48 protein-coding genes, 3 tRNA genes, 1 other RNA gene and 1 other annotated feature (2 of these 53 cut by a window edge) are annotated in these 57,671 nt (G+C 56.4%); of the genes, 36 read left to right on the top strand and 16 right to left on the bottom strand.

Features of this window, described 5'->3' with window-relative positions:
- The 3 genes from BQ5353_RS02150 to BQ5353_RS02140 all read left to right on the top strand — a co-directional run.
- Positions 1 to 512: the 3' portion of an RNA polymerase sigma factor gene (locus tag BQ5353_RS02150; protein WP_054330933.1), read on the top strand. It extends 13 nt beyond the left edge of the window; only the last 512 of its 525 coding nucleotides appear in the window; its start codon lies off the left edge, out of view; the stop codon is at positions 510 to 512.
- Between the two features lie 19 nt (positions 513 to 531).
- Positions 532 to 2,889, top strand: a complete 2,358-nt coding sequence (locus BQ5353_RS02145) for a beta-propeller domain-containing protein (RefSeq protein WP_071427230.1) — start codon at positions 532 to 534, stop codon at positions 2,887 to 2,889.
- 314 nt (positions 2,890 to 3,203) lie between these two features.
- A complete protein-coding gene (locus BQ5353_RS02140) occupies positions 3,204 to 3,560 on the top strand; it encodes an ArsR/SmtB family transcription factor (protein WP_341484285.1) in 357 nt (118 codons plus the stop codon).
- A gap of 51 nt (positions 3,561 to 3,611) precedes the next feature.
- Here the strand turns inward: BQ5353_RS02140 and BQ5353_RS02135 are convergent, their stop codons facing one another.
- Positions 3,612 to 5,468 carry a heavy metal translocating P-type ATPase gene (locus tag BQ5353_RS02135; protein ID WP_071427229.1) on the bottom strand — a complete coding sequence of 619 codons (1,857 nt, stop codon included), beginning with the start codon at positions 5,466 to 5,468 and terminating at the stop codon, positions 3,612 to 3,614.
- Positions 5,469 to 5,505: 37 nt separating this feature from the next.
- Entirely contained in the window at positions 5,506 to 5,724 is a 219-nt protein-coding gene (locus BQ5353_RS02130) for a cation transporter (RefSeq protein WP_071427228.1), read from the bottom strand.
- 342 nt (positions 5,725 to 6,066) lie between these two features.
- Here BQ5353_RS02130 and BQ5353_RS02125 point away from each other — a divergent pair, with 342 nt between their 5' ends.
- Entirely contained in the window at positions 6,067 to 6,957 is an 891-nt protein-coding gene (locus BQ5353_RS02125; protein WP_161802796.1) for a helix-turn-helix transcriptional regulator, read from the top strand.
- A gap of 328 nt (positions 6,958 to 7,285) precedes the next feature.
- Here the strand turns inward: BQ5353_RS02125 and BQ5353_RS02120 are convergent.
- Positions 7,286 to 7,361, bottom strand: a tRNA-Thr gene (locus BQ5353_RS02120).
- Positions 7,362 to 7,646: 285 nt separating this feature from the next.
- Between BQ5353_RS02120 and BQ5353_RS02115 the strand changes: the two genes are divergently transcribed.
- Genes BQ5353_RS02115 through BQ5353_RS02075 form a run of 9 tightly spaced genes read left to right on the top strand, consistent with a single transcriptional unit; the run spans position 7,647 to position 17,332 of the window.
- On the top strand, positions 7,647 to 8,714 hold the full coding sequence (locus BQ5353_RS02115; RefSeq protein ID WP_233424489.1) for a Gfo/Idh/MocA family protein: 1,068 nt from the start codon (positions 7,647 to 7,649) through the stop codon (positions 8,712 to 8,714).
- Positions 8,711 to 9,937, top strand: coding sequence for a lipopolysaccharide biosynthesis protein (locus BQ5353_RS02110; protein ID WP_071427227.1), 1,227 nt, complete (start codon positions 8,711 to 8,713; stop codon positions 9,935 to 9,937). The genes BQ5353_RS02115 and BQ5353_RS02110 overlap by 4 nt, the downstream gene beginning before the upstream one ends.
- A 3-nt stretch (positions 9,938 to 9,940) precedes the next feature.
- Complete coding sequence (locus BQ5353_RS02105; RefSeq protein ID WP_071427226.1) at positions 9,941 to 11,248, top strand: O-antigen ligase family protein; 1,308 nt, start codon at positions 9,941 to 9,943, stop codon at positions 11,246 to 11,248.
- Positions 11,245 to 12,345: a glycosyltransferase family 4 protein gene (locus tag BQ5353_RS02100; protein WP_054330939.1), complete on the top strand. Its 1,101-nt coding sequence runs from the start codon at positions 11,245 to 11,247 to the stop codon at positions 12,343 to 12,345. The genes BQ5353_RS02105 and BQ5353_RS02100 overlap by 4 nt, the downstream gene beginning before the upstream one ends.
- On the top strand, positions 12,342 to 13,565 hold the full coding sequence (locus tag BQ5353_RS02095; RefSeq protein ID WP_071427225.1) for a glycosyltransferase family 4 protein: 1,224 nt from the start codon (positions 12,342 to 12,344) through the stop codon (positions 13,563 to 13,565). Before BQ5353_RS02100 ends, BQ5353_RS02095 begins: the two co-directional genes overlap by 4 nt.
- A gap of 43 nt (positions 13,566 to 13,608) precedes the next feature.
- Positions 13,609 to 14,775 carry a DegT/DnrJ/EryC1/StrS family aminotransferase gene (locus tag BQ5353_RS02090; RefSeq protein ID WP_054330943.1) on the top strand — a complete coding sequence of 389 codons (1,167 nt, stop codon included), beginning with the start codon at positions 13,609 to 13,611 and terminating at the stop codon, positions 14,773 to 14,775.
- Positions 14,729 to 15,415 (top strand): sugar transferase, encoded by a 687-nt coding sequence (locus BQ5353_RS02085; protein ID WP_071427224.1) that lies wholly within the window; start codon positions 14,729 to 14,731, stop codon positions 15,413 to 15,415. Before BQ5353_RS02090 ends, BQ5353_RS02085 begins: the two co-directional genes overlap by 47 nt.
- The gene (locus BQ5353_RS02080; RefSeq protein WP_071427223.1) at positions 15,415 to 16,569 is read left to right on the top strand and encodes a DegT/DnrJ/EryC1/StrS family aminotransferase; all 1,155 of its coding nucleotides are present in this window, start codon (positions 15,415 to 15,417) and stop codon (positions 16,567 to 16,569) included. Before BQ5353_RS02085 ends, BQ5353_RS02080 begins: the two co-directional genes overlap by 1 nt.
- Complete coding sequence (locus tag BQ5353_RS02075; protein ID WP_071427222.1) at positions 16,553 to 17,332, top strand: type III pantothenate kinase; 780 nt, start codon at positions 16,553 to 16,555, stop codon at positions 17,330 to 17,332. The genes BQ5353_RS02080 and BQ5353_RS02075 overlap by 17 nt, the downstream gene beginning before the upstream one ends.
- 205 nt (positions 17,333 to 17,537) lie before the next feature.
- Here BQ5353_RS02075 and BQ5353_RS02070 read toward each other — a convergent pair whose 3' ends face one another.
- The gene (locus BQ5353_RS02070) at positions 17,538 to 18,449 is read right to left on the bottom strand and encodes a selenium metabolism-associated LysR family transcriptional regulator (RefSeq protein WP_054330947.1); all 912 of its coding nucleotides are present in this window, start codon (positions 18,447 to 18,449) and stop codon (positions 17,538 to 17,540) included.
- 316 nt (positions 18,450 to 18,765) lie between these two features.
- Between BQ5353_RS02070 and selD the strand changes: the two genes are divergently transcribed.
- Positions 18,766 to 19,779, top strand: coding sequence for a selenide, water dikinase SelD (selD, locus tag BQ5353_RS02060; protein WP_369949014.1), 1,014 nt, complete (start codon positions 18,766 to 18,768; stop codon positions 19,777 to 19,779).
- Positions 19,780 to 19,889: 110 nt separating this feature from the next.
- Here the strand turns inward: selD and rnpB are convergent.
- Positions 19,890 to 20,237, bottom strand: an RNA gene (gene rnpB, locus BQ5353_RS02055) — RNase P RNA component class A.
- 39 nt (positions 20,238 to 20,276) lie between these two features.
- A complete protein-coding gene (locus BQ5353_RS12595; protein WP_074026296.1) occupies positions 20,277 to 20,705 on the bottom strand; it encodes a TM2 domain-containing protein in 429 nt (142 codons plus the stop codon).
- 596 nt (positions 20,706 to 21,301) lie between these two features.
- Here BQ5353_RS12595 and gdhA point away from each other — a divergent pair.
- The 8 genes from gdhA (at position 21,302) to pyrE (ending at position 29,996) form a co-directional block, all read left to right on the top strand.
- Positions 21,302 to 22,654: an NADP-specific glutamate dehydrogenase gene (gdhA, locus tag BQ5353_RS02045; protein WP_054330950.1), complete on the top strand. Its 1,353-nt coding sequence runs from the start codon at positions 21,302 to 21,304 to the stop codon at positions 22,652 to 22,654.
- A gap of 235 nt (positions 22,655 to 22,889) precedes the next feature.
- Complete coding sequence (locus BQ5353_RS02040; protein WP_071427220.1) at positions 22,890 to 23,792, top strand: RluA family pseudouridine synthase; 903 nt, start codon at positions 22,890 to 22,892, stop codon at positions 23,790 to 23,792.
- Positions 23,793 to 23,893: 101 nt separating this feature from the next.
- Positions 23,894 to 24,664 carry a TIGR00282 family metallophosphoesterase gene (locus BQ5353_RS02035; protein ID WP_207733435.1) on the top strand — a complete coding sequence of 257 codons (771 nt, stop codon included), beginning with the start codon at positions 23,894 to 23,896 and terminating at the stop codon, positions 24,662 to 24,664.
- Positions 24,665 to 24,765: 101 nt separating this feature from the next.
- Entirely contained in the window at positions 24,766 to 25,026 is a 261-nt protein-coding gene (locus BQ5353_RS02030; protein ID WP_054330952.1) for a stage V sporulation protein S, read from the top strand.
- An 83-nt stretch (positions 25,027 to 25,109) separates the two neighbouring features.
- Complete coding sequence (locus BQ5353_RS02025) at positions 25,110 to 26,663, top strand: ABC transporter substrate-binding protein (protein ID WP_054330953.1); 1,554 nt, start codon at positions 25,110 to 25,112, stop codon at positions 26,661 to 26,663.
- Between the two features lie 302 nt (positions 26,664 to 26,965).
- Positions 26,966 to 27,319 (top strand): Asp23/Gls24 family envelope stress response protein, encoded by a 354-nt coding sequence (locus tag BQ5353_RS02020; protein WP_054330954.1) that lies wholly within the window; start codon positions 26,966 to 26,968, stop codon positions 27,317 to 27,319.
- A gap of 63 nt (positions 27,320 to 27,382) precedes the next feature.
- Complete coding sequence (locus BQ5353_RS02015; RefSeq protein WP_071428388.1) at positions 27,383 to 29,065, top strand: DAK2 domain-containing protein; 1,683 nt, start codon at positions 27,383 to 27,385, stop codon at positions 29,063 to 29,065.
- Between the two features lie 262 nt (positions 29,066 to 29,327).
- Positions 29,328 to 29,996, top strand: coding sequence for an orotate phosphoribosyltransferase (gene pyrE / locus BQ5353_RS02010; protein ID WP_071428387.1), 669 nt, complete (start codon positions 29,328 to 29,330; stop codon positions 29,994 to 29,996).
- 78 nt (positions 29,997 to 30,074) lie between these two features.
- Here pyrE and recG read toward each other — a convergent pair whose 3' ends face one another.
- Positions 30,075 to 32,120, bottom strand: coding sequence for an ATP-dependent DNA helicase RecG (gene recG / locus BQ5353_RS02005; RefSeq protein ID WP_071427219.1), 2,046 nt, complete (start codon positions 32,118 to 32,120; stop codon positions 30,075 to 30,077).
- Positions 32,121 to 32,422: 302 nt separating this feature from the next.
- Between recG and BQ5353_RS02000 the strand changes: the two genes are divergently transcribed.
- Positions 32,423 to 32,498, top strand: a tRNA-Lys gene (locus tag BQ5353_RS02000).
- Positions 32,499 to 32,632: 134 nt separating this feature from the next.
- On the opposite strand, the gene BQ5353_RS01995 is transcribed toward BQ5353_RS02000, so the two are convergent.
- On the bottom strand, positions 32,633 to 33,160 hold the full coding sequence (locus BQ5353_RS01995; RefSeq protein ID WP_054330957.1) for a TetR/AcrR family transcriptional regulator: 528 nt from the start codon (positions 33,158 to 33,160) through the stop codon (positions 32,633 to 32,635).
- Between the two features lie 110 nt (positions 33,161 to 33,270).
- On the opposite strand from BQ5353_RS01995, the gene BQ5353_RS01990 reads away from it, so the two are divergent.
- From BQ5353_RS01990 to BQ5353_RS01975, 4 genes are all read left to right on the top strand, one after another.
- Complete coding sequence (locus BQ5353_RS01990) at positions 33,271 to 34,020, top strand: EFR1 family ferrodoxin (RefSeq protein ID WP_054330958.1); 750 nt, start codon at positions 33,271 to 33,273, stop codon at positions 34,018 to 34,020.
- Positions 34,021 to 34,482: 462 nt separating this feature from the next.
- Complete coding sequence (locus BQ5353_RS01985; RefSeq protein WP_071427218.1) at positions 34,483 to 35,628, top strand: ABC transporter ATP-binding protein; 1,146 nt, start codon at positions 34,483 to 34,485, stop codon at positions 35,626 to 35,628.
- Entirely contained in the window at positions 35,612 to 37,204 is a 1,593-nt protein-coding gene (locus BQ5353_RS01980) for an ABC transporter permease/substrate-binding protein (protein ID WP_231358519.1), read from the top strand. Before BQ5353_RS01985 ends, BQ5353_RS01980 begins: the two co-directional genes overlap by 17 nt.
- 363 nt (positions 37,205 to 37,567) lie before the next feature.
- Entirely contained in the window at positions 37,568 to 39,562 is a 1,995-nt protein-coding gene (locus BQ5353_RS01975; RefSeq protein ID WP_071427217.1) for a hypothetical protein, read from the top strand.
- A gap of 148 nt (positions 39,563 to 39,710) precedes the next feature.
- Here the strand turns inward: BQ5353_RS01975 and BQ5353_RS12860 are convergent, their stop codons facing one another.
- The 6 genes from BQ5353_RS12860 to BQ5353_RS01950 form a co-directional block, all read right to left on the bottom strand.
- Positions 39,711 to 39,863 (bottom strand): hypothetical protein, encoded by a 153-nt coding sequence (locus BQ5353_RS12860; RefSeq protein ID WP_153801613.1) that lies wholly within the window; start codon positions 39,861 to 39,863, stop codon positions 39,711 to 39,713.
- Positions 39,864 to 40,055: 192 nt separating this feature from the next.
- A complete protein-coding gene (locus tag BQ5353_RS01970) occupies positions 40,056 to 41,228 on the bottom strand; it encodes a DUF1266 domain-containing protein (protein ID WP_071427216.1) in 1,173 nt (390 codons plus the stop codon).
- Positions 41,221 to 41,406 carry a hypothetical protein gene (locus BQ5353_RS01965; RefSeq protein WP_071427215.1) on the bottom strand — a complete coding sequence of 62 codons (186 nt, stop codon included), beginning with the start codon at positions 41,404 to 41,406 and terminating at the stop codon, positions 41,221 to 41,223. The genes BQ5353_RS01970 and BQ5353_RS01965 overlap by 8 nt, the downstream gene beginning before the upstream one ends.
- Positions 41,407 to 41,412: 6 nt before the next feature.
- Complete coding sequence (locus BQ5353_RS01960; RefSeq protein ID WP_054330962.1) at positions 41,413 to 41,898, bottom strand: hypothetical protein; 486 nt, start codon at positions 41,896 to 41,898, stop codon at positions 41,413 to 41,415.
- An 80-nt stretch (positions 41,899 to 41,978) separates the two neighbouring features.
- Positions 41,979 to 42,611, bottom strand: coding sequence for a TetR/AcrR family transcriptional regulator (locus tag BQ5353_RS01955; protein ID WP_054330963.1), 633 nt, complete (start codon positions 42,609 to 42,611; stop codon positions 41,979 to 41,981).
- Between the two features lie 183 nt (positions 42,612 to 42,794).
- Positions 42,795 to 43,466 (bottom strand): stage II sporulation protein M, encoded by a 672-nt coding sequence (locus BQ5353_RS01950; protein ID WP_071427214.1) that lies wholly within the window; start codon positions 43,464 to 43,466, stop codon positions 42,795 to 42,797.
- 145 nt (positions 43,467 to 43,611) lie between these two features.
- Between BQ5353_RS01950 and BQ5353_RS01945 the strand changes: the two genes are divergently transcribed.
- From BQ5353_RS01945 to BQ5353_RS01905, 8 genes are all read left to right on the top strand, one after another.
- Positions 43,612 to 43,688: transfer RNA gene (locus tag BQ5353_RS01945), tRNA-Val, on the top strand.
- Between the two features lie 1,273 nt (positions 43,689 to 44,961).
- Positions 44,962 to 46,341, top strand: a complete 1,380-nt coding sequence (locus BQ5353_RS01935; protein WP_071427213.1) for an amidohydrolase — start codon at positions 44,962 to 44,964, stop codon at positions 46,339 to 46,341.
- Between the two features lie 219 nt (positions 46,342 to 46,560).
- Entirely contained in the window at positions 46,561 to 47,940 is a 1,380-nt protein-coding gene (locus tag BQ5353_RS01930) for an amidohydrolase (RefSeq protein ID WP_054330966.1), read from the top strand.
- A gap of 267 nt (positions 47,941 to 48,207) precedes the next feature.
- Positions 48,208 to 49,572, top strand: coding sequence for a M20 family metallopeptidase (locus BQ5353_RS01925; RefSeq protein ID WP_071427212.1), 1,365 nt, complete (start codon positions 48,208 to 48,210; stop codon positions 49,570 to 49,572).
- The gene (locus BQ5353_RS01920) at positions 49,535 to 49,825 is read left to right on the top strand and encodes a hypothetical protein (RefSeq protein ID WP_152916798.1); all 291 of its coding nucleotides are present in this window, start codon (positions 49,535 to 49,537) and stop codon (positions 49,823 to 49,825) included. The genes BQ5353_RS01925 and BQ5353_RS01920 overlap by 38 nt, the downstream gene beginning before the upstream one ends.
- Positions 49,800 to 50,037 (top strand) — a binding site (T-box leader). Its footprint overlaps the gene before it by 26 nt.
- Before the next feature lie 618 nt (positions 50,038 to 50,655).
- On the top strand, positions 50,656 to 51,882 hold the full coding sequence (locus tag BQ5353_RS01915; RefSeq protein ID WP_233424488.1) for a hypothetical protein: 1,227 nt from the start codon (positions 50,656 to 50,658) through the stop codon (positions 51,880 to 51,882).
- 84 nt (positions 51,883 to 51,966) lie between these two features.
- Positions 51,967 to 53,190 carry a metal-dependent hydrolase family protein gene (locus BQ5353_RS01910; protein WP_054330970.1) on the top strand — a complete coding sequence of 408 codons (1,224 nt, stop codon included), beginning with the start codon at positions 51,967 to 51,969 and terminating at the stop codon, positions 53,188 to 53,190.
- A 38-nt stretch (positions 53,191 to 53,228) separates the two neighbouring features.
- A complete protein-coding gene (locus BQ5353_RS01905) occupies positions 53,229 to 54,452 on the top strand; it encodes a metal-dependent hydrolase family protein (RefSeq protein WP_071427211.1) in 1,224 nt (407 codons plus the stop codon).
- A gap of 58 nt (positions 54,453 to 54,510) precedes the next feature.
- On the opposite strand, the gene BQ5353_RS01900 is transcribed toward BQ5353_RS01905, so the two are convergent.
- Positions 54,511 to 55,635 (bottom strand): nuclease-related domain-containing protein, encoded by a 1,125-nt coding sequence (locus BQ5353_RS01900; protein ID WP_083386344.1) that lies wholly within the window; start codon positions 55,633 to 55,635, stop codon positions 54,511 to 54,513.
- Positions 55,636 to 55,695: 60 nt separating this feature from the next.
- Positions 55,696 to 57,099 carry an NADP-dependent phosphogluconate dehydrogenase gene (gndA, locus tag BQ5353_RS01895; RefSeq protein ID WP_071427210.1) on the bottom strand — a complete coding sequence of 468 codons (1,404 nt, stop codon included), beginning with the start codon at positions 57,097 to 57,099 and terminating at the stop codon, positions 55,696 to 55,698.
- 179 nt (positions 57,100 to 57,278) lie between these two features.
- Between gndA and BQ5353_RS01890 the strand changes: the two genes are divergently transcribed.
- Positions 57,279 to 57,671, top strand: the start of a protein-coding gene (locus BQ5353_RS01890; RefSeq protein ID WP_071428386.1) for a gluconokinase. 1,029 nt of this gene lie beyond the right edge of the window; 393 of the gene's 1,422 nt are visible here — the first part of the coding sequence; its start codon is at positions 57,279 to 57,281; the stop codon falls past the right edge of the window.

Below are 57,671 nucleotides of genomic sequence, written 5' to 3'. Positions count from 1 at the left end.
CAGAACTGGTCCGTTCCGCTAGGCTGGGAGATAAAGAGAGCTTTGCCCAGGTGTACGACCAGGTGGCGATGGATTTATATAAAGTCGCCCTGTATACCTTAGGCAACGCCCACGACGCGGAAGACGTGGTGAGCGAAACCTTTATCGAAGCGTATAAAGGAATCAAAAATTTGCGGGATGACTCCAGCTTTAAACCGTGGATCATGCGGATCCTATCCATCCGCTGCAAGCGCCGCATCGGCGGCTATGTCAAAGAGAAGGGCAACATTGACATTGAAGAATGCATCAATGCCCCAGCGGAGGAAGGGGATCTGGCCGGAAGCGCCTCGGAACGGGTCACCGTGCTCCAGGCGCTGGACAGCCTATCGGAACAGGAGAGGCTGATTATATCCCTTGCGGTGATGCAGGGGTACACCACCCGCGAGGTGTCAGAAATGCTAAACATCCCCCATGGGACGGTGAGCTCCAAGCTGCACCGGTCCCTCATCAAACTGCGTAAAATCTTAGAATAGGGGGAAAGGAGTGAACGCGATGACCGACAGTGACAAAAAGATGGAAAATATGGCCTGGCTGCAAGAAAAATTCCAGGCGGAGACAGAACGGATCGAGCTTCCTCCCTCCCTGACCTCCCAAGCCCTTCTCCACCTCCTAGAGGATGTAGAGCCGGAGGAGGAGAGCCCGCCTCCTCAAGGACCTGCCAAGGTGGTCCACCCCCGGTGGGGGAACTGGAAGCCTTGGGCCGCAGCCGCGGCTATAGCCTTGGTGGCTGCCACAGCTTTCCACCAATTTGGCGGGAGCCTGGTTGCAAACGGCAACTTGATCACTTCTGCCAGCTCAAGTGCGGCGTCGGCCTCTGCCGATTCTGGGAAACCGGACGAATCCGCTCCAGGAAACACCGCCTTATTCTCTGGCGCCGCAGGCATCTCCTATGCCAGCGACTACAGTCAGGTGCGGACCTTATTGGCGCCCAAGGAATCGGAGCGGGTAGAGTATTACCAGGAGGAAACGGGGGAGCCAGCCTCCGGTGCCACAATGGACGGTGTCTCCCCGGAAGAAGGAATGCTGAAGGCCCCTGTGCCTACCAACCCTCTGACGGCGGGTGAGCCTACCCCCCAGATGGAGGAGGAAAGTGCTGCCATATCAGAGGGCGACGCAGCTACAGGGAGTGCCAGTGAAAAGAGTACCGCTCCACCGGCCCCTATGGCCGGCAACGCCCTTGTCACAGGGGATGCCGGTTTTACCGCGGCCAACCAGCAGGTTGCCGGCGTGGAGGAATCCGATATTGTAAAAACCGATGGCGACAGCCTTTTTATTCACACCAATACAGCAAGTTCCACCCCGGAGGTTGTGATCGTGGATGCCTCTTCCATGGAAAAGCTGTCCACCATCACCTTGGAGCCCAGCTATGGGGCCTCAGAACTCTACCTGTGGGATGAAACCCTGGTGGTCATGCAGACCGAGGCTCCCAGCGCGCTCCCCTTCCAGAAGGGGATATCGGAAGCCGTGGCTTCCGATAATAAGTCTTATCAGAAAGCCGCGCAAGGGGAGACTCCTTCCCATTCCGGCATGGCAGAATCGAATACGTCTTATCGGGATGCATTTGTGATTTCTGCTACCCTGTTTGATGTTTCAGACAGGGAGCAGCCCAAGGAAATCCGCCGGTTTGAACAGGACGGCTCCTATGTCTCCTCCCGGGTCAGCGACGGGACCCTGTACCTGGTTTCCCAGAAATACGTGTGGGGGGACTCCTCCGACGAGGATACCCCTATGGATGAACTGGTGCCGGTCACCGGCGACAGCCTCAACCAGGCAAGTCAGCTGCTGGAAGCCCAGTCCATTGTCTACTGCCCAGACGTGGAAATTGACCCAGTGTACACAGTGGTCTCGGCGTTGAACCTCAGCGATTGCCAACAGCCAGCCAACACCAAAGCGGTGCTGGGCAGTGCCGATGAGATTTACATGAGCAAGGACAATTTGTATTTGGCGGGCTCCTCTGACGGTTCTTCCACCAATCTGGTGCGGGTGGCAGTGGAAGACTCTGATATCCACTTTGCCGCCACCGGCAAAGTGCCGGGGCAGGTGCTGGGTCAGTTCTCTATGGATGAGAGCGGCGGGTACTTCCGGGTGGCATCCACCAGCTTTTCCGACAGCGGCACAGTGAACAACCTGTATGTACTGGATCAATCGTTGAAGCAGGTGGGCAGCGTAGAGGGCCTCGCCCCAGGCGAAAGCATCAAATCGGTCCGTTACTTGGGGGATACCGCCTATGTGGTCACCTTCCGGGAGGTGGATCCCCTCTTCGCCATTGACCTTTCCACACCCAGCAAGCCAAAAGTGCTGGGCCAGCTGAAAACCCCTGGGTTTTCCGAATACCTCCACCCAGTGGACAGCAGCACCCTCATCGGGTTTGGGACCAACACCACAGTGGCTGAAAATGGGGCTGTGATGGAAAATGGGATGAAACTCTCCCTCTTCGATGTCAGTGACCCACTGCATCCCAAGGAGAGCCAGGTGTTCTACCTGGGCAACCAGGGCAGCTCCAGCGAAGGCAAGGAAAACCACAAGGCATTCTTCTATGATGGACAGCGGGGCCAGATCGGTTTCCCAGCGACCATCGCCACCCAGGTGGACAAAGATAAAGCCGATCCCTTATCCAGTCAAAATGAGATCACTTTCAGTGGCTACTTGCTTTTGGACTTCTCCAAAGAGGATGGATTCTCCATCGCCGCCTATTTCCCCAACGGAGGGGAAGGCAACGGTGTCTCCGCCTTGGGGGATCGGATCCGGCGGGGCGTGCGGATCGGCGAAAGCTTTTACACCATATCGGGCCAGCAGTTGATCCGGTATTCTCTGAAAGACTATGAGCAGTCCGGTTCGGTTGCTTTGTAGGTTTTTTTGCCATTGCAAAATTTAATTCTCCGCCCCATCCTTAAAATGTCCCCTGGCACGGTTTGTAATTCTTAAGATTTCCGAACGGCTTTCTGTCGATTTTGGCAGGAAGCCGTTGGTTTTTTGGAGAAAACAGGAAAATGGCAGAGCGGGCCCACCCCGCGGTTTGAATTGGGCTGGCGGGGGAGGGGGCGGAGCCTATCCGTCTGGGGATTTCAGCCGCTTGCTGGGTCAATTGACATACTTCCCCAAAGGGGCTATGATAGAGTCAATGGATGAAAGAATAAAACAAATGAGAAAAGGAAGTGCTCACCGTGGATAAAACCCTGCCCCACGACCTCCACCAGCCGGTGGAAACGGTGTTGGCAAACATGCCGGATACCGGCCGCTTTGCCCAAGCTGCTGCGGTATTCCAGCAGGTGAGCGACGGCTCCCGCCTTCGCATCTTCTGGTTTTTGTGCCACTGTGAGGAGTGTGTCTCAGACATTGCCGCGGCCATGGGCATGTCCTCGGCGGCGGTTTCCCACCATCTCAAATCCCTGCGGATGCATGGGCTGATCACCAGCCGGCGAGTAGGGAAGGAGATGCACTACACCTTGGCGGACACCGGCCCGGCCAAACTGCTCCACCGGCTCATCGAGGATTATCTGGAGATGAACTGCCCGTTATAATAAAAAAGGACCCCAGCATCTTTGCTGGGGTCCTTTTTAGCCGATGGCATTTTATTTGTACTCTTTAACCGAAAGCGCCCGGATGGCGTTGAGGATGGCGATGACCGAGACCCCCACATCGGCGAAGACTGCCGCCCACATGCTGGCGTATCCCAGTGCGCCCAAGAGGAGGACAATGGCCTTGACCCCCAGGGCGAAGACGATGTTCTGCCGGACAATCCCCAGGGTTTTGCGGGAGATGCGGATGGCAGTGGCGATCTTGGAGGGCTTGTCGTCCATGAGGACGATGTCTGCCGCCTCAATGGCAGCGTCGGAGCCGAGGCCGCCCATGGCGATGCCCACATCGGCCCGGGTCAGCACCGGTGCGTCGTTGATGCCGTCTCCCACAAAGGCCAGGTTCTCCCCTTTGCCCTTCTGGCGGAGGAGCTTCTCCAGTTCGTCCACTTTGTCGCCGGGGAGCAGTTCGGCATGGTACTCATCCAGTCCCAAGTTCTGGGCCACGGATTTGCCCACTGCTTCGGCGTCGCCAGTCAGCATAACCGTCTTGCGGACACCGTTTCTCTTGAGGGCCGTAATGGCCTCTTTGGCATCCGGCTTCACAACATCGGAGATGATGATATGGCCTTGGTACACCCCATCCACCGCCACATGGACGGCGGTTCCAGCCAGCTCACAATCTCTGGCGCCTTGGACGCCCAGCTTTGCCATCAGTTTGCAGTTGCCTGCGGCCACCCGTTTGCCGCCAACGGTGGCCACTACCCCGTGGCCGGCGATTTCCTCCACTTGGGAGAGGGCGCTGGAATCCAGTTCCTTGCCCCAGGCTTTTTTCAGGGAAAGGGAGATGGGGTGGTCGGAATAGCTCTCCACTAGGGCGGCCAAGCCCAGGAGCTCCTGTTCCGTGGCGTGCTCCGGGTGGATGGCGGTGACCTCAAAGCTGCCCTGGGTCAAGGTGCCGGTTTTGTCAAAGACCACAGTAGTCACCTGGGCTAGGGCCTCCAGGTAGTTGCTGCCCTTGATGAGGATGCCGCATTTAGAGGCACCGCCGATGCCGCCAAAAAAGCTCAGGGGGATGGAGATGACCAGGGCGCAGGGGCAGGAGATGACCAGGAAGGTCAGCGCCCGCTGAATCCAGGGGAGGAAGGAGCCGCCCATCATCAAAGGGGGCACCACTGCCAACACAGCAGCAGCTACAACCACAGCCGGGGTATAATAGCGGGCAAATTTGGTGATAAAGTTTTCGCTTTTGCTTTTTTTGCTGCTGGAATTTTCCACCAAGTCCAGGATTTTTGCCACGGTGGATTCCCCAAATTCCTTGCTGACCCGGATGGTCAGCATGCCAGACTGGTTGATGCAGCCGCTGATGACCTCATCGCCCTCCAGAACCTCCCGCGGTACCGATTCCCCGGTTAGGGCAGAGGTGTCAATGGTGGAGGTGCCGGTGAGAACCACCCCGTCCAGGGGGATGCGCTCGCCGGGTTTGACCATGATGGAATCCCCCACGGCCACTTCCTCCGGGTCCACCTGGACCAGCTGGCCGTCCCGTTCTACGTTGGCATAATCCGGCCGGATGTCCATCAAAGAGGAGATGGACTGGCGGGATTTGCTCACCGCGTAGGATTGGAACCACTCGCCCACCTGGTAGAACAGCATGACGGCAATGCCTTCGCTGTACTCCCCCAGAAGCAGGGCGCCGATGGTGGCGACGGTCATCAGGAAGTTTTCATCGAATACCTGTCCGTGGGAGATGTTCTTGGCCGCTTTGAGGACGATGTCCCCGCCGGCGGCCACATACCCCACCAGGAAAAGCGCCACCTGGACCGCCCCGGTGAGAGGCAGGATGAGGGCTGCCGCGTAGATGGCGGCTGCGAGAAAAATGCGGGTCAGTTGCTTTTTTTGTTTCCTTGTCATAACAGGTGCTCCTTTCTGGTGGGTCGCTGCGGATGGGTTACAGCTGTACAGTCACATCCGGTTCCAGTTTGTGAATAAGCTTTTTGGCTTCCTGCAAAATGGCGTCCATCCGGCCTTCAGGGGCTTCAATGGTCATCTTTTGTGTCATAAAGCTGACCGAGGCTTTTTCCACCCCGTCTATCTTTTGAATGGCGTTTTCGATTTTGGCAGCGCAGTTGGCGCAATCTAGGTCGATCAATTTTACGATTTTTTTCATGAGGAACGCTCCTTTCCATACTTTCGGATGTGTTGTGATCAACTATTAAATAAATGTTTGATTGATCATGTGTTTATTATATTTGGAGAAGTGAGACCCGTCAATAGGTTCTGTGAAAATGTGTCCACTGGGATTCAAATGCTGTCCAAATGGAGCGAAACTACTGAAATTTCATTGCGTTTCCTCTTGTGATCTGCTAGGATGAGGGAAAGAAGCCTAAAATAGGGAAATGAATGGGGAAGAGGAGTTGAAATAATGCATTGGGAATATGCAAAAGTTTTGCCTTTATTTGTTTCCATCGAAAATGCGGTTCTTCAATCCGATGGGGGGATGCTTTGCCAATTGAGTTGTGAAGAAGGTTCCGCCCAAATGGAGCTGTTCCCAGTTCTGCCGGGGGTGTTCTTTTTGGATTACAAGATGGATACCCACTCCTGTTCTTCCATGAAGCCTGTGGACTGCCCTTGGGTGGAGATTAGTTATTGTGCCTCGGGCCGGATGGAGTGCCGCATGCAGGACGGCTGCTGCCTTTACATGGGGGAGGGGGAGGTGTTCCTCAGCCGGGTGCGCAACCACAGCCAGCGGATGGACTTTCCTCTGGGCCATTACCGGGGGCTTTCCATCCTGGTGGATGAGGAGGAGCTGATGGACCATCTGCCGGTTGCCCTCCAAGAAGCGGGGGTATCCCTTCCCAAGCTGTTCCAGCGGCTTTTCGCCGAGGACGACTGCTGCCTCATCCACCGGGGGGAGGAAGTGGAACGGGTTTTTTCCGGCTTGTCTTCGGCCCCTCCCTTGGCCCGCCAGGCATATTTACAGCTGAAGGCCCAGGAATTCCTCCTGTACCTGTCCTTTTGGGAGGGGATAGGCGGCAAAAAGCAAAGGGCCTTCCCGCCGGAACAGGTGGAGATTGCCAAACGGGTACAGCAGCGCCTCACCCAGGATTTGCGGGAGCCCATCACCATCGAACAGTTAGCACAGGAGTTTAACATCAGCGCCACCGCATTGAAAAGCTGTTTCAAAGGGGTATACGGCATGCCCATCGCCGCCTACCGGAAGGACTGGCGGATGAGGCGGGCCGCCTTGCTGTTGGAGAAGGAGGGAATGACGGTGGCACAGGCGGCCCATATGGTGGGGTACGAGAACCAGAGCAAATTTGCCGCCGCCTTTAAAGAGAGTATGGGCGATAGCCCGCTGGAATATCGGCGCAAAAGCAAGGAAGAAATCCCCAGGGGATGATAACTGGCCCACTGCAAGGGTAGGAATAAAAAACCTCCGGGTAAGCATGACGCTTATCCGGAGGTTTTTCCATATTGGCAGCGATAAAATGAGGCGGCGAAGGCATATGCCTTCGCTTTTTGCAATAACCGGTCAGAACCGATCTTCTTTCAGGTTCGCGCCCAAAACCAAACCGCAACCCACCGCCAGCACCCGCAGGGAGCACGCCGCATCTGTAAGGAGGCAAAGCGGTTGCGGTTTGGAAGCGAGGAGCGGCAGAGTGAGCGCACGATAGCTTTGTAATAAAATGAAAAAGCCCGTCGCAAGCGATACGTCGCTTGCGACGGGCTGGAGCTGGTAGTCGGACTCGAACCGACGGCCTGCGCATTACGAATGCGCTGCTCTACCAACTGAGCCATACCAGCAAAAAACCCTCCCCCATCGGCGGATGGAGAAACAATAATTGCTCATTTAGTATACCGGTCTTGAGGCAGGCTGTCAACTCATTTGCTTAAAAATCTTTGAAAAACATGGGAGTCCGGCGAAACAACGGGGGATTCTGCCGCCGCAGGAAGGGGGAGGATTCCCTGAATTCCCCCGGATACAGCCAGATGGGCAGAGAGCTTTGGACGGTATATCCATCCGAATCCACCGCATACTATTGGATAGATACGCCGCTTGGAAAGTGGCTTTGGAGGAGGGGAATCCATTTGAAGAGGATTCGGTATGGACTGGTCGGCTGCGGCAGGATTGCCGCCAACCATCTCAAAGCGGCCTGCGCCTGTGAAGGGATAGAAGTGGCGGCGCTGTGCGATCTTGCACCATCCAAAGGGGAGGACTTGGCGGAGAAGTTCTCCCTGCACCCGGTGGTATACCGGGATTATGAGAAGATGCTGGAACAAGAACACCTGGATCTTGTGGCGGTCGCCACCGACAGCGGCTCCCACGGTACCATTGCAGCGGCCTGCCTTTGGGCGGGCTGCTCCACGCTGGTGGAAAAACCCATTGCACTCTCCATTGCGGAGGCGGAAAACCTCCTTTCTTTGGCCAGCAAAAAGGGGTTGGTGCTGGCTGTCTGCCATCAGAACCGGTTCAACCGGGCGGTACAACGGGTGAAGCAGGCAGTGGACAGGGGGGAGTTGGGCCGGATTTTCCACCTGTCCGCCTCGGTGCTGTGGAACCGTGGGGAGTCCTATTACCGCCAGGCGGATTGGAGGGGACGGTGGGAGTCGGACGGCGGGGTTTTGATGAACCAATGCATCCACAACATCGACCTGCTGCGGTACCTGGGCGGGGAGGCTGCCGAGGTGTTCGCCTACACCGACCGGCTGAACCATCCTTACATCGAGGGGGAAGACCTGGGCCTAGCGGTTGTGCGGTTCGCAAATGGGTCTTATGGTCTGCTGGAAGGCACCAGCAATATCTTTCCCGAAAACTTGGAGGAAACCCTTTCGATCTATGGGGAAAAAGGGACGGTGCGGATCGGGGGGAAATCGGTGAACCGGTTGGAGATCTTCCGCACCAAATCCGGCGAGGAGGATCTTTCCGCCTTTGAGGAAGTCCCTGGCAATATCTATGGATTTGGCCACACCGCTCTTTACCGGGATGTGGCGGAGTGCATCCAAACGGGTCGGCAGCCCCTCTGTAATGGGGAGGATGGCTTGCAGGCCCTGGAGCTGGTTCTAGCTGTTTACCAGTCGGCGGCGGAACACCGGCCGGTATCCCTCCCGCTGAAAGAAGGGTGGTCCGGCGCTTACAAGGGCCGGTTTGACCGATGAAGTTTCGAAAGCCCATCCCCCGCGACGGTTTTTTCCGCGCTGCCGCCGCTTTGACTACCGGTTCCGCCCTGGCCCAGCTGCTCCCCATGCTGGCGTCGCCCCTTTTGGCGAGGCTGTACACCCCAGGAGAATTGGGAGCCTATGCCCTTTTTGTCTCCACTCTCAACTTGACCGGGCAGCTGGCCTGTTTAAAATACGACCTGGCGCTGATAGTGGCCCCAGGGGAGGGACAAGCCTCCGGCCTTTTGCGCATCTCCCTCTCCCTGTGCGCTGGAGTGTCGCTGCTGCTTCTGCCCCTGGGCTTGTTTGCCCGGCCTATCGCCGCTTATTTTTCCGCGTCTTCCTATAAATGGGTATGGCTGATCGCCCCGGCGACCTTTGCTGTGGGGGTTCACGCCGCCTTTGTGGGGGCGAACCTAAAGCTGCAAAACACCGGCGCCATCTGCCGGGCCAATGTCACCCGGGGGGTGGCTCTCGCCTTGGGACAACCCATCCTTTCCTCTTGGGGGGCAGAGGGCCTCTGCCTAGGGCATATCCTCGCCTATGGGGCCGCCTGTTTCCCTTTGTGCCAAGGGGCGTGTTCCTTATTTGGAAAAAAGGTGGAGGGGCAGTGCCTTCTCCCCCTTTTGCGGGACAACCGGAGCTTCCCCCTATACACGCTGCCCGGCTCCCTGTTGGGAAACCTCGCCTACAGTTTGGCGGGGTATGGCTTTGCCCGCCTCTTTTCCGCCGGGGCCCTGGGGAGCTATTCCTTGGCGGTGCGGCTCCTCTCGGCCCCTATTTCTTTGGTGTCCTCCCCAGTGGGGCAGGCGTACCTCTCCCGGGCGGGGGAAAAGGGGCTCCTTGCCAAGGTGACCCGCGGGCTCCTTCCCTTGGGTACGCTGGGATATGGGGCGCTGTTCCTGCTGGCTGGCCCGGCGGTCCGTCTGTTGTTTGGGCCGGGGTGGGAACCAGCCATCCTCTACCTGCGCCTTCTGCTGCCTCTTTATTTGGTGCGGTTTGTCACCGTGCCCACTTCCACCGCAGCCATCGCCCGGGGCCGGCAGAAGGCCACCGCCCTGTGGCAGGGGGGGATGCTCCTCTTGGCGGCGGTGCCCTTAGGGGTACCGGGGATTGGGCCGGCCATGTTTTTGTTTTACCACGCAGGGCTGCTTAGCGTGGGATATCTGGGGTTCTACCGCTACTGCCGCGGACTGGACCAACGATCTGCAAAGGGGATGTGACCGATGGAAAAACGCCTGCCTGTCCTCTTCCACCTGGCGCTGTTTTTCACATTTTTTGAACTGGCAGCGGGGAGGTCTTTCCACTTGATGGAACTCTCCCTGCTCCTGCTTCTGGGGGCAGCGGCCCTTTCTGCCAAGTACCTGTGGGAACGAAAATGCCTCCTGCGGCCGCTGACCGATTATTGGCTGTTCTGGGGATTCTCCCTCTACCTATTTTTGGATGCCTTGGGGGCGTTGGCGCCAGCGGACTGGGCCCTCTCTTATGAAAAATACCGGGTGGTGGGATTGATGGCGGTGCTGACCCTGCTGGGCGCCCTGCTGCTGGACAGCCGGGAAGCCATCGACCGGGTATTTGCCACTTTGGCCTTGGCGGCGGTGGCGGCAGCCCTCCTCAGCGTGCTGGGCCGGATGGGTGCCGGCCCCTTCCCCTCGGAGTACGACCTGCGCCTTTCCCTGCGCAGGGATTACAACATGTTTGCCGTCACCATCCTGTTGGGGTGGAGCGGCGGGGCTTTTTTGCTGCTCCGCCAGGGAGTTTCCGCCAAAAACCGGGGCATACTATTGCTGATTGCTGGGGTGTGCCTCCCTCCGGTCCTCCTTTCCGGGTCCCGGCGGGCGGTGCTCCTATTCCTGCCCATCGGCCTTTTGGTCACTGGAACCGCTTTGGTGCGGGGCTGGAAGGCGGGAAAGCTGCTGAGCGCCATCGGGGGGGCTGTTTTGGCTTTTAGCTTGGTTGCGGCGCTGACCATCGCCGGTTCCTCCCTGCTCCAAAACCTGCCGGAACAGGCCCCGGGCTTGCCGGGGGGAGGTGGGGAGACCGAGCTCCAAGACCGGTATGAAACCATAGCGGAAGGCTCCTTCCTCTCCAAAAGGCGGATTTTGTGGCGGATAGCCTGGGAGGAGTATTCCGGTTACCCTCCCTTTGAGAAACTGACCGGCCAGGGCTTGGGGCGGGATGTGGTCCTCTACCGGGAGTCGGGGGACCAGGAGCTTTGCGCCACCTATCCCCAGGCAGAGCAGCGGGAGGCGCTGAGCGCCCACAATTTCCTCCTCTCCGACCTGCTCAGTGGCGGGTACCTGAAGGCCGCCGCCGGGCTGGCCCTGCTTCTTGCGCTGCTGGTGGACGGCTTGACCCTCCTGCAAAAGGACCCGGCGCGGGCCCTGCCTTACGGGGTAATTCTGGGGACGGCAGTGCTGCAAAACGCGGTCAGCGGCCGGTACGGCTTTTTGTATGACAAGTGGTTCTTTTTCTTTTCCTTCCTGCTGCTGCGGGAACTATCACTCATCCGAGAAAGGGGGCGAAGCCTGTGAAATCCATCTGCATCCTGACCACTGTCCACCGCCACGACGACGTGCGGATCTACTACCGGCAGGCCCTCTCTTTGGCCAAAGCCGGGTACCGGGTGACCCTCTGCTGCCCGGATTATGAGGGCAAAGACGAATATGGGGTCCGTTTTTGCAAGCTGGAGCTGCCGGGAGGCCGGTTCGGCCGGATGTGGAAAGCGTCCCCCACCGCCTTGAAGGCCGCGCTCACAGAGGAATACGACCTCTATCACGTCCATGACCCGGAGCTTCTGCCTGCCGCCCTCAAGCTGAAAAAGCGGGGCAAACGGGTGATTTACGACGCCCATGAGGATGTGCCCCGGCAGATTTTGGGGAAGGACTGGCTCCCGGAATGGAGCCGAAAACCCCTCGCCCGCCGGTTTGAGCGGTATGAACAGAAAGTCGCCCGCCGGCTGGATGGGGTGATCGGCGCCACCGAAATCATTGCGGGGCGGTTTCCAGGAGGTGTGGCGGTGCGGAATTTCCCCGATCCCCAGGAGTTTTTCCCCCAGGGGCTGCCCCCCTATGAAAAAAGGCGGCGGGCGGCTGTGTATGCCGGTTCTATCACACAGTTGCGGGGCATACATCAGATGGTGAAAGCTGCCGGCCAGGCAGGGGTGCCCCTGATTCTGGCCGGGGAGTTTGAAAACCCGGCCCTGCGCCATGACATCACTTTGCTGCCGGGGTTTGACCAGGTGGAAGAGCGGGGGAAGCTCTCCCGGGATGGGGTGGCGAAGGCCATGGGGGAAGCCCGGATGGGGCTGGTGGTGCTGTTCCCCACCCAGAGCTACCAAGAATCCCTGCCAATCAAGCTGTTTGAATACATGCTCTGCGGCCTGCCGGTGATCGCCTCCGACTTCCCCCTGTGGCGGGAGCTGACCGGGAAGTCCTGCGCCCTCTTCGTCGACCCGCAAAAGGTGGAGGAGATCGCCGGGGCGATGACCTTCCTGCTGGAAAACCCAGACCGGGCCAAGGCCATGGGGGAGGCGGGCCGGAAGCTGGCCCTGAAAAAATACTGCTGGCAAAGCGAGGAAAAGCGGCTTTTAACCCTATACCGCAAACTGCTGGAAGGGGAGAAAGCATGAATATTCTCATCGTCAACCAGTACGCCGGCTCCCCAGAATTGGGGATGGAATTCCGCCCCTATTATCTGGCCCAGGAATGGGGGAAGATGGGGAATCACCCGGTGGTCGTCACCGGGGATTTCTCCCACCTGCGGCAGAAGAACCCCCGTGCCATTCGGGATTTTGAGGAAAAAACGGTGGAGGGGGTCCGCTATTGTTTCCTCAAAACCCCCGCCTACGCAGGCAACGGCCTGGGGCGGGTGAAAAACGTCTTCGCATTTTGCCGCAAACTGTACAGCGGAGCGGCTCGCCTCGCCAAAACCTACCGGCCGGATGTGGTCATCGCCTCTTCCACCCACCCTTTTGACGGGCGGGGGGCAGCTCGGATCGCCCGGATTGCCAAGGCCAAGCTGATCTATGAAGTCCACGACCTGTGGCCCTTAAGCCCCATGGAACTCTACGGTTACAAGGCGGGCCACCCGCTCATCCACCTGATCCGGCGGGAGGTGCGCCGCCTCTCCCGCAAAAGCGATGGGGTGGTCTCCATCCTGGAGAAAGCCGACCTCTACCTGGCTTCCATCGGGGCGTCGCCCAAAAACTACCAGCACATCCCCAACGGAGTGGACTTCCGGGAAGAGCCGGAGAACCTGCCCCCAAAAAAGCACCAGGAGCTGCTGGAACTGCTCCACAGCCGTGGGCATTTTGTCCTCTTGTACCTGGGGGGGTTCTCCGCTGCCAACGCCTTGGAGGATTTGGTATTCGCTGCCGCCCTCGCCCCGCCCGGCATCGCCTTTGTATTGATGGGGGACGGCCCCTACAAGAATGAGCTGCGAAGCCGGGCAAAAAAACTGCGGCTAGACAACCTTTATTTCCTGGACCCGGCGCCCAAAGGGGAGGCAACCGCCCTTCTGCCCATGGCGGACGCCCTCTATTTGGGGGCAAAGCGCTCCCCCCTCTACCAATACGGGGTGGGGATGAACAAGCTGTTTGATTACCTGCTCTCTGGCCGTCCCATCCTTTACGGCGTGGCGGGGGCGGGAAATTTAGTGGAGCGGTCGGGCTGCGGCCTCACCCTCCCGCCGGAGGATCCACGGGCCATTGTAGAGGGAGCAAAGGCCCTTTTGGCACTCTCCCCTGAGGAACGGGCAGAGTTGGGGAAGAGGGGGAAAGACTATGTACGAGATCACCACCGATATGACCGGCTGGCGAAGGAATACATCGACTATCTCACAGGGCTGTAGGCGGTCTTCGCCACAGCCTGCGACAGAATAAGGAGGCCAAACCATGAACGTTCGGGAAGAATTTTTGCCCTATGCCCAGCCAAGCTTGACCCACCGGGAACTGGAAGAAGTGCTGGAAGCGGTGCGCTCCCTCTGGTGGAGCAGGGGGGAGAAGTGCCAGCGGTTTGAAGAGGAGTTCGCCCAAAAGGTGGGGGCCAGGTACGCTGTCTCAATGAACTCCTGCACCGCCGCCTTGGAGGTTGCCCTTTGTGCCTATGGAGTCAGCCCAGGGGATGAGGTCATCACCACCCCTATGACCTTTTGCTCCACTGCTAATGTGGCACTCCACCTGGGGGCGAGGCCCATCTTCTGCGATATCGACCCACAGACAGGCCTCATAGACCCGGCGGGCATCGAGCCATTGATCACCGATAAAACCAGGGCCATCCTGCCAGTTCACTACGGTGGCCAGCCCTGTGATTTAAAGGAAATCTACGCCATAGCGGATAAAAATGGCCTTGTGGTCATCGAGGATGCAGCCCATGCGGCGGGGGCCTTCTATCATGGGGAACCCATCGGAAACTGCCGGGATGCAGCCGCCTTCAGTTTTTACGCCACCAAAAACCTGGCCACCGGCGAGGGGGGCATGCTGACCACCAACGACCCAGAAGTGGCGGAAAAAGCGCGGGTGCTCTCCCTTCATGGAATGGACAAAAACGCCTACAACCGGTACCAGGAAGGGGGGAGCCACCTGTACGACGTGGTCTACCCCGGCTACAAATTCAACATGGGGGAATTGGCCGCGGCCTTGGGCTTGGCCCAATTGGAACGGCTGGACCAGATGCAGGCTACCCGCAGGAGGTATGCCGCCCTGTATGAGGAAGGGTTTGCCTCCATCCCGGGGATCAAGACCCTGCGCCAACTGCCGGAGAGGGAAAATGCCTGGCACCTGTTTGTGATCCAGGTGGACCCCCGGGAATTCGGCATGGATCGGGAGGGGCTGATCCGGTTCCTCACCGGGAAGAAGATCGGCACCAGTGTCCACTTTAAGCCGGTACACACCATGACCTATTATGAGGAGCATCTGCCTCAGAATCCAGTGCCGCTTCCCCATGCCGAGGCGTTTTACCAAACCATTATCTCGCTGCCCCTGTATCCATCCATGGGCGAGGAGGATGTTCAATATGTCATTGAGAGCGTTCGGGAAGCTTCCCAGCTCGATGCAAAATGACACCACACGGCTGTACTACGACAAGCTCTCCCGCAAACGGTTCCAGCTGGCGCTGAAGCGGGGGATTGACATCGCCTTGTCCCTCATCCTCATCCTGGCTCTCTCCCCGGTGATGGCCTTCTGCGCCGCTTTGGTGAAAGCCGATGGGGGGAGCATCCTGTACCGGCAGGTGCGCATCGGCCGGTACAGCAGGCCCTTTGTGATCTATAAGTTCCGCACCATGACCGAACGGGCCTACTTGGGCGGGGAGCTGACCCGGGGGGAGGACCCCCGCATCACCAAGGCCGGGCGCATCCTCCGGCGCACCCGTCTGGATGAGCTGCCCCAACTGTTCAACGTGTTGAAAGGGGAGATGTCCCTGGTGGGGCCCCGGCCGGAGGTCCCTCGCTACGCCCAGTTGTACACCGACCGGATGCGGGCGACCTTGCTTCTGCCGGTGGGCATCACCTGCCGGGCCAGCTTGCGGTTTAAGGACGAAGCCGCCCTTTTAGCGGGGGAAGATGGGGAACAGGTCTACCGCCAACGGGTGCTCCCCGCCAAGATGGAGGAGAACATCCGCTATCTGCAAGATTACTCCCTGTGGGAGGACGGCAAAATCCTGCTGCAAACCGCCCGTATGGCAATCAAGGAGGTTTTTTGATGGAGTTTGTGGATTTAAAAGCCCAGTACCAGCGCTTGCAGCCCCAGATGGAGGAGGCGGTGCTCGCAGTGCTGCGCGGGGGAAATTACATTTTAGGCCCAGAGGTGGAACAGCTGGAGCAGGAGCTGGCCGCCTATGTGGGAGCGCCCTACTGTGTGGCGGTGGCCAGCGGGACCGATGCCCTGCTCCTCTCTCTGATGGCCGCGGGAATCGGCCCCGGCGATTTGGTGCTGACCACCGCCTTCAGCTTTTTTGCCACCAGCGAAGTGGTAGGGCTTCTGGGGGGGGAAGTCCTCTTCTGCGACATCAACCCCGACACCTACAACCTGGATCCCTACTGCTTGGAACACCTGATCAAACGGATCCGCAAGACTACCAACCGGGTGCCCAAGGCAGTCATCGCAGTGGATTTGTTCGGCCAGTGCGCCGAATATGACAAAATAGAAGAAATCTGTGGAGAGAACGACCTATTGCTCATTGAGGACGCAGCCCAATCCATGGGGGCGGAGCTGCGGGGTAAAAAGGCAGGAATCTTTGGGCGGTTCGGCTGCACCTCCTTTTTCCCCTCCAAGCCGCTGGGATGCTACGGGGACGGGGGCGCGGTCTTTTGCCATACGAAAGAAGATTGGGATATGCTGCGGTCCCTGCGGGTTCACGGACAGGGCGGGGACAAATACGACAACCATCGTTTTGGCCTCAACGCCCGTTTGGATGCCCTCCAGGCCGCAGTGCTGCGGACAAAGCTCCCCATTTTGGAGGAGGAGCTTGCCGCCCGCCGGCAGCTGGCCGGCTGGTACGACCAGGGGCTTGCAGGGATTGTAAAAACCCCCCGGGTCAAGGAGGGGTTGACGAGCAGCTATGCCCAGTATACAATAGCAGTGGACGCAGACAAGCGGGACGCCCTTCAGGCCAGGCTGGCCGCCCAGGGGATTCCCGCCCATGTGTACTACCCTACGCCGCTGCACAAACTCCCCGTTTACTGCGGCGGCTTGGATCAAAATCTGCCCAACGCCCAGCTGGCTGCCCAAACGGTCCTCTCCCTGCCCATGCACCCCTACCTAACCCAAGGGGAGGCCCGGCAGGTGGTGGATGCGGTCCGCTTCGCGCTGGCGCGGGAAGACGAAGGAGAAGACCCCCATGCTGCTAGCAATTGACATCGGCAACACCAATATCGAATTCGGTGTGTTTGAAGGGGAAACCCTGCTGCGCTCGGCACGCCTTGGCACCAACCGGGACGCCACAAGCGATGAAATCGGCATCTTTATCCGGCAGTTTCTGCTGCTCCACGGCATCGACCACCAGAAGGTTGAGGATGTCATCATCGCCTCGGTGGTGCCCCAGATCATGTATTCCATGAACAACGCCATCCGCAAATACCTCAATAAAGTCCCCCTGGTCGCCGGGGAGAGCGTCCCCTATTACGTGACCAATCACTATGACAACCCGGCCCAGGTGGGCGCAGACCGGCTGGTCAACGTGCTGCCGGCGGTCAAAAAGTACGGCGCGCCCCTCATCGTTGTGGACTTTGGCACCGCCACCACATTTGATGCGGTCAGCCGGGAAGGCGCCTATGAGGGCGGGGCCATCTACCCGGGGGTGAAGCTCTCGATGGACGCCCTGGCGCAAAAGGCATCCAAGCTGCCCCAGGTGGCTATCGACGACCCAGGGGTGCTCATTGGGAAAAACACTGTCCAAAGCATGCAGGTGGGCGCGGTATACGGGTATGTGGGTGCGGTGGAGAACATCTGCCGCCGGATGAAGCAGGAATTGGGGGAGGACGCCAAGGTCATCGCCACCGGTGGGCTGGCCACGATGATCGCCGCCCAGACCGGCGAGATCTTCGCGGTGGACAAAACCTTGACCCTCACCGGCCTACAGATGATTTATGCCGCCCATTGTAAAGAGAAGGCAGAATAGAATTCGTGGAATTGGCCCCGGGATATTCCCGGGGCTTTTTGGCGTTTTTGGGGGAAAGCATCCCATGGCTGTTGGGATAGAATACTGTGGATTTGTTTGTGAAAAGGGCAAAAAAACGCCGCCTCGGTTTCCCGGGGCGGCATTAAGCGGACATCCGATGGGGTTTGTGGTCGATACGGTACAGGGCCCCCCTGCAGGAGAGGGGTCATTGGGCGGAGCCGGCAGCCTCTTCTTTGGCAAAGCGCAGAAACGCCGCTGCCGCTGGGGAGAGGGTGTGGTTTTGGTTGCGCACCAAGTAGAGCTTGCGGCTGAGGACCACATGGTCAAAGTCAAAGGTTTGAATCAGTCCGAAGCGCTGAAAGTCCGCCGCAGCGGTCTTAGACATGATGGAGATGCCAAGGCCCTGGCTCACCGAGTTTTTGATGGCGTCGGGGTCATCCATTTGGGCTACCACATGGAGGGAGGCAGGGTCCAGGTGCATGCTTCGCAGAAAGCGCTCGGTCTCCCGGCGGGTGCCCGAATCGGGTTCCCGAATAATGAAGGGCTCCCGGGCCAGATCCTGGAGAGTGAACCCGTGCTCCCCAATTTTGCGGTATCGTTCGGTGTTGGGGGTGATGACCACCAGCCGGTCGTCTAAAAACTCCTCAAAGACGCATTTGGCCGATTCGATCACCGCACCGGTCATCCCGATTTCCGCCTTGCGGTTGACAATGCTGCGAACCACCTCGCCGCTGTCGCATTTGATGACATTGAAGGAGACATCCGGGTACTTGCTGCGAAAAGCGCTCATCATCTGAGGTAGCACGTATTGGCTGGGCATAGAAGATGCCGCGATGCACAGGGTGCCGCTGACATTGCGGCTGATGTTTTGGAAGGCGGACAAGGCGTTGTCCCGCAAGGTGAGCATGTCCTGGGCGTATTCATAGAGGACTTTGCCCTCCTCAGAGGGGAGGGCTTCCTTGGCCGAACGGACAATGAGCTGAACCCCCAGTTCTTTCTCCAAAGAGCTGATGTGGGCGCTGATGGTGGGCTGGGTCAGGTAGAGCTTCTCCGCCGTTTTGGAAAAGCTTTTGAGTTTTACGACGTATACAAAGGCTTCTAGCTGTTTAAAATCCATGGGATTCCTCCTCAAAATGGATGTTGCTGGGATGCCGCGATTTATCTGGCGGAAAAATAGGGCGTTTTTCCCATTCTTCCGCAGATATTAGTATTATACCAGAAGTTTCCCGTTTGGTCACCCTTTTTTGTCGAAGTACATGGTTTTATGCCGCAGCATCTGGCCGAATTGCCAATGAAGCAAGCAGAATGTTTGGCTTTGCCAAACCTCCCCCGAGAAGGGAAGGTTGAACTTCCTCCCAAAAGAGTGTACAATAAAACCGAAGTAACGGGACAGGAGGTGCATTGTGTTGGCAAAAGTACAGCGGTTGACACAAATGACAAAAAGCGCAGGCTGAGCATCCAAAATAGGACCGGGTGTCCTTTCAAGCATTTTAGAGCGGCTGCCCAAGTTTTCTGACCCCAATCTATTGGTGGGGTTTGACACCAGCGACGACGCCTGCGTTTACCAATTGCGGGAGGATTTGGCCATCATCCAGACGGTGGACTTCTTCCCCCCGGTGGTGGACGACCCCTACACTTACGGCCAGATTGCGGCCACCAATGCCCTCAGCGACGTCTACGCCATGGGAGGTTCGCCCAACCTGGCCATGAATTTGATCTGCTTCCCCAACTGCCTCCCCTTAGATGTGCTGGAGGGGATATTGCAGGGCGGCTATGACAAGGTCCGGGAGGCTGGAGCTATCATCGTAGGAGGCCACACCATCGAGGACCCGGAGCCCAAATATGGCTTGTGCGTCACCGGGTTTCTCCATCCCAAAGACGTCTTAGCCAACAGCACGGCCAAGGAAGGGGACCTGTTGGTGCTCACTAAGCCCTTGGGCCTTGGAGTGATGACCACCGCCAACAAGGCCGACCTGGCCAGCCCGGAGGAGTATCAGGAGATGGTCCGGCTGATGACCACCCTCAACAAAGGCGGCCAAGAGGCGATGCTGCGGGTAGGCGGAGCCCACGCCTGCACCGATGTCACCGGGTTTGGCATGCTGGGCCACACCTATGAGATGGCCAGCGGCTGCGGTATGACAGTGGAACTTTACGCCAAAGACCTGCCGCTGATCCCCAGCGCGGTGGAGTATGCCAAAATGGGCATTATCCCCGCTGGGGCTTATGAAAACCGCAATTATCTGGAGGAGAAGGTCTCCTTTGGGGCAGATGTCCCGGAAGTGGTGATCGATCTGTTGTGCGACCCCCAGACGGCCGGTGGATTGCTCATCGCCCTACCGGAGGATAAGGCAGTGGAGCTGGTCAAGCAGCTGGATGGGGTAACCCCCTGTGCTAAGGTGGTAGGTGAAGTAAAAGCCTACAGCGGAAAATCCATCGAGGTGCGCTAGCTGCCCCTTGAGGGAAAACCGCATAGAAAAAGGGAGGGGACTTACGGGTCCTCTCCTTTTTTGCATGGAAAAGGGCCGGGGAGCGCTTTTAGACACTCCCCGGCCATATAAATGCGACTAAGCTGATAAGCCGAGTTCTGTATCAAACAACAATCTATCTAGGCCGTGCGTCGCCGCACGGCTCCAGCCACCTTCCCGAGGACGCGACGGGCCGCCGCTTCATGCCCTCCTATGCGGTGTTGCTTCGGATAGGGTTTACATAGCCGGGCAGTCGCCTGCCCGCTGGTGAGCTCTTACCTCGCCTTTCCATCCTTACCACTTGCGTGGCGGTATCTTTCTGTTGCACTGTCCCTAAAGTCGCCTTCGGCTGCCGTTAACAGCTATCCTGCCCTGTGAAGCCCGGACTTTCCTCACGCACAGCCTTTCGGCTTTGTGCCCGCTGTTGTATCGCTTACTCGCATACCACATTGTACCTTGTACTGGGGTAAATGTCAATGCTAGTCTTTTAAGGGGATGCCATTTGCATCCACGGCGATGTTTCCGGTGAGGAGCATAATCCCTTCTACCAGGGCCCAGATGGCCACTGCGCCGGCGGATAAGCCGCAGGTGAAGATAGAACCCACGGTGGTCAGCAGGATTTGCAGAAGGCCGCGGTCGTTATATCCCAGGTAAAAGTTGTGGATGCCCAAGCTCCCTACAAAGATGGCCAGCAAACCGGCGATGAGCCGGGATTTCTGCGGGGGGAAGAAGGGCATGCCTTGGCCGTCCCCCACCTGGGAATTGCACCGGGGACAGATGGTGCATCCCGGAGGGAGGGGAAGGCCGCAGTTGGGGCAACAGCGGCCCGCTGCAGTGGAGGGGGCGCCGCATTTCTTACAAAAACGGTCGCCTTCATCCAGGTGGCCGCCACAATTTCGACAGAACATAATTCACACACTCTTTCAGCAGTCAAAATGGGTGTAAAGGGGGAACTGGAAGGCTAACAGGCCGGACCGGAATTTTCAGCGTGCGGGGGTATATCCCCCAAGGATGCCCTGCGGTTATTCTACCATAAAGTCTGCACAAACGATAAGAATTGCGGTACGGCCCCTGCCGCAAAGGGCTTTGCCCTGCAAGCAATTCTTCGAATGCCACAGCCCCGCTGTGGTCTGTATACCAAAAATCTCCACAGGCTGGAAAAATCCTAATGCGGCCTTGCCGCAGGAGGGCTCTCAGCCCGACAAGGATTTCTTCCCCAATGATCGCCCTGCGATCATTGTACCATGGGCTGATTCAAAACTCAACAAAAGGAATTCTTAAGGTTTCATGGCCAGGAGGGAAGAAAGGGGAGAAAGTTTTGTCCAACGCGTCAATACAATTTTTTTGAATCCTGAAAAGATAAATCTTGCAAAAATGGGAAGAACCCACTATAATAAAAAACAGCGATCGTCGCTTTAACCCTTTGCATGGAAAAATTGAAAACATGGCGAAGGCAGCGCGGCTAATGGGAAACCGGGCCGCGGATAGAAAGGTGGAATAAACAATGGAATGGAAGAGCGAGTACTTGAAAAAAGTGTATCGGGATGTCTGCGCCCGTGATGGCCATGAGCCGGAATTTTTGCAGGCAGTAGAAGAGGTGCTAGCTTCCTTGGAGCCGGTGGTTGCCGCCCGCCCCGCCCTGGAAAAAGCCGGGATTGTAGAGCGTTTGGTAGAGCCGGAACGGGTCATCACTTTCCGGGTATCCTGGGTGGATGACAGCGGCAAGGTGCAGGTCAACCGGGGCTACCGGGTGCAGTACAACTCCGCCATCGGGCCTTATAAAGGGGGCCTTCGGTTCCATCCTTCGGTCAACCTGTCCATCATGAAATTCCTCGGGTTCGAGCAGACCTTTAAAAACAGCTTGACCGGCCTGCCTATGGGCGGTGCCAAAGGCGGTTCCGACTTCGACCCCAAGGGCAAATCCGATGGGGAGGTCATGCGGTTCTGCCAGAGCTTTATGACCGAGCTGTACCGCCACATCGGGCCCAACACCGACGTTCCCGCCGGCGACATCGGGGTGGGCGGCCGGGAGATCGGCTACCTGTTTGGCCAGTACAAGAGGATCCGGAATGAATTCACCGGTGTGCTCACCGGCAAGGGCCTCACCTATGGCGGTTCTCTGGCCCGCACCCAGGCCACCGGCTACGGCCTCCTCTACTTCACCGAGGAGATGCTCTCCTGCATGAAGGGGGATTCGGTTCGGGGTAAACGAGTTGTGATCTCCGGCTCCGGCAATGTGGCCATCTACGCCGCGGTCAAAGCCACCGAATTGGGGGCGAAGGTGATCGCCCTCTCCGACTCGAACGGCTATATCTACGATGAAAAGGGCGTGGACATCGCCGTAGTCAAACAGATTAAGGAAGTGGAGCGGGGCCGCATCAAGCTCTATGCCCAGCGGGTTGCCGGATCCACCTACACCGAGGGATGCCGGGGCATCTGGTCCATCCCCTGCGACATCGCCCTGCCCTGCGCCACCCAAAACGAGCTGGATGAGGAATCGGCCAAACTGCTGATTCAGAACGGGGTCATTGCGGTGGCCGAGGGGGCCAATATGCCCTCCACCCCCGGTGCAGTGGAGCTGTTCCAGAAGGGCGGCATCCTCTTTGCCCCGGCCAAAGCCTCCAATGCAGGGGGCGTAGCCACCAGCGGCTTGGAGATGAGCCAGAACTCCCTGCGGTATTCCTGGAGTTTTGACGAGGTGGATGAGAAGCTTCGCGGCATCATGCTGGGCATCTTCCACAACGCCTACGACGCTGCCAAGGAGTTTGGCGCCGAGGGCAACCTGGTGGTGGGCGCCAACATCGCCGGATTCCTCAAGGTGGCCGACGCCATGCTGGCCCAGGGAATCGCCTATTAATTTTGCAGGATACACAAGGGCTCCGGAGCAGATCCGGGGCCCTTTTTCTGTTTATAGCTTGCAGCGGTGCAGAAGCTGGAGATTTGCTGGAGAGGGGAAGAATTCCCCGGCGGGAGTTGTAAAAGCCTCCCTCTTTCCTTTTGATGCGGCTTTTGGTACAATAGGGAAAGCTTAGATTCAAACCCATCCAATGGAAGAATAGGCCCGCCGCGCCGGGCAAGAGGAGCAATCTGCCATGAGAACCATTCGATATATTGTGGAGCCCCAGGAGGATGGCCGCCGGGTGGGTTCCTACCTGCGGGGGGTGGCGGGCATCTCCAACCGCCTGCTGGTGGACTTGAAAAAAACCGATTACGGCATCCGCTGCAATGGGGTCCATGTGCGGGTCATCGACCGGGTACACGCCGGGGATGAACTGTGCATCACCATCGACGACCACCCTAAGGAATACCTGGCCACCCCCATCGAGGTGCCAATCCTCTTTGAGGACGAGGACCTTTTGGTCTACAATAAGCCGGCGGGGATGGCCTCCCACCAATCCCGGCGCAACCAGACCGACAGCTTGGGCAACGCCTTTGCCTGGCACTGCCAGCAGATGGGCCTCGCCATCAGCTTCCGGCCGGTGAACCGGCTGGACAAGGACACCTCTGGCATTGTGTTGGTGGCCAAGAACCAGCATGCTGCCTCCCAACTGAACGGCGCGGCGGAGAAGGCGTATTTCGCCGTGGTCTGCGGCCGGATGGAGGAGGACCAGGGCACGGTGGAGGCCCCTATCCGGCGGATCAACGAGGTCTACACCAAGCGGATGGTCTCCCCAGATGGGCAGTATGCCAAAACCGACTGGGAAGTCCTCTCCCGCGGGGAGGGGTATTCCCTGCTCCGGCTGAGGCTCTCCACCGGCCGCACCCATCAGATCCGGGTGCACATGGCTCACATCGGCCACCCCCTGGCCGGGGATGACCTGTATGGCGGCGATTTGGCGATCATCCCCCGGCAGGCCCTCCACTGCGGATGGGTGAGGTTTCCTCATCCCGTGACCGGGGGCTGGCTGGAGTTTTCTGCCCCTCTGCCGGAGGATATGCAGGCTATTTTACCCCATGCGGGGGCGGATCCCCAAACAATGATGAACGTTTTGTAAAAAACCGCCTGGATCTTTGCAAACCCCGGGCGGGAACAGTATAATAAACCCTGTAGCCCCTGGCTGCGGCCAGGGATTTTACAGGCAAAGGAGCGGGTGTAATGATACGGGTATTGATGATCGGCGACGTGGTGGGCCAGGGGGGATGCGATGCCGTCCGGGCCAAGCTCCCAGCCTTTAAGCGGGCCCAGAAGATCGACCTGGTCGTCGCCAACGGGGAGAATTCTGCCGAGGGCAACGGCATTCTGCCACACAGCGCTGAACACCTCTTTGACAGCGGGGTGGACGTGATCACCACCGGCAACCACGCCCTGCGCCGCCGGGAGATCTACGAGTATTTTGACGAGGGCAAAAACCTGGTCCGCCCGGCCAATTTCCACCGGGAGGCGCCGGGGGTAGGGTATTTGACCCTGGACTTTCTGCGGTACCAGCTCTGCGTGGTCAACCTGCAGGGGGTGGTGTATATGGAGCCGCTGGAAAACCCCTTCGACTGCATCGACCGCATCCTGAAGGAGGTAAAAACCCCCAACATTCTGGTGGATTTCCACGCCGAGGCCACCTCGGAAAAGCTGGCCCTGGCCTATTACCTGGATGGCCGGGTCACCGCGGTGGTGGGCACCCACACCCATGTGCAGACTGCCGACGAAAAGGTCCTGCCCCAGGGCACCGGCTACATCACCGATTTGGGGATGTGCGGGGCCGAGCACTCGGTGCTGGGGGTGCGTCCCGACCTGGCCATCAAGCGGCTGCGGACCCATCTGCCGGTGCGGTTTGAAAACGAGAGGGAGAATTGCATCCTTCATGGAGTTGTGTTAGAGATCAACGAAAAAACGGGCAAAACAAACAAAATCATTCGACATGAAATAAAATAACTGTCAAAAACAATCAATTCCCCCTTGTAATTTGCCACGGAATGCTATATGATGAAGGTAACATCTAAATCGTATCGCTACAATTGGGCAGGAGGGGTATCATGGAAATACTAAAAGTCTCAGCTAAATCCATTCCAAATTCCGTAGCAGGCGCCATTGCCGGAGTGATCCGGGAAAAAGGTTCGGTGGAGGTACAGGCCGTGGGTGCAGGGGCATCCAACCAGGCGGTCAAGGCGGTCGCCATTGCCCGGGGCTATTTGGCGCCGTCGGGGATTGACTTGGTGTGCGTCCCTGCCTTCGCCAATGTGCTGATTGATTCGGAGGAAAGGACTGCGATCAAATTGATTGTCGAGCCCCGGTAAAGGGCGCCCGGTAAGAAAAACACGCAGGCGGAGCTTTGGCTGGCTCCGCCTGTTTTCATCGATGGAAGGAGGGAAATCGCCCCATGAAAAAGCGTTGTATTGCCGCCTTGCTGGCCCTGCTTCTCCTAGCGGGATGCGCCTCCGCCGCCCCAGGGGAAGACAGAGGACAGAATCCCCAAGGGGAGGCAGACTCCCGGCAGGAGGCGGGGGAGGCATTCTCCATCCGCATCGCCTTCAACAAAAACGACAGTTTAAACCCTTACTTGGCCTTTTCCCAGGCCAACCGGCTGGCCTCCAGCCTGCTGTTTGACCCTCTAATCAAGCTGACCCCGGAATATGAAGCCCAGCCCTACCTGGCCCAATCGGTGCAGAACAACGGCTCCGCTTTGACGGTGTCCCTGCGGGGCGATGCCCGGTTCAGCGACGGCTCCAGCCTCACTGCCGCCGATGTGGTCTACTCCTTTGAGCAGGCGCGGGCCAGCAGCCTGTACCAAAGCCAGCTTTCCCCATTCACCTCCTGTGCCGCCGCAGAAGACGGCACCGTGGTGTTTCAGCTGGCTTCTGCTGACCGCCTGGCGGAGAACCTTTTGACCTTCCCCATTGTAAAAAGCGGCTCGCTGCTCACCGGCTCCGGGGTGGCCAAAGGGGTGGAGGGAACTGGCCGGTACCGGCTCCGGCAGGAGGAGGGGGAGTATACCCTCACCGCCAACGAAAGCCACTTTTCCGGCAGCCCGTTGGTAAACGAAATCCACCTGGTCTCCATCACTGACGACTCCGCCCTGGCCTATAGTGTAGACGTTGGGCTGATTGACTACCTGTTTTTGCACCTCTCTTCTACCGAGGAATACAGCATCGGCTCTGCCAATGTGCCAGTGGCGATGAACAACCTGGTCTACCTGGGGATGAACGCCAACCGCACCTTTTTCCAGGACGCCCGGTTCCGCCGGGCCATCGGGGCGGCCATCGACTACTCCGACCTGCTCCAGCGGGCTTATTCTGGCCACGCCCAGGAGGCTAAGACGGTGCTCAACCCCGCGTTCCATGAGCTTTCCGATCTCTCGTTGGAGAACCGCCGGGACACCGCCGCTGCGGCCGCCCTCCTGGACGAACTGGGGTATCTGGACCGGGATGGGGAAGGCTACCGGATGAGTAACGGCCGCCGCATCACCTTGAATTTGGTGGTAAACGAGGAGAATGCTGCCCGGATTACCATCGCCCAGCGGATGAAGGAATACCTGAGCTCGGCAGGTATCGACGTGAAGGTGGAAACGCTGGATTATGAGAGTTACCGCCTGCGGATTCTACGGGGGGAATACGACCTCTATGTGGGGGAAGTGAAGCTGGAGGACAATTTTGACCTCACTCCTTTTTTCAGTGGCAGCGGTTTCTCCGCCAGCATGGATATCAGCCCGGAGCTGCTGGCCGCTTACCAGGGGTTCCGCACCGGGACCGGTTCCACCCAGGGGCTGGTGGAGGCTTTTGAAGAGGAGCTCCCCTTTGTGCCCTTGGCTTACCGCAGCGGCATGGTTGCCTTCTCCCGGGATTTCCCCGCAGAGGTCACCGCCACCGAGCAGGATGTTTTTTACCGCATCCAGCCCAGGGGAGAAGAGGTTTCCGCCAGCCAGGAGCAAAGGTAGAAGGCCCTTGTGAGCGCCTTTGGCTCCCACCGGCACAGCTTCCCCAAGGTCGGCTTCGGGCAGAGAGGCGGGGGATGCCCTTTGGAAACCAGGCGAAGGTGCAGCGCTCAGCCCCGCGGGATTGACAAGGCCGCCTTGCTGATGGGAAAAAGTGCTGGGAAATTTGTGATTTTCCGATGCAATCGCGAAAATATATTGTTAATTTCATGGAAACCTGGTAAAATCTATACTGTATGGGTAGCTTTGGCGCCCTTGCTTCTGCGCAAATTTGTTGCTCTATTTCAAATAAGGAGGGGCTATTTATGATAAAACTGGAAAACCACCTGGGAACCATTGAAATCTCCCAGGAGTATTTTGCCAATCTGGTGGGCCATGCCGCATCCGAGTGCTTCGGTGTTTCCGGCATGGTGTTCAGCGACCCCACCCAGGGGATCCGTTCCGCCCTCAACCGCCAGGATGTGGCCGATAAAGGGGTCAAGGTGAAAACCATCGGAGGCCGCCTGTCCATTGAGCTTCACATTGTAGTGACCTATGGCGTCAACATTGCCGCCATTGTCAAAAGCATCGTGAACAAAGTCCGCTACACCGTAGAGGAGGCCACCGGCCTTGAGGTGGAAAAAGTGGATGTATTTGTTGACGGAATGAAATCTGAGTAGTATTCTAGTGGAATGCGCCCAGATTTTGTTGGGGGCAGCCAGATAAGGGAGAGTTGATTGAACGTGATACATGGTTTGATGCTTCGGGATGCCTTTGTCTCCGGGGCCAATAATATCGCCAATTTGAAACAGTCGGTAGACGCGCTGAACGTCTTCCCAGTGCCGGATGGAGACACCGGCACCAACATGTCCATGACCATCGGCGCCGCCAAGCGGGAGGTCGCCCGCCTGGCCGACAACACCCCGGTGGGGGAGGTGGCCCAGACCGCTGCTTCCGCTTTGCTGCGGGGTGCCCGGGGGAACTCCGGCGTCATCCTGTCGCTGTTGTTCCGGGGCTTTTCTAAGGGCCTGGCCGGCAAAGAGACCGCCGGCGCCAAGGATTTGGTAGAGGCCCTTTCCCTGGGGGTGGAGGCCGCCTACAAAGCGGTGATGAAACCCACCGAAGGCACCATCCTCACCGTGGCCCGGCTGGCGGCAGAACACGCCGCAGAAGTGGTCACCGACGAGACCACCGTCCCGGAAATTTGGGATGAAATCCTCTCTGCGGGTCGCATCGCCCTGGAGAACACCCCCGAGCAGCTCCCGGTGCTGAAAAAAGCCGGGGTGGTAGATGCCGGCGGCCGGGGCCTCATCGTCATTTTTGAAGGGATGGGCCAGGTGTTCCACGGCGGGGAGATCATCCCCTTGGGTGAGGAGACTGTGAAAAAATCGGTGGCGGAGTTTGAGATGCCCAACGAGCGCAACGCCGCCGGGGAATATGAAGGGGAGATCACCTTCACTTACTGTACCGAGTTCATCGTGCTGCGGGCGGACAAAGAGGCCGACCCCCAGCCCCTGCGCAGTTATTTGGAATCCATCGGCGACAGCGTGGTGGTGGTGGACGACGAGGACATCATCAAGTGCCATGTCCACACCGACAATCCGGGCAACGCCTTGCAGAAGGCACTGGAATACGGCATGCTCACCAATATGAAGATTGAGAACATGCGGGAGCAGCACGCCAACCAGCGGGCGGCGGTCACCCCCCAAGCTTCACAGGAGAACACCTTTGCCTACCAGCCGGTGGACCCCAGCCAGGAGTACGGCTTTGTGGCTGTGGCCGCAGGAGAGGGCCTCCGGCAGCTCTTCCTGGATTTGGGCGCCGAGAACGTTGTCAGCGGGGGCCAGACCATGAACCCCTCCACCGACGACATCCTTTCGGCCATCCAGGCGACCCCAGCCAAGAACGTCTTTGTGCTGCCCAACAACAAAAACATCATTATGGCAGCGGAACAGGCGGCCAAATTGGCCGACCGCAACGTGGCGGTGCTCCCCACCCGGACCATCCCGCAGGGATTATCCGCTATGCTGGTGTTTGACGCTGGCACCGGGGTCAACGAAAACCTCCTGGGCATGACCAAGGCCTTTGAGAAGGTTGGCACCGGCCAGGTGACCTTCGCCGCCCGGGACAGCGAATACGATGGCCACAAGATCAAGGAAGGGGAAATCCTCGCCTTGGAGAATGGAAAGGTCTCCTTTGTGGAGAAGGACATTTCCAAAGCGGTGGTCCGTCTGACTCGGAACTTGGTCCGCAAGGATGGGGACAAGGAAAACTGCTTTGTCACCCTGATTTACGGCGAAGAAGTCACCGAGGAGCAGGCTGCCCAGGTGGAGGAAGCCCTGCGGGCGAAGCTCCCGGAGGAGATTGAGATCGCTTTGGTCAACGGCGGCCAGCCGGTTTATTACTACATTATCTCGGTGGAATAATGAAAATAAAAAGCCCTGGGGGGAGCTTTCCCCTTGGGGCTTTTTGCGTCAGGATGGCAAAATTTATAGGGAAAAAGGCAAGGGTATCCTGCCCAACCTACCGGAAATCCTCAAAAACCTGCGGAAAATAGGGAAGAGCAGTTGCTTTTTGAAGAAAAATGTGGTATACTATCGGAAATTTGCGGCCAGGTTGGAACAGAGGGGCAGAAAAGCCCTCCTTCCGGCTTCAAACCAATCTAGGAAAAAGGGATGGGATTCTTTTATGTTGACACCGGCAAAAAAGGAATTTATTGAGTTTATGATGAGTGCGGATGTGCTGCGGTTTGGCGAGTTCATCACCAAGAGCGGCAGAAAAACCCCTTATTTTGTCAACACCGGCAACTACAAGACCGGCGAGCAGATCTCCAAGCTGGGCGACTTTTATGCCACCTGCATCCATGAGACCTGCGGTGGGAACTTCGACGCCATGTTCGGCCCCGCATACAAAGGAATCCCGCTGGCCACTGCTGCAGCCGGCGCTCTGTACCGCAACTACGGTGTGGACAAGCCCTATTTCTTCAACCGCAAAGAGATCAAAGACCACGGTGAGGGCGGCGGCCTGATCGGCTACAAGCCCAAGGATGGGGACAACATCATCATCGTGGAGGATGTCATCACCGCCGGAACTGCGGTTCGGGAGACCATGCCTCTGCTCAAAGCCTGCGCCGATGTCTCGGTCAGCGATATGTTTATCTCGGTCAACCGCTGCGAGATCGGCAAGGACACCACCAAAACCGCGGTGCAGCAGGTGAAGGAGGAGTTCGGCATCACCGTCCACTCCATCATCTCGGTGGAGGACATCCACGAGTACCTGATGACCAAAGAGGAGTACAAGGACGTTGTAAAGGCCATGGAAGCCTACATGGCAGAGTATTGCGTGCTGGATAAATAATAGAAATTTAGCCCCCCCAGAGCCATCCTCTGGGGGGGCTTTTTTGTCTCTCCTAAGAAAAGGCATTTCCGGGCCCGCTTAGTTGGGCCGCTCCCCAGCGGAGAGCAGAATCCGGGTGACCCGCTCCTTCATGGCCTGGTGCTGGGGCAGGGTCAGCTTGGGGTCGGCGGCGAGAATTGCTTTGGCTTCTTCCTGGGCCGTTTTGAGAAGGGACACATCCGAGGCCATGTCGGCAATTTTTAATTCTGGTAGGCCGTGCTGGCGGTACCCAAAGAAATCGCCGGGGCCCCGCAGCCGCAGATCCTCCTCGGCGATGCGGAACCCATCCCCGGTGGAACAGAGCACCCGCAGCCGCTCTACGGTCTCTGGATTTTTCGCATCGGAAAGGAGGATACAGTGGGACTGCACCGGCCCCCGGCCCACCCGTCCCCGCAGCTGGTGGAGCTGGCTCAGGCCGAACCGCTCGGCGTTTTCGATCATCATGATCACCGCATTTGGCACATCCACCCCCACCTCGACGACGGTGGTGGACACCAGGAGCTGGATCTCCCCAGATTGGAAGGCCCGCATGGTCTTTTCTTTGTCAGCGGCCTTCATCTTCCCGTGGAGAAGCCCTACCCGGTATCCGGAAAAGGGCCCGTCAGCCAGTTCCTTTGCGTATTCGGCAGCAGGCTTCAGGCCCAGGTCCACCTCCCCGGTCTCGATGAGGGGGCAGACGATATACGCCTGGTATCCCTGGTCCAGATGGGAGCGGATAAAGCCGAAGGCCCGCTGGCGTTTTTCACTGTCGATTTTATAGGTCTTGATGGGTTTGCGCCCTGCGGGCAGCTGGTCGATGACCGATAGATCCAGGTCGCCGTAGATCATCAGCGCCAGGGTGCGGGGAATGGGGGTGGCCGACATGACCAGGGTGTGGGCATGTTGCCCTTTTTCCGATAGGGCGATCCGCTGGGCCACCCCGAACCGGTGCTGCTCGTCGGTGATGACCAGAGCCAGGTTGCAAAACTCCACCCCGTCGGAAAGGAGGGCATGGGTCCCCACGCAGAGGTGGATGGAGCCGTCCTGTAAGCCCGCCTTGACCAGGCGCTTGGCCTTGGCGGTCATCGAGCCGGTGAGCAGCTGTATATTCAGCCCCAAGGGGGAGAGAATAGCGTTGAGGGTTCGGAAATGCTGTTCTGCCAGAATTTCAGTGGGGGCCATCATAGCAGCTTGCCCGCCGTTCAGCACGGCGAAATAAGCGGCTGCTGCACCCACCAGTGTCTTGCCGGAACCCACATCCCCTTGGACGAGGCGGTTCATCGGGGTGCCGGAGCACATATCCTGGATGGCGTCCCCGATGGCCCGTTTTTGGGCTTCGGTGGGGGTGAAGGGCAGGGATTCGTAAAAGGGTTCCAGGGAAATTGGTTTCATCTTTGGGACGGCATAGCGGATCTTGTCCTCCCGGGAGGAGCCAAGGGCGAGGGAGAGGAAAAACAATTCTTCAAAGATTAGCCGCCTCTTGGCAACTTCCGCACAGAAGGGATCAGGCGGCCGATGGATGTTTTCCATGGCGTACCCGATGGCAGAAAGGCCGTGGCGCCGGCGGATCTCCCCGGGGATAGGGTCGGGGAAATGCTCCCCTAACTGCGCAAGGGCTTGGGCCACGTTGGCCCCGATCATCCGTGAGGAAAGGCCGGCGGTCAGCGGGTAAACAGGTATAAGCCTGCCTCCTTCCTCCAGGCGGATGACCATGGGGGCGGACATCTCCTTCTTGAGAAAATTCCCCCCCACCTTGCCGTAAAACAGATATTCCTCCTCCAGTTGGAGGGCTTCCACTGTGAATTTTGCGTTGAAAAAGGTAAGATTCATCAGACCGGTGTCGTCGGAAATCAGCACTTTAAACACCGAGAGCCCTTTGCGGATATGCTGCTCCCGGGATTTCTTCACCACCATCCCGCGGACAGCAGCCGCCTGGTTGAGGGGCGCTTGATCGATGGGATAGGGGGTGGTTAAATCCAGATAGCTCCGGGGGAAGTGATACAAAAGATCTTCCACCGTGCGGATATTCAGTTTTTGATAGAGCGCGGCCCGGCGCTCCCCAACGCCCTTGAGGTATTGGACGCTGGTATCGGGGGTTAAGGCCATGGGACTCCCTCCTTGGGCGATGAACGTCCGCCAATTGCCTAGGCCCGCCCAGCAGAAGCCCATCTGTTGGGATGCGAAGGCAAGCCTCTCCTTATTGTACCCTGGTTGCGAGAGTTTGTCACGGAAAATTATGAAAAAATAATTTGCAAAACCTGTTGACAGACAAGGCAAGAACTGCTATAATAATCAACGTTGCAGCAAGCAACCACACAATTTGACAGCAGTTTACAAGTTTTTTAATATGAAAAAAAGTTGTTGACAAGCTTGTGAAATTGTGATAGAATAATCAAGCGCTAATAAATGAACCATTAGCTCAGTTGGCAGAGCATTTGACTTTTAATCAAAGGGTCCGGAGTTCGAGCCTCCGATGGTTCACCAACAAAAACCTCTGAAAACCGTGTATGTATGCGGGTTCAGAGGTTTTTTGCTGTCCTGGAGTAAATTGCAGCCAGGGTTAGCGGGCCGGACGCCGGGGATTTTCCCCCTAGGCCCGAAAAGGCGGGAACTTCTAGTCAACGAAGGCCGTCCGCAATGCGTAAAAATTCATCGGCCATGGCTTCGGGACTCTCCTTGGTTCCACCCTCCAGCCAATGAAGCATCATATTGTAAAACGCCCCGGCGTAGTAGTACAGCTCATACCGGCTGATGGAATTGGCCGGCATATCCCCGCAGGCATCGATTTCACAGTCGGTGATGATTTCCAGGAGAGAGGCGGTCACCTTTGCGTGGTGGAATGCTAAAATTAGGCCGGCATGTTGCTGATAAAACCGGAATTTGTAAAGCATCAACTCCCGGCTGTGGAAGTCTTCCGGGATAGGCGGCTTCCCATCATGGTATTGCTGGGAAAGCTGCTGGATCCCATAGTGGACGATCTCCTCCGCCGACTTAAAGTTCCGATAGAAGGAGGCTCGGGCTACCCCGGATTTTTCAATCAGCTCAGTGATTGTCACCTTGGAGAGATCCTTTTGCCCAGCAAATTCCATTAGTGCGGTAAACAGCCGGTCTTTTACCTGTTGATTGGCCAGTTTTCGTTTGTCCATGAAACAAATCGCCCCTTTTTGTATCAGGTTAGGTGGTTGACAGCGGAAAATGATATGATACAATATGTATCATATTAAAAAGGGCTGCAAATGTCAACAGGAGGAATACTATGATTTTTTATTTCAGCGGCACCGGCAATAGCCAATTGGCGGCCAAGGAGATTGGCGCAGTCACAGGGGAACCGGTAGTTTCCATCAACCAACTGCTAAAAGAGGGGGCAAAGGGCTCTTTTCAATCGGATGGGCCGCTGGTGTTTGTCACCCCGACCTATGCCTGGCGCATGCCAAGGGTGGTGGAGCAATGGATTCGCGAGGCCCACTTTGAGGGCAATCCCAATGCGTATTTCGTACTGACCTGCGGCGTGGGCTGCGGCAATGCAGCGGCCTATGCCCAAAAGCTCTGTACCGAAAAAGGGCTGCGTTTTTGCGGGCTCGCCCCGGTGGTCATGCCGGAGAATTATCTCGCCATGTTTGCAACCCCCAGCGAGGGGGAGTGCCAGGCCATTCTGGAAAAGGCCGTGCCGGAGATTCAGATTCTCGCCCAGAGAATCCAGCGGGGGGAAAATTTCCCCGCTGTTCCAGGTTCGGCAAAGGATAAGCTATTAAGCGGGCCAGTCAACACCTTGTTCTATCAATTTGCGGTGACGGATAAGGGGTTTACTGTGTCAGACAGCTGTATCTCCTGCGGGAAATGCGCACAGCGATGCCCCCTTGGCAACATTGGCATAGCAAGCGGAAAACCAGTTTGGAAAGGGAATTGTACCCACTGTATGGCCTGCATTGCAGGATGCCCCACCCAGGCGATTGAGTACAAATCCAAATCCAAGGGGCAGCACCGCCACTACATTATGGAGGACTAATGCCGGGAGACCGCAGTGAAGGGCGAGGGAGAATCTATGGAGGAACACATCATTACAAGTGGACCAGCTGCACCGGGTTCGGCCTCCCCCAAAAGCGTTGCTCCAAAGTTCGGGGGGAGGGTTCAGTTGAAGACTTTCCACCCCAAATTGGATGGCAGAGACCTGGAGGATATTCCACGTATCCCGATGGCGATGCCAGGGTATGATAACCGCAAAAGAAGAAGGCATAGGGAAAACCGCTCCAAGAATTGGGGCGGTTTTTTGTTTTGCCAACAGCCAATACTAAAAAATTGTATTTAGACTTTGTTGACGCTTTGATCACAATTGAGAAGTGAGGCCTGCTTTATTTGATGGAGTCTTTCACATTATTGCAGCAACTTAATTCAATCTTTTAATATTTTTACATCGTTTTAATATCAGGTGTGATATACTTTTGAAAACGAAGCGAGGAGGCGCATGGGAATGATCGAGTTCAAAAATGTCTATAAAGCATACAAAAACAAACCGGTGCTGTCCAACATCAGCCTCACGATCCAGGACGATGAATTCTTTGTTTTAATTGGGTCCAGCGGGTGCGGCAAAACCACCCTGTTGAAGATGATCAACAAACTCAATAGCATTGACCAGGGGGAAGTCCTCATCGACGGCATCTCTGTGGAAAGAATACCAGAGGTGGACCTGCCCCGGCGGATCGGATATGTGGTCCAGGAAGGAGGGCTTTTCCCCCATATGACCATTGGGGACAACATCGCCCTCACCATGCAGCTGGCGGGGATTCCCAAGGAGCGGATTTTGCCCCGGGTCAATGAAATGCTGGAGATGGTCTCCCTGGACCCAGGCACCTACCGGGATTTGTACCCATCCCAGCTCTCTGGCGGACAGCGGCAGAGGGTCGGTGTGGCCCGGGCTTTTGCCCCCGATCCGCCCATTATCCTGATGGATGAACCCTTTTCCGCCTTGGACCCGGTCACCCGGGGAGAATTGCAGGACGAAGTGTTTAAACTGCAGAAGCGGATGAACAAAACGGTGGTGTTTGTCACCCACGACATGGATGAAGCCATCAAACTGGCGGACCGCATCTGCATCATCCAAAGCGGGCATATCGTCCAGTGCGACCGGCCGGAGGAGATTTTGAAGCACCCTGTCAACAACTATGTGGAGGAGTTTATCGGCAAAGATAAGTTGTGGAGCAACCCGGAATTTGTCAAGGCAGAAGACATCATGCTGAAACGGCCAGTGCAGGCATCTGCTGACCGGACGGTGGTGCAGGCGATTCACATTATGGGCCATTACAATGTGGACAGCCTACTGGTGACAGAGGATGGGAAGCTGAAGGGCATTGTCTGGATCACCGACCTGAAAAAAATACAAAATGGGAACGACCGGATCAGCGGCTATGTTTCCGACGACTACATCTCGGTGTTTACCGACACCTCCCTCAAGAAGATTTTATCCACCATTGACTACAACAGCTCCGGAATCATCCCGGTTATCGACCGGGAAAACAACTTGAAAGGGTTCTTGACCAAAGGGCGGATGCTCTCCATCCTGAGCAGGCAGTTCACACCAGAGGGATCGGCAGAAGAGAGGAGTGGTATCATTGGCTGAGTTTGTACAGCTGTTCCTAGATCGTAAAATTGAGCTGTTGGAACTGTTCATCGAGCACATGAATATGACCACGCTGGCGGTTTTTATCTCCCTGGCTATCGGTGTCCCGGTGGGCATCCTCATCACCCGCAGCAAGCCAGTGGCCCAGGTGGTCATCGGCGCTGCCAACGTCATGCAATCCATCCCCTGTATTGCGCTGCTGGCTTTTTCGGTGCCCTTTGTGGGCATCGGCACCAAACCCGCGATCCTAATGGTCATTGTGTATGCCCTTTTGCCTATCATCAAAAATACATACACCGGCATCATGAGCATCGACCCCAAAACCATCGAGGTGGCAAAGGGGATTGGCATGACCAAGTGGAAGCGGCTGCTGCGCATTGAAATCCCCATCGCGCTGCCTTTTATCATGTCGGGCATCCGCATCTCCGCTGTGGCGGCAGTGGGCACCATGACCATTGCGGCCTTTGCCGGTGCGGGGGGCCTGGGTTGGTTTATCAACCTGGGGCTCAACTCCCAAAACATCGACCTGGTGTTGCTGGGGGCTATCCCCGCCTCGCTGATGGCTTTGGGCCTTGATTTCCTGTTGGGCCGTCTGGAACACGCCATCACCCCCGAAGGTCTGCGTCCGCCGGAATTGATCCAGAACATCTCTAAGGAAAAGCGCCGCCGGGAGCAGGTGGTGGCCTTTGGCCTCTGCGCCCTTCTGGTGCTGCTGCCAGTGGGTTTCTCGGTGGCCGAGGCGGTGGACAGCCAGGGCAAAGACAAAATTGTGGTTGGGTCCAGCAACTTCACTGAGGTGATGATCCTCGGTTATATGTACAGTGACCTCATCGAATCCAACACCGACATCGAGGTGGAGGAGCGGTTCAACCTCAATGGCGGCGTAGTCTGCTTCAATGCCATCCAAAATGGGGACATCGACATGTTTGTGGAGTACACCGGTAGCATCCTGCCCAACTACCTCCACGAGACCATCGACACCAACGACCCCCAGGCGGTGTATGAGAAAGCGGCGGAGCTCCTCAAACGGGACTACAACATCCTCTTGTCGGAGCCTTTGGGATTCAACAACACCTATGTGATGAGCGTCCGGCCCGACACAGCGCAGAGATACCAGATTCGGACATTGTCTCAGCTGATGCAGGCGGCGCCCCAGCTTCGGCTGGGCTGCACGGTGGAGTTTATCCAGCGCGGTGACTGCCTACCCTTGTTAGAGGAGCGGTTCGGCACCTCCTTCCAATCGGAAAAGGGATTGGACAGCAGCATCCGCTACCAAGCCATTGCGGCGGGGGAGATCGATGTGATCGATGCCTTTGCCACCGACGCCCTGTTGGAAAAACAGGGTTTGACCCTGATTGAGGACGATGTGGGATTCTTCCCGCCCTATGATGCGGTCAACCTGGTGCGGCAGGAGACTTTGGACAAATACCCGGAACTGGAGCCGGTCCTCGCCAAGATGGACGGCCTCTTGGATGAGGAGACCATGCGCGCCCTCAACGCCAAGGTGGATATTGAGGGCATGGATGCCAAAGATGTGGCCCATCAGTTCCTGGTGGAAAAAGGATTGGTGGCGTAACTCCTCCCGAAAAATACAGCACTCCATTGAGAAAATCCCCCTGGCCAACGGTTGGCCGGGGGGATTTTTGCAGCTCGCCGCAGAAAAATTACAGCCGGACCAGATTTCTGTGCCACAATAGGGGAGATTTTTTGCACAATGAGAATAGGAGGCACGCGCTGGGCCGCCCTGGTGTTGCGCAGAAATGTTTTTAAAACCCTTCCTGTTCTGTGCAGTTGATGATACAATTGGGATAACAGAGGGGATTGGCGCCGGTTCAGCGGGGCTGCCCTCCACAGGGGCTGTACCCGCTAGCGGATAAGATGCCGGGACCGCTCAGTGCTGTAATTGGTTTGCTGTGAGTAGGAGAGGAGGATAACATCTATGAAAAAAAGGTTTCTTCGGGGAGCGGCACTCCTGTTCGCCCTGATTGTAGTCGGGGTGCTGGGGGCCTGCGGCACTGGCGGCGCTGAAACAAAAGCGGTCCCCGTTCCGCAAGAGGTGGAGGCCCTCGCCGACCGGAAGGCGGACGCCGACCTTCTGGTGTCGCTGGACCCCCAGGTCACCCGGGATGACTTGGGGGTGACAGTGGACATTGCCCCCCATAAATTCCGGGAGATTCTGCGGGTGCTGATCGGTGCAGAACTGCGCCCTTGCCAAGAAGGGGAGGATGCGCTGGACATCTCCCATCCCTTTACCTTGTCGTTCACCTTTGAGGGGAAGGAGTACCGCTATTCCTTCTCCCAGGAGAAGATCGTCGCCAACGGGGCCGACTGTTATCCAGAGAACCCAGCGGCGCTGGCGGAGCTTTATGAGGACGCAGAGTATGAGGGCATTCTGACCGAGGAGCTCTATTATCTCCGGCAGGACATGGGCTTTTCTGCCGAAGATGTGGAGTCGGTGGAATTTCTACATGGCAACATGCTCAAGGAGGAAAAAACGAGTCTCTCCGACCAGGCGTCCATTCAAACGGCCCTGGACAGCTTGGGGGGAATGGTGGTCTGGCGCCTTTCCCCGGATGTGCCGCCCAATCCCAAGACCGGCGGTTCTGTCACCTGTACATTCCGCCTCAAGGATGGCGCCTACTGGCATTATCAGACGACGATTCCCCAGTCGGTGGACACCCAGGGAAATGTGACCCTCTATGGGGAAGCCTCCGGCTACGGGGAGCTTAGCACCTTGTTCGGCGATGTGCAGGGCGGCCCGGTACTGACCGTTTCCCAGGCAGGAATCCAACTGCCCGTCCACCAAACCGCCTTGGACTATGAGGGCAGTTTTCGCGCCACCACCTTCCCCGACAGTTTCCAGTGGCTTTTTTACGGCGGTGGGGAGCCGGTAGTCCCGCCGGGAGGGGACGCCGTCTGCACGCTGGCCTTTGCCAGCACGGAGGGGGAGCCTCTCATCCCGGATACCGTCGCAGTCGCCCTGTGGCGGACGGAGGATGACTTTGGCACGTTGACAGCCCTTCCGGAAGCGGAGTATTCAGACGGCAGGCTGGCCCTGCCCAACGCTGAAGGGAAATACTATGTCCGGGTGCAGGCTCAGTTCCCCAAAGGCTCGGCGGAATACTATTTTTCTTACCGGGTCACCGGCTTCCCCGCCTTTTTCTGGGATATTGAGTACGGCAACGGCGAGGGGGACGTCCTCTTCACCCGGAAGGATACCGGGTTACAAATCCCCGGCGGCCAAAACCGCCAGTATGTCAACTTCATCCTCTCCCTGGGGCTGGAGAAGGGGGAGCCTCAGCCGCTGGAAGTATCCCAACCGTTCTCCATGGAATTCTCCCACCAGGGGGAAAAGGTGGCGTTTGAGTTCTCTTCCCAAGGGGTATCCATGGACGGGGAGCCTTGCACGGTCCGCCACCCGGAAAACATCGCCCAGCTCTACCTCCCCTTGACGGCGGAAAACGCATACCAAGTCGGAGACGGCCTTTTGGACTATGGCCTGCGGGGGTTTCTCACCAAAGAAGTGTCCTCTTTTTCCGGTGCGTTCCCCATCGAGAAGGGGGAACTGGAATCGGTGGAGGTCACCGAGGAAAAACCCCGGGAATTCACTGTTTTTGACCTGACTTCTGGGTTAAAAGAGGATCTATCCTGGATGGACCACATCATTTTGGCGCGGGAGTGGTCGGAAAGCGACCACTACTGGCCGCGGCGTTTTTTCCTCTCTTATTGCATCACCCTCCAGGACGGGACTGTCTATGAACTGGGGGAGCAGCTGCTGAAAAATGGGGAAGAGACCGGCTGGTATGTGGTTTACAGCGACCTGCCGGAGGTAAAAGAGAAGATCAAAGGCATGGAGGGCCAGCCCTTCCAGAGGGAGGAACGGCTCCCCACGACCCTCACCGCAGACGACCAGGGGAACATCAGCTTCCATTAAACCCAAAACGGATTTTCCCTTTCCCAAGGGTGCGGCGCTGCTGCCAGGTCAACCCGGTGGATTTGGCAGCGTGCGGGGGAAGGAATCCCTCCAAAACAAGATAAAACCAAATGATAAAAGCGGGGCCAAACTGGCCCCGCTTTTGCGGTTAGTTCTTTTTGCTGAGATTGTCAACAAAGGCTTTCATCTGCGCCACGTCGCAGAACTCCACGCCGCTTTGCTTCATCGACTCCTGGACAAATTTCGGCAGTGAACAAAAATATTGCTCCATCTGGGAGTTTTGGTTATTCATGTTCTGCATGTTCCATCACCTCGTCCTTAGTATGGATCAGCAGGACGAGATTATTCTGTTTTAAAGGCAAGGAGTTTTTGAGAAAATGTACATGTTGCTGTTTGTTTTTTAAATTTCCAAGCCCATCCAAGGGAAAAGAGACCCTTTGACAAATACTGGAATGAAGCCCCAGTACCCTGCGGTTTGTTGCCGGGACCAATTTCACCCGCGGGGCTGGAAGCCGATCTTCCGCGGGGCGGGCCACGGACAGCCCCGCCACTGGCCGCCATCCCCTTTGCCAGTCAGGAGGTCGGTTGCAGCGTCGGCCAAAAAGCCAAGGTAGCTCTCTGCGGAACTGTCGCCGCAGAGCAGTTTCCACATCATTCCCCCCAAGAGATAGGATTCTGCGAATTCGCGCCAGCTGTGCAGTTCTTCTGCCGCTTTTTGGGAGAGTTCCCACAAGATTCCCAGGGCCTCGCCTTCGGTGATCCAGCCCAGGAAGCAGCCCCAGCGTGCCAGCATGGCCGCCCGGCCCACATCCCAGCCCACCAGGAATTCCGGGCCAAACCGCAGTTTGTACCACTGGGCGAACCGCCACCCCCGGCAGACGGAGGCACACTCTTCTTCATCGTCGGACTCCTCCATCAGCGCTTCTGGGGAGGACGCCTCGCCATACAGGCGGCAGCGCAGGACATACCCCTCCTCCGCCAAATACCGGATGGTGTCCAATAGTTCTCCTCTTCCGCTGATGCCCCAAGAGCGGCGCACCAAGGAGGCGATCTGCTGTTCCATCACCGGGATGTGTTCTTCCACATCCATACCGTCCAACCGGTGGTCGTTGAGGTGGGAGATGATGCCGGAGAGCAGGATGCCAAACTGCTCCCAACGGGGGTCGCCCTTTGGATACACAATGGGCTCCGGTTCCGGCAGCCTGTCGATTTGGGCCAGTTTTTCCTCTAGGATGCGGTAGAGTTCCTCCTCTAAGGCTTGGTCCAGCTCCGGATCCTCCTCTTCCATTGCCAATGTCTCCAGGGCGGCTGCCACCAGGGCTGTGTCATCGCCGAAGAACTGGTTCATCATGCCTTCCACTCCCAGGGCTGCCGCTTCCGCGACCTTTTCATCCACCGCCTTTTGGATCATCTCCTCGGTGGCAGCCATCTGCGCCATGACGTCTGGGCTGAACATCTGCCCGAGAATTTCCACCTGGCGCTGCTGGGCAGCTGCCTGTTCCGCGTCCTGCTGTTGGCCGGCCTCCCGAGCCGCTTGGGCCGCTTCCATGTCTTCTTGCATCTGTTCGGTGATCTTCCGGCTCTTTTCCATGGATTCGTTGAGCTGCCGGGATGCCGCATCGCTGGCCGCTTGGGCCCGCTTCCTGATCTCGTTTATATCAAACATCCTTATTCTCCTTCTTTTCCTGCTCCGGCGGAAGGGTGTGCCATACAATTGGCCTTTGCCTGCCAAGAAGCCGTTTTAGGCTGCCCAGCACCCCCTCTACAATGGAAAACCACATGTGGCCGAGGGTGGACAGCAGCACCAGAACAGCCAGCACAGCGCCGATTTCTCCCCACGGCATGACGCCTTACTTTGTTTGGAAGCGGTTGAGGAAGAAGTCGGTAAATGCCTTTACCGCCTCCTCTTGGGAGACATAGACATACAGTTTTTCGTCATCCAGCCAGTCGTAGATATTGATGCCGATGTAGCCTTTCCGGTCCGGGTAGATGATAAAGGCGTCGGTGGGGTATTTGTTGCGGTAGGCTTTGTGGATTTCCGACCGGCGGTAATAGGCGGGGTCGCCGCAGCCGGAAAGATCGGGGACGGTGGGCACCACCACAATGGTTTCACTCTGCTCGTTCCAGCCCACAATCAGGTTGCCGATTTTGGTTTTGCTTCCATGGACAAAACCGTAATTGAACCGGCTTACATCCTCGGTATAGCCATACACCAAATTGTAGTCATCCCCATTCTCCACCACGTGGTTGAACAAAGCCCGCATTTTTTGGCGGTTGGCCTCACTTTTTTCCAGATCTACTTCCGGTTCTTTGAACAGTTTGCTGAACAGTCCCATAATAGATTTCCCCCTATGTCGATTCATTTGTTTTTGAGAGTAATAAGAATAGATTGCGAAATATCCAAAGAAAATCAAGACTATGTGTCAAGGGCGCCGTTTTGCTGCTCCCGCAGCGATTCCATAAAATTGACCAACCCGTCGATTTGGAACTCGGCCATCGGGTCAGCGGCCTCCGGGAAGAGGAATGGCAGGCTGTCCGGGATCGCCTTGTGGACTATCACCATCGACAGTACCAAGTTTGCCAAAAGCTTTGTGGTTGCTTCATCTGAATGGATGCCGAAGGTCCTCAAAATGTCAGAAAAGAACCTAGGCAGTTTTTCTTGCAGCGCCCGATGCTTTTCCGGGGAAAGACGTTTAAATGTGGTCTGCTGTTCCTCCACCGTCATAATGGTAAAGCGGCCCTTATTGGTATAACAGCAGTCGTACAGGAACTGCTTGACCCCATCCCTCCAGCTCAAATGAGGATCTTCCATCAAACTTTTTGCATGTTGGAGGATTAGAGGTTGCTGCCGGTTGAATACCTGGATCATCAAATCCTCCTTTGCCGGGAAAAAGGAATAGAAAAAGGTTCGGGAGATTCCCACTTGGCGGTAGATCTGTTCGACAGTGGTATGCTGGATCCCCTGCTCTACAAATAAGTTGTGCGCTGTAGTGATCAGTTCCTCTTTGATTTTTTCCCGCTCCTGCTCAGAGTAAGCGACTTTCGGCATGTTGGATCACCTCCTTTTCTTGTACAAATAAATACAAAATAATTTTTATGTATTTATTTTACCATGCCAAAGGCAACTTGGCAAGGGTGGAATTTTATATCCTTAAGGAAAGACGCTCCCTGCGCCCTTTGGCCAATGCCTGGGCGGCAGGGAGCAGATATTTTGCGGGAAGAAGTCCCAGGATTATGGCATCGAGGCAAGCAGAATCACCGGAGTGATGTAGGTTTCGATCACGGCGGCGACGGCAAACAAGGGGACCATCCAGAAAAAGAAGAGGCGGACGATACTTTTGAGGGTGACGAAAAACTCCCCCGGATAGGTTTTGCGAAAAATCAGCCGGATGACGGTGAGGCACAGCCGGATTCCCAAAGAGATGCCAAGTGCCAGCGCGGGGATTTCAAAGATCCCATGGGGGAGGATGCCCGCCAAAAAGGGGAGGAGCCCCAACCCGGAAACCAACATCACCGCCCCCATCACCCCGACCACAACCCCATTGACAAACAGGGAATAGATAGGGAGAAACAAAAAGGGGATAATGCCCAGCCCAATGGAAAAAGCGCCCGCATTTACATTGTTGAGGAAAAGGGCCAAGAGGGAGATATCCCCGCCCTCGACAATCTCTTTTTCCGCAAACATGGCCGAGACCTGCTGCCATAACTCGGCTAAAACCTGCTGGTTGTTGTTCAACAGCACCATGGTCAGGGCGGTGATCAGGACCATGCCCAAAATGGTAAAGAGGAAGACCTTTTTGACTCGGGCACAAAAAAAGGCACCGGCCCCTCTCCACTGCAAAAATAGCCATTGCCGCCAGGTGGAAGGGGAGCTATCAAAGGGCCGCTGATCCGAATCGTTCATACACATGCCGCCTTTCAAACGGAGTTCTTTCCCTCTATTATAACGGATGGGGAATGGATTGACGAGCAAATTTTGTTTGAAAATTTTTCAAAAAAGGGATGGACAATCCATTCAAAAAGTGATATACTTTTAAACGTTCCACTAAGGAGGCGTAGCTCAGCTGGTCAGAGTGCCTGCTTCACACGCAGGAGGTCCACGGTTCGAGCCCGTGCGTCTCCACCAAGGAATGATCCCGCAAATCCTGATTTATACAGGGCTTGCGGGATTTTTTTGTTGTGCGGAAGGCCGGGACGGGAAGCCATAAAATCAGCAAAAATCAGGGGAGGACAGGGGCGGGCACGAACAAATCCTGAGGGATAGGAGGAACGCTACATCCAAAGGGCATAGCTCTCTAGGGGCATACTGCGCGGATGGAGTCCTTTGTGAGCAGAAGAAAAAACGTCCCCGGCCTGGATAGTCAGGTCGGGGACAAGCTGTATTTAGATGTGGAAAAGAAGCCCCCACCAAGGGGAAAGGAAAACCCCGGCCGGCTTTATCACCTGGTCGGGGCTTTCCCTACATATTGGTAAGTGTCAATTTATAGTATAAGCAAACGGTGGCAGTATGGCAAGAAAACGGACAAAACTGAACGCGCTATCCTCTATAGGAATGCCCGGACACTGCTTCGCCTCCCCCTGGAGGATGATCCATACGCGGCACATCCTCCTATTTGTCCGGATGCCAGCTGTGTGGTTGCAAAAGCCCTTCGAAGCATTTGTGGAAGAGGACAAGAACTTGCCGCGCAGTGTTTTGGAGCTGGGGGCGGGGATCAATTCCCCGAGGACAATACGCCACCTCTTCCAGTGGTTGACCTACCGGTGTCCCCAGGCTATGCTGACCTATTGCAACCTGGATTACCCCAAAGTCCCGGCGCCGATAGAAGGAAAATCCATTTGGTTTTTTATACATGGGGGAGCTGTTCGCCGAAATGACGAAGCTGTACATATCTGCCCCCAGGCGTGGGACCGGATGCCATACCCTTTGGACTTTGCCCGGCGGGGATGAGCCACCAAGTCTCCTGAGGAAGTACAGATGTAGGGAGAATAAAGCAAATAGGAATAAATCTCAATGTTAGCTGAGGGTATAGTTGTATAGGCAAAATGTAAAAATATTTTGCCCCTGCTTTGGCAGGGGCATTTTAAATGTGTATTTCAAGAGAAAACAGTAAAATTTTCCCCATTTTGGCAGCCGAAAAATATTGTTTGAAAATGTCTGCTTTTCACAAAAATAGAAAAAGGGCACAAATTTTCACCCCTTGTTCCTTGTAATCTTGTATAGGATCGGCTATAATGGACGGGTATTCAAGTCCCCCTGCCGAAGGGCGGATGCGCCATAAATACGGGGCTGTCCCTGTAGGGGAATAACGCCCAACGATTCATCTCTGAATCACAGTATGGCCACGCCTTGGCATCCGGGCCTTGCTCCTACAAACAAATACCATATGGAGGGAAAAAATATGATCGGTGAAATTGCTTATAAAGCAATCGAAGACAACCGTGCCAAATTGGTTGAGGTTGAAAAAAATATTTGGGAAAATCCCGAGGGCCCCTATCGCGAGTTTAAAGCTTGCCAGTGGACTGCCGACGTCCTGAAAGACGCTGGATTCGATGTGGAAATCGGTGTTGCCGGCATTCCCACCGCTATCAAAGCCACCTGGGGCTCTGGCCACCCGGTGATCGGCCTTCTGGGCGAATACGACGCTCTGCCCGGCATGAGCCAGACCCACAGCACCCACAAAGAGCCCATCGAGGGCCAGGCTTATGGCCAGGGCTGTGGCCACAACCTGCTGGGTGTTGCCCACCTGGGCGGAGCCATCGGCCTGAAAGCGGAGATGGAAGCCAAGAATCTGCCCGGCACTGTGGTGTTCTACGGCTGCCCCGCAGAGGAAGTTCTGACCGGCAAGCCCTTTATGGCCCGCGGCGGCGCTTTCGATTGCCTTGATATGTGCATCGCTTTCCACCCCGGCAAAGCCAACCAAGTCCTCTGCGGCAGCGCAGTGGGTATCAACTCGGTGAAATTCCACTTTAAGGGCAGAACTGCCCATGCTGGCGGCGATCCCCACAACGGCCGTTCCGCCCTGGATGCTGTTGAGCTGTGCAACGTAGGTGCTCAGTACCTGCGTGAGCATGTCACCAGCGACGTCCGCATCCATTACATTATCCTGGAAGGCGGCACCGCCCCCAATATCGTCCCCGATAAGGCTTCCACCTGGTACATGGTTCGCGCCCTGACCAGAGAGGCTGTCGTCGATGTGTATGAGAGACTGCTCAAGGTCGCCAAAGGCGCTGCTATGATGACTGAGACCGAACTGGAGATCGAGTACCTGGGCGGCTGCTACCCCACCCTGAACAACCAGGTGTTTGCAAAAGTTCTGTACGATGTCATGGGCAACACCCCCAAAGAGGCGTTCACCGAAGAGGAGAAGGCTTTTGCCCACGAGATCAACTCCGCTACCCCCAAGCAGTATGAGACCCAGCGCAAAGCTTGGAACCTGCCCGAAGGCACCGAGCTGCATGAGGGCCTGCTGCCTAACGTCCCCTTCAACAGCTATGGCTCCTATGACGTCGGCGATGTCCAGTACATCGTGCCCGGCATCATGTTCAATACCACCTGCAATGCTTTGGGTTCTGTCAACCACAGCTGGCAGACCACTGCTTGCGTGGGCTCCTCCATCGGCGAGAAGGGCATGATCTACGCCTCTAAAGTCATGGCGCATTTCTGCCTGAAAGTCATCGAGGACCCCTCTATCCTGGCGGCTGCCCAGGAGGAGTTCAAACAGGTGATGGGCGACAAGAAATACGTTTGCCCCATCCCCGCAGAAGTTCCCGTTCCGTAATCGAGAATAAAATTGCCAAAAGAGGCCGGAATATTCATTCCGGCCTCTTTTTTGTACTATTGAGAGCAATTGTTATATACAATAAAAAAATTATAAATAGTTGATAATTTTTGTTGTATATTTTTAAAAACTGCGATATAATGGGGGTGTAAGAAAAGTGCCTTGCCTGCAGTGGATGTAGGTGAACGATAAAAAACCATCTGTTAGGAGGAAATTAACATGCTTGGTCAAACCGCTTACAAAACCATCGAAGCCAACCATGACATGCTCAAGAAAATCGCCTTAGACATGTGGGCAAATCCCGAGGGCCCATATCGGGAGTTTAAAGCCTGTGAGTGGATTTCAGAAGCCCTGAAAAAAGCTGGCTTTGATGTGGAAATCGGCGCAGGCGGCGTCCCCACTGCCATCAAAGCTACATATGGTTCCGGTCATCCCGTCATCGGCTTCCTGGGTGAGTTGGATGCTCTGCCCGGCCTTTCCCAGGAACTTTGCACCGAAAAGAAACCCATCGAAGGCCAGACCTATGGCCAGGGCTGCGGCCACAACCTGTTGGGTGTCGCTCATCTGGGCGCTGTCATCGGCCTGAAAGAGGAAATGATTGAGAAGAACCTGCCCGGCACCATCGTTTATTACGGTTGCCCCGCTGAGGAGCAGTTGACTGGTAAATCCTTTATGGCCCGCGGCGGTGCTTTTGACTGCCTGGATTTGGCTATCCATTTCCATCCCGGCAAGACCAACACCGTGTCCCTGGGCACCTCCAATGCCCTGAACTCGGCAAAATTCCACTTTAAGGGCAGAACTGCCCATGCCGGCGGCGATCCTCACAACGGCCGTTCCGCTCTGGATGCTGTTGAGCTGATGAATGTGGGTGCCAACTACCTGCGGGAACATGTCACCAGCGACGTCCGCATCCATTACATCATCACTGAAGGCGGCACTGCCCCCAACATCGTCCCCGATAAAGCTTCCAACTTCTACTTCATCCGCGCCCAGTCCCGTGAAGTGGTGGAAGACACCTATGAGAGACTTTGCAAGATCGCCCAAGGCGCTGCCATGATGACCGAGACCGAGCTGGAGATCGAGTATCTGGGTGGCTGCTACAACACCCTGCCCAACAAGGTTCTGGGTAAAGTGGTTTATGACTGCCTGAAGGAAGTCCCTGTTGAGCCCTGGACCGAGGAAGAGCTGAAGTTTGCGGATGCCCTGAACAAGACAATGCCGGAAGTTTATGCCAAAAACGTGGCAGCATCCGGCGCCCCCGAGGGCACCATCCTCTTTGAGGGTGTTGAGGAGCCTAAGGCGGTCAACAGCTTTGGTTCCACCGACGTCGGCGATGTCCAGCACATCTGCCCCGCCATCATGTTCAACACCGCTACTTATAACATTGGCGCCCCTGGCCACTGCTGGCAGATCACAGCCAGCGCCGGTTCCAGCATCGGTATCAAGGGTATGCTGCTCGCTTCCCGCGTCATGGCTCTGTTCGGCTTGAAAGTCCTCACCGATCCTAAGATTTATGAGAAAGCCAAAGCTGAATTTGACAAGGCGATGGCAGGCAAAAAATACAAATGCCCCATCACTCCCGAACTGTTGGTTCCGTAATCCAAACAGGTTTACAGAAGGGATGGCCATTTGGCCATCCCTTCTTCTATGTTGCACAAAATTGAGTCGGGGAGATCCCGTTTCTTTATTGCAAAATGATGGGGAAAATGCTATACTGAACCTAGATTTCCCAGGAGGGGAAGGGGAGGGAAAAACTGTGATGCATCCCTTCTTTCTCCCGGGAGAAGAGCAGCAAAGAGCGGGAGAAATCCCCGCTATTTTACAGATTATGGAAAGGAAGTTGATGTTGTGTTAGGAAATACCGCCATGCAAGCAATCGACCAATACCGCTCCACCCTGGACCAACTTTCCAAGGGGATTTGGGCCCATCCCGAGGCCGGGTACCGGGAGACCTATGCCTGTGACGCAACGGCTAAAGTCCTGCGGGACGCCGGCTTTGAGGTGGAGATCGGCGCGGGCGGGGTGCCCACTGCCATCCGCGCATCTTTTGGTTCCGGCCATCCGGTGATTGGCCTTCTGGGCGAGTATGACGCTCTACCGGGTTTGAGCCAGGAGTGCTGCGGAACTGAAAAAAAGCCAGTGGAGGGCCAGGGTTACGGCCATGGCTGCGGCCATAACCTGTTGGGGGTCGCCCATGTGGGCGCTGCCATCGGCATCAAAGAGGAGATAGAGAAGAACCACCTGCCCGGCACTGTGGTCTATTATGGATGCCCCGGTGAGGAACTCCTGACTGGCAAGCCCTTTATGGCCCGGGGCGGTGCGTTCCGCGACCTGGACTTGGCCATGGCCTTCCACCCCAACACCAACAACTCGGCGACTATGGGGGTTTCCACTGCTCTCAATTCGGCGAAATTCCATTTTAAGGGAAGAACTGCCCACGCCGGCGGCGATCCTCACAACGGCCGTTCCGCTTTGGATGCCGTTGAATTGATGGACGTGGGCGCCAACTACCTGCGGGAGCATGTGACCAGTGACGTCCGGATCCATTACACCATCTTGGAGGGCGGCACTGCCCCCAACATCGTCCCGGATAAAGCCAGCGTGTGGTATTATGTCCGCGCCCTCTCCCGGGATGCGGTGGTGGATTGCTACGACCGGTTGGTGAAGATCGCCAAAGGCGCGGCCATGATGACCGAGACTGAGGTGGAGATCGAGTTTTTGGGAGGCTGTTACAACCGGCTCAACAACAAGGTCCTCACCGAGATGGTGGACGGCATTATGCGGGAGCTCCCCCAGGAGCCCTGGACCCAGGAAGAACTGGATTTTGCCAAAAAGCTCAATGAAAGCAGCGCTTCCCAGTGGAAAAAGTTCCTCCAGAAGCACAACCTTCCGGAGGATACCCAGCTCCACACTGGGGTGCTGCCCATCCAGTATGAGAATACCTTTGCCTCCAGCGACGTGGGTGATGTGGGGCACATTGTGCCTACTGTCAGCTTTACTACGGCCTGCTTTGCCATCGGTTCCCCCGGCCACAGCTGGCAGTTTACCTCCTGCTCCGGCAGCTCCATCGGTGAGAAGGGCATGATCTACGCGGCCAAGGTGATGGCAGTGGCCGGCGCTCGGATTCTGGAGAACCCGAAAATCGCTGAGGAGGCCATGGCGGAGTTCAAAGCTTCCATGGGCGGCAAAGAATATGTCTGCCCCATCCCAGATGAAGTCCCGCTGCCTTAATTTCCCGGGAAAAGGGCATTTTCTTGTAACAAATGAACTGAAGATGCAGGCTGCCGATTGCCGTCGGCGGCCTGTTTTTTCGATGGGATTTGGCAGCAGGGCAGACGGAAAGATAAGAGAGCTGGAGGGGATGGGGACAGGGAAATTCAAAATTTTTGAAGAAATTATGAAAAAACTATTGACAAACCAATTTGAGATTGGTATTATGAAAAACAACATAACAAAAGCAAAACGCAGTGACAAGGATAAGTAGCCAGTGTCAATGTCCATACAGAGAGCCGCAGGTAGCTGGAATGCGGTTGGCAGGCATTGTGTGAACTCACCTTCGAGTGGCCCGCTGAACTAGTAGTAGGTAGGGACGAATTCCCATCGTTACAGGGGAACGTGTTTTTTGACACGGCAAAGCGGCATGGTTCATGCAATAGAAGTGGTACCGCGGAAGTATATTAGGCTTTCGTCTTCTTGGATTACAAGAAAGACGAAAGCCTTTTTTATATCTCTCTCACTTGGGGTGGGCTTGCGGGCTGTGGCTAAACTGCTACCGGATTGCTTTTGGTTGTTACAGCGTCTAAGTGATAACATGTTAAAGTATTTGCAATCTTCTTGGTGATGTTGTGCAGATTAGGGCAAAGCCCTATGCAGTGTGAAAAGATTATGGACAATATGACAAAAGTGTGTATAAGCATTGACAAATCCTGTTTTTTGCAACATAATAGATGATAATTTATCACATAAAAGCGCTACAGTTTAAAACGTTAAATTCTTATTGGCACCAATCACACCTGGGAATGGGCACTGGTTTTGAATCTTTCCAAATGGCTGCTGCAAACAGATGCAGTCTAAGGAGAAGGGGGTGAGGGCATTCATTACCGGAGACATTCGTGGCGGAGAGGCTGATCTATCGGATGTAGGCGACTATACCCACTTTCGAAAGACCCTAGATCATCTCCTAAGAGCCAAAGAGCACGCTTATAAACCGTCGAACGTTACGCATTTTCTTGCAGCAACCCGTTGGTTTTGGGTGCCCAGCCATCCCGTGGTGTTTGGATATTAAACCGAAATTTTTAAGTTAGGGTGATTCAATTGTTACAACAGTTAACAGCAAATTTCTGGAACCCAGTTACCTGCTTCATGGTCTGTGTCCTGATCTATGTAGCCGGTGAACAGCTTTCCCGCTTGAGCAAGGGCAACATCTCCTCTTTGATGTTTGCAAGCTTCTTTTTCCTGATTGGTTTCTGGACCGTTCTTCCGCCAGACGTCACCACCAAAACCGGACTGCCCGCCTTAGCAAGCAACTTTGTAGTGGCGTTGCTCATCACCAACCTGGGTGCCAAGATCAGCTTGGAAGAGCTGCTCGCTGAGTGGAAGACCGTTGCCATCGCTGTTCTCGGCCTGGGCGGTATTGCCTTAGTGGCCTTCACCGTAGGCACTTGGATGTTTGGTCAGGAATACGCGCTGACCGCTGCTCCGCCCATCTCCGGCGGTACCATCGCCGGCGTCATGGTTCAGGCTGCTGCTGCGGACGCTGGCCGGCCGGAACTGGGGGCCTTCGCCGTACTGGTGCTTTCTTTCCAGAAATTCTTCGGTATGCCCATCGCAACCTTGGGTATGAAAAAAGAGGCCAGCCGCAAACTGGCAGCGGGCGATTTCGACCGAGACATCAGCGTGTCCAGTGGTTTGAAACTCCCCTCTATGCGCATCTTCGGCGAGACTCCTGCCTACTTCAAATCCGATAACTCCTACCTCTTCAAATTAGCTTTTGTAGCCACTTTGGCTAACTTGGTTGGCCTTGCAACCCGCATTCCCGGCGATGGCCCCGCAAACTACTGGCTGAACCCCAACATCGCATATCTGCTGTTCGGCCTGATCTTCGCCCGGATCGGCTTCCTGGAGAAAGACTCCCTGGCCAAATCCCATTCCGGCGGCTTGGGCAACCTGGCTTTGATGATTATGCTGCCCGGTTCCTTGGCTTCTGTCACCCCCTCTGGTTTGATGGAAATGATCTTCCCCCTGTTCGGCATGCTGGCCATGTCTACTGTTGGCATCGTCTTCATCGCTGTTATCGTTGGTAAAGTGGTCGGTTACTCCCCCTACATCTCTGCCGCCATCGCCTGTACCTGTATGATCGGCTACCCTGGCACTGAGATCCTGACCAATGAGGTGGTCAACTCCTACACCGACATCACCCCCGAACAGCGGGAGAGAATGAGCGCTTACCTGATGCCCAAGATCATCGTCGGCGGTTTTGCCACCGTTACCGTGGCTTCCGTTATCTTCGCCGGCATCATCTGCCCCATGATTTTCGCATAATTCATCCATACTGTATATTGAGATTGACCGAAAAAAGGTACAGAGATACATAGATGTACTTTGAAACAGAAAGGGTGTACATGAATGGCTAAAACAGCTGTAAAATGTTCCAAAATGTTCGATTCCACCACCGGCACAGTGCTCCATGACCAGGTGATTTTTGTTGAAGACAACAAGATTGCCGACGTCGTCCCGGCGTCCCAGGCGGGTTCGCTGGAAGGGTGCGAAGTCATCGACCTGACCGGTAAATTCGTTACCCCTGGACTGATTGACTGCCATGTGCATCTCGGGAGCAACGGTGAGGGCAACTCCTCCGCCCAGCGGCCCTACCAAACGGTTGGCGATGTGACGCTTAACTGCCTCAAACACGCCCGTCTGGATCTGATGGCCGGATTCACCACCTTGCGCAGCTGCGGCGACATGGGATATGCCGCCATCGCTGTCCGGGATGCCATCAACAAAGGGAAGCAGTGGGGTCCCCGTATCATGGCTCCCGGTTCCCCCATCAGCACCACCGGCGGCCATGCGGACAGCCACTATAACCCCTATATCTCCGAATCCATTCAGCCCGGCGCTGTAGGCGACGGCCCCGATGAACTGAAAAAATGCGTCCGCATGAACATCAAACACGGCGCGGACTGCATTAAATTCATGGCCACCGGCGGCGTCATGAGCCGCGGCACCACTGTGGGTGCCCAGCAGATGACCTATGAAGAGATGAAGGCCATCTGCGACACCGCTAAGATGTACGGCCTGATCACCGCCACCCATGCCCATGGGACCAGCGGCATCAAGGACGCCATCCGTGCGGGGGTCACCTCGGTGGAGCATGGCATGATGATGGATGAAGAGTGCATCCAGCTGATGAAGGAACATGGGACCACTTTGGTTCCCACCATCATCGCTGCGGAGCGCATCATCGTCAAAGGCGCGGAAATTGGCACCCCCGATTGGGCCATCGCCAAGGCGAAACAGGTGTATGCCCGGGCGAAATGGGGTTTCCAGCGCTGCATGGAGGAGGGGATTCCGATCGCCTTCGGCACCGACTCTGCGACACCGTACAACTTCCATGGCAAACAGGCGTATGAGTTCGAACTGATGATGGGCTGGGGTATGACAGCGCTGCAGGCGCTGACTGCCGCCACCAAAACTGCATCCGAGCTGATTCGCAAGAACGATACCATCGGCTCCCTGGAGAAAGGCAAATTTGCGGACATCGCTGCCTTTGACGGGGATCCCACCGAGGATATCAAAGCCATGACCCGTTGCTGCTTCGTCATGAAAGACGGCGTGGTTTACAAGGGCTAGTTTGTACCGAAAGGTGTATCAAAGAGAGGAGTGTCATCATGTCCAAAAAAGCGTTACAGTGTTCCAAGATGTTTGATTCCGTCAACGGCACCGTTGTCCGCGACGTTGTGATTTTTATAGAGGGCGACCGAATCACCTCGGTTGAGCCCGCCGCCACCGCCAAACTGGATGGGTGTGAGGTCATCGACCTGACCGGCAAGTTTGTCACCCCTGGCCTCATCGACTGCCACATGCACATCGGCATGAACGGCGCAGGCAGCAGCCTGGGCACCAAGCCCTACACCTCACTGGGGGATGCGACCATGGAGGGGCTCACCAATGTGTACAGCGACCTGATGGCCGGATTCACCTCGGTCCGCACCTGCGGCGACATGGGCTACAGCGATGTGGCTATCCGCAACGCCATCAACCGGGGCGATTTCGCCGGTCCCCGCATGATGGTGGCAGGTTCCAACCTGTCTTCCACTGGCGGCCATTCCGACACCCATTACAACCCATACCTCCATGAGGTGGAAGTCCACTCCGGCGTCGCCGGCGATGGTCCCACCGAGATGGTTAAACTGGTGCGGACCAACATCAAACACGGTGTGGACTTCATCAAGTTTATGGCCACCGGCGGCGTCATGAGCCTGGGCACCACCGTGGGCGCACAGCAGATGAGCTATGAAGAGATGAAAGCCATCTGTGACACCGCTAAAATGTACGGCATGATCACCGCTACCCACGCTCACGGCACCAGCGGCATCAAAGATGCCATCCGGGCTGGCGTCACCTCGGTGGAGCACGGCATGCTGATGGACGAAGAGGGCATCCAGCTGATGAAGGAACACGGAACCACTTTGGTTCCCACCATCATCGCCGCCGAGCGGATCATTGTCAAGGGCAAAGAGGCAGGCACCCCCGATTGGGCCATCGCAAAGGCCAAACAGGTATATGACCGTGCCCATTGGGGTTTCACCCGCTGCATGGAAGAGGGCATCCCGATCGCCTTCGGCACCGACTCCGGCACGCCCTACAACTTCCACGGCAAACAGGCCTATGAGTTTGAGCTGATGGTGGGTTGGGGGATGACTCCCCTTCAGGCGCTGACCGCCGCCACCAAGACCGCTTCAGAGCTGCTCCGCAAGCAGGATGAGGTCGGTTCCATCGAGGCCGACAAATACGCTGACGTAGTCGCTTTTGACGGCGATCCCACAGAAGACATCAAAGTTATGACCAACTGCACCTTTGTCATGAAGGGCGGAGAGGTTTACAAAGCGTAACAATTGAATCCCTGTTAAAAATCCCCCCAGCGATGTTAGCTGGGGGGATTTTGTTTGCCTATCGTCTTTTATAGCCCCTGGAGACCACAAAGGCCCGGCGCTCCTCTTTGGTGTACTGCGTTGCGGGGTAAAGGAGGTCTGCCATCTGGTCGATCTGTTCCTTTGAGTACAGGTTTTCCGACGCCGCTGCCCGCAGATCCTCCACCTGGCACGGGTAGAGGATGGCGTGGGGGAAGGTCAGGGTGGGGCAGTCGTAGAAGCAGTCAATCCCACTTTCATAGTTGGCCATAAAAATAGCGTTTGTGTAGGTTGTGCTGTCTGCTAAACTGCTTATTGAAGAGCCAATATGGCTGTTTATATAATTTTGCAGCACAAAAATATGAGTTTCATTCTGCATAATGGGATTTCCCATAGGATTCTCACATCCCGGCAGGATCTGGACCCATTTCGGATCAGAGAGGTTGCCGCGCAGCCGGCCTCCTCGATTCTTGCTTTCCACCACCATGATGCGCCCAGGGGTGAGACAGATCAAATCGATTTCGGAGAAATCGCCGTTTTCACGGGGGATGATGGCGTTCATCAAAACCCGATTGTAAACGGGAAGGTCTGAAAAATACAGGTAGGCGAGGAACTCCCCACAAAGTCCTTTATCTGCGACCATCTCGTGGAACGGGATGTGGGTCTGCCTGTAGTATTCTGTGTCCTTATAATGAAGGACCTTCCACAGCTTTTTTCTGTCATATAAATACAGAAGGGGGGCCAGGGCCATAAACGCAAGGAGCAGGATGTAAAACACAACATCCAAAACCGCCAGCAACCCTTTTTCTCGCCAGGCCGTCTGTAGATACGGCCCAAACAGCAGCCCAAAAAGGAATGTCGAGACGCCGATGCAGAACATCGGAAAGAGTTGATATATTTTGAGGGCGTCGATGTGAAAAGCTCTGTTTAGCGAGTCTTTTTCTGATTTTTGGACAACGCCGCGGCGGAACATCCCTCCTGCAAGATAGCGGCAGGAATAGCAGGATAAAAGCACGGCTGCCGTGCATAGCAGGGTCCAGCGCGACACTGCAAATATGGCTGCCAATACAGCTAATGCCTTTATAAAAGGAAAATTTCGCGCTGCTTCTGTGCGGGTGCTTGCATTCATTTCTCTCCTCCTCCTCCCCCTGACCGATTTCTGCATCGAAGGATCTTTTTCAGGGATTTTTCTGTTGTTTTTTTTGTCTGTCTGCTATTTGGCTAGTTATTCCTGCCAATTGGTATGGAAATCCCCCTCCCGGTCTGTCCGGCGGTAGGTGTGGGCGCCGAAGCAGTCCCGCAGTCCCTGGATCAGGCCCACCGGCATGGGGTCGGTGTGGCAGCTGTCATAATAGGTGAGGGTGGAGGAAAGAGCGGGGACCGCCAGACCGTGGATGATGCAGCGGCCCACAATCTCCCGCCAATCAGCTTCTTTTTGGGCGAGGGCGGGGGCGAATTCTTTGGATAGAACCAGATTGGGGCAATCTTGAGGGCGGTGGAACGCCTTGGCGATGGGCTCTAAGAGATCCGACCGGATGATGCAGCCGCCTCGCCACAGGTTGGCGGCGTTCTCCAGGTTGATGTTCCAGCCAAAGTCCGCGGAAGCCTTGCGGATGATCTCCATCCCCTGGGCATAGCAGCAGACCATGGCGCAGTATAGGGCATTTTCCAGCTTTCCGCCTATGTTTTCCACCGAAAATACCTTGCGCACCGGGGAGAGCTCCCCGATCTTTCTGCCCAGGGATCGGGTGGCTTTCTCTTGGGAGAAGAACCGGGCGTACACCGCCTCCGCGATGGTGGGGGCATACACCCCCCGGGTGATGGATTCCATCATGGTCCAGCTTCCGGTGCCCTTCTGCTGGGCGCTGTCCAGGATTTTGGGCAGGAGGAACTGCCCATCCTCATCCCGCTTGCGGAGCACATCGATGGAGATGTCGATGAGGTAGGAGCGAAGAGGCCCGTCTTTCCACCCGGCAAAGATGGCGGCGATCTCCTCTTGGGGGAGGCCCATCCCTTGGGAGAGGATGTGGTAGGTGTCGGCCAGCAGCTGCAAAATAGCGTATTCGATGCCGTTGTGGACCATTTTTACATAATGGCCGGCGCCAGCCTGCCCCACATATTCGCAGCAGGGCTCTCCATCCACCTGGGCGGCGATGGACTGCAAAATCTCCCGGCAGCGGATCCAGCCTTCGTAGTTCCCTCCGACCATCATGCTGGGGCCGTACAGCGCCCCCAGCTCCCCGCCGGAGACCCCCACCCCCAGGTATTGGATCCCCTGTTCCGCCAAAGCGGCGCCCCGTCGGGCGGTGTCCTCAAAATGGGAATTGCCCCCGTCGATGATCACATCCTCCGGCTCCAGATAGGGGAGGAGCTGTCCGATGACCGCATCTACCGCTTTGCCGGCGGTCACCATTAAAAAGATGACCCGGGGCTGAGAAAGGCTGTGGACAAAGGCTTCTTCGGTGGGGAAAACCTCATAACGGCCCAAGGGGGCTTCTACCCTAAAGGCGGCCCGTTCGGCCTCTGGTTTGCTGTAGAGGGCTACATCGAACCCGTGCTGAATCATATTTTTGGCCAGGCTGCTGCCCATGACCCCAAGGCCGTAGAGGCCGATTTCATACTCCTGCATTGAAACAACTCCCTTTTGGTTGGATTCTTCCCGCAGCGGGGAAAACACTCTATTTGTATTATAGGGGAACAGCCGGGGAAATGGAAGGATTTTTGCCTCTTTTTGCACAATTGCCAAGGATGGGATTTTCGTGTATAACTGTAGTATAGACAGAATAGATGAATGGGACGGTGGAATGTGTGAATATTTTGGTATTGGAGGCCAGCACCAGCTCGGCCAAGGCCATGGTGTATTCCAGTGAAGGGGAAATCCTGCGGGAGCACAGCGCCCCCTACCGGGGCAGGAAATTCTCGGTGGCAGTGCAGAACCCTCAAAAAGTGTTGGAAGGGCTGCTCACCGTGGGGAAAGAGGCGGCAGAAGGTTTCCCAATAGACGGTATCAGCCTGGGTGGGACCTGGCACAGCCTGCTGCTGGCCGACCGGGCGGGCCGTCCCAAAACCGACTGCTACACCTGGGCCTACACCGGCGCGGCGGATACGGCGGCCCGTTTTCGCCAAGACGAGGGGGAGACAGTGCGGTATTACCACAAAACCGGCTGTATGACCCACTCCACCTACCCTTTTTTTAAATGG

The organism is Merdimmobilis hominis, assembly GCF_900104615.1.
In the GTDB taxonomy this organism is placed as follows: domain Bacteria; phylum Bacillota; class Clostridia; order Oscillospirales; family Ruminococcaceae; genus Merdimmobilis; species Merdimmobilis hominis.
The sequence above is the reverse complement of the archived record's forward strand: the minus strand, read 5'-3'. Positions and strand labels throughout refer to the sequence as shown.

Excerpts from the sequence above, each read along its gene's own strand:
- BQ5353_RS02070 (WP_054330947.1), bottom strand. The coding sequence starts at position 18,449 with ATGGATTTTAAACAGCTAGAAGCCTTTGTATACGTCGTAAAACTCAAA.
- BQ5353_RS02030 (WP_054330952.1), top strand. The coding sequence starts at position 24,766 with ATGGAAATACTAAAAGTCTCAGCTAAATCCATTCCAAATTCCGTAGCA.
- BQ5353_RS02135 (WP_071427229.1), bottom strand. The coding sequence starts at position 5,468 with ATGACAAGGAAACAAAAAAAGCAACTGACCCGCATTTTTCTCGCAGCC.
- BQ5353_RS02095 (WP_071427225.1), top strand. The coding sequence starts at position 12,342 with ATGAATATTCTCATCGTCAACCAGTACGCCGGCTCCCCAGAATTGGGG.
- BQ5353_RS01910 (WP_054330970.1), top strand. The coding sequence starts at position 51,967 with ATGGCTAAAACAGCTGTAAAATGTTCCAAAATGTTCGATTCCACCACC.
- BQ5353_RS01920 (WP_152916798.1), top strand. The coding sequence starts at position 49,535 with ATGTCTGCCCCATCCCAGATGAAGTCCCGCTGCCTTAATTTCCCGGGA.
- BQ5353_RS01985 (WP_071427218.1), top strand. The coding sequence starts at position 34,483 with ATGATCGAGTTCAAAAATGTCTATAAAGCATACAAAAACAAACCGGTG.
- BQ5353_RS01965 (WP_071427215.1), bottom strand. The coding sequence starts at position 41,406 with ATGCCGTGGGGAGAAATCGGCGCTGTGCTGGCTGTTCTGGTGCTGCTG.
- BQ5353_RS02025 (WP_054330953.1), top strand. The coding sequence starts at position 25,110 with ATGAAAAAGCGTTGTATTGCCGCCTTGCTGGCCCTGCTTCTCCTAGCG.
- BQ5353_RS02040 (WP_071427220.1), top strand. The coding sequence starts at position 22,890 with ATGAGAACCATTCGATATATTGTGGAGCCCCAGGAGGATGGCCGCCGG.
- BQ5353_RS02090 (WP_054330943.1), top strand. The coding sequence starts at position 13,609 with ATGAACGTTCGGGAAGAATTTTTGCCCTATGCCCAGCCAAGCTTGACC.
- BQ5353_RS02105 (WP_071427226.1), top strand. The coding sequence starts at position 9,941 with ATGGAAAAACGCCTGCCTGTCCTCTTCCACCTGGCGCTGTTTTTCACA.
- BQ5353_RS01930 (WP_054330966.1), top strand. The coding sequence starts at position 46,561 with ATGCTTGGTCAAACCGCTTACAAAACCATCGAAGCCAACCATGACATG.
- recG (WP_071427219.1), bottom strand. The coding sequence starts at position 32,120 with ATGGCCTTAACCCCCGATACCAGCGTCCAATACCTCAAGGGCGTTGGG.
- BQ5353_RS12595 (WP_074026296.1), bottom strand. The coding sequence starts at position 20,705 with ATGTTCTGTCGAAATTGTGGCGGCCACCTGGATGAAGGCGACCGTTTT.
- BQ5353_RS02110 (WP_071427227.1), top strand. The coding sequence starts at position 8,711 with ATGAAGTTTCGAAAGCCCATCCCCCGCGACGGTTTTTTCCGCGCTGCC.
- pyrE (WP_071428387.1), top strand. The coding sequence starts at position 29,328 with ATGTTGACACCGGCAAAAAAGGAATTTATTGAGTTTATGATGAGTGCG.
- BQ5353_RS01935 (WP_071427213.1), top strand. The coding sequence starts at position 44,962 with ATGATCGGTGAAATTGCTTATAAAGCAATCGAAGACAACCGTGCCAAA.
- BQ5353_RS02075 (WP_071427222.1), top strand. The coding sequence starts at position 16,553 with ATGCTGCTAGCAATTGACATCGGCAACACCAATATCGAATTCGGTGTG.
- BQ5353_RS01955 (WP_054330963.1), bottom strand. The coding sequence starts at position 42,611 with ATGCCGAAAGTCGCTTACTCTGAGCAGGAGCGGGAAAAAATCAAAGAG.
- BQ5353_RS02020 (WP_054330954.1), top strand. The coding sequence starts at position 26,966 with ATGATAAAACTGGAAAACCACCTGGGAACCATTGAAATCTCCCAGGAG.
- BQ5353_RS01995 (WP_054330957.1), bottom strand. The coding sequence starts at position 33,160 with ATGGACAAACGAAAACTGGCCAATCAACAGGTAAAAGACCGGCTGTTT.
- BQ5353_RS02080 (WP_071427223.1), top strand. The coding sequence starts at position 15,415 with ATGGAGTTTGTGGATTTAAAAGCCCAGTACCAGCGCTTGCAGCCCCAG.
- BQ5353_RS02130 (WP_071427228.1), bottom strand. The coding sequence starts at position 5,724 with ATGAAAAAAATCGTAAAATTGATCGACCTAGATTGCGCCAACTGCGCT.
- BQ5353_RS01975 (WP_071427217.1), top strand. The coding sequence starts at position 37,568 with ATGAAAAAAAGGTTTCTTCGGGGAGCGGCACTCCTGTTCGCCCTGATT.
- gndA (WP_071427210.1), bottom strand. The coding sequence starts at position 57,099 with ATGCAGGAGTATGAAATCGGCCTCTACGGCCTTGGGGTCATGGGCAGC.
- gdhA (WP_054330950.1), top strand. The coding sequence starts at position 21,302 with ATGGAATGGAAGAGCGAGTACTTGAAAAAAGTGTATCGGGATGTCTGC.
- BQ5353_RS02085 (WP_071427224.1), top strand. The coding sequence starts at position 14,729 with ATGTCATTGAGAGCGTTCGGGAAGCTTCCCAGCTCGATGCAAAATGAC.
- BQ5353_RS01970 (WP_071427216.1), bottom strand. The coding sequence starts at position 41,228 with ATGTTTGATATAAACGAGATCAGGAAGCGGGCCCAAGCGGCCAGCGAT.
- BQ5353_RS01905 (WP_071427211.1), top strand. The coding sequence starts at position 53,229 with ATGTCCAAAAAAGCGTTACAGTGTTCCAAGATGTTTGATTCCGTCAAC.
- BQ5353_RS01960 (WP_054330962.1), bottom strand. The coding sequence starts at position 41,898 with ATGGGACTGTTCAGCAAACTGTTCAAAGAACCGGAAGTAGATCTGGAA.
- BQ5353_RS01950 (WP_071427214.1), bottom strand. The coding sequence starts at position 43,466 with ATGAACGATTCGGATCAGCGGCCCTTTGATAGCTCCCCTTCCACCTGG.
- BQ5353_RS01990 (WP_054330958.1), top strand. The coding sequence starts at position 33,271 with ATGATTTTTTATTTCAGCGGCACCGGCAATAGCCAATTGGCGGCCAAG.
- BQ5353_RS01900 (WP_083386344.1), bottom strand. The coding sequence starts at position 55,635 with ATGCAGAAATCGGTCAGGGGGAGGAGGAGGAGAGAAATGAATGCAAGC.
- BQ5353_RS02145 (WP_071427230.1), top strand. The coding sequence starts at position 532 with ATGACCGACAGTGACAAAAAGATGGAAAATATGGCCTGGCTGCAAGAA.
- BQ5353_RS12860 (WP_153801613.1), bottom strand. The coding sequence starts at position 39,863 with ATGCAGAACATGAATAACCAAAACTCCCAGATGGAGCAATATTTTTGT.
- BQ5353_RS02035 (WP_207733435.1), top strand. The coding sequence starts at position 23,894 with ATGATACGGGTATTGATGATCGGCGACGTGGTGGGCCAGGGGGGATGC.
- BQ5353_RS01925 (WP_071427212.1), top strand. The coding sequence starts at position 48,208 with ATGCAAGCAATCGACCAATACCGCTCCACCCTGGACCAACTTTCCAAG.